We start from the raw sequence: 42,183 nt of genomic DNA on the forward strand, positions 1-42,183 counted from the left end.
TAATGGAGAAATCTAATCGGTATGTTATACCTGAGAGAAGAGTGAGGAGTTATCCAAGGGTTGTAAAAGGAAAACCTCAAAAATACCCAAGAAAAAGCCAGTCAATCTCTTAACTGACTGGCATTACGCCTTTCGGCGGGTCTTTTAAAATCAATTCAGTCTATTACAGACGAACCAACTCAACAATTTTCTCAGCAACTTCTTCAGCAGCATCGAAGGCATAAGTCACATCAGTGCCTTCGGTCGCATCTGTAATCACAACCACACCAGTTTCACGAACCAGCGCAACTTGATCAGCAGAAAGACCCGCTTTCGCAATCGCAACCACACCTTGTTGAATCAACAAGCTTTCAATCGCTTGCGCATTTTCAAGGGCTTTTGCAGTCACAGTTACCGCAGCAGGTTTTTGACCTAAACGTGCAGCACGCGCTTCAGCAGTTACAGGCTCGTTGTGTGCAGTCCATTCAACCGCAGATTCAACCATACCCGCACCAACAGTCACGTTGCTTAAACGGTCAATAAAGATGAATGAACCTGTGTAACGACTGTCTTGGTAACGGTCAAATACCACAGGCGCATCAAACTCAATCGTTACATCTGCAATCGCATTCAATTCAAGCTGTTCAACTTCCGTTTTTTCCAGTGTGTTCACATTGGTACGATAGTTAATTTTCGCAACTTTCGCAGGAATAGTTTGTGTACCAAACTTCACGTTATACAGCTTGCCAACTACTAAAGGCGCATCTGTCATCCATACCACAGAGGCACGTGCAGAACGTGAAATGAGTGGCTGTTCGCCCGCTTTAACCAACACGTTACCGCGTGAAATATCAATTTCATCGTTCAGTGTTAAAGTCACCGCTTGACCTGCAACAGCATGGTCTAAGTTACCGTCAAAAGTTACAATTTCTTTAACCGTAGACGACTTACCAGATGGTAATGCAGTAATGGTATCGCCAACTTTCACTTCACCAAGTGCAATCGTACCGCAGAAACCACGGAAGTCGAGGTTCGGACGGTTGACATACTGAACAGGGAAACGGAATTCGTGCTTGCTCGTATCATGCGAAATTTCAACAGTTTCCAAAGTCTCCATTAAAGTTTGACCTTGGTACCAAGGTGTAGATGGAGATTTGTTTACAACGTTATCACCATTCAACGCAGAAATTGGCGTGAAGATAATGTTCGCAGGTTTACGGTCGCCCAGTTGGTTAACGAACTCGTTGTACTCCGCTTGAATTTCATTGAAGCGCGCTTCAGAGAATTCAACCAAGTCCATTTTGTTCACTGCAACCACGATATTACGAATACCCAAAAGACTCGCAATAAATGAGTGACGACGAGTTTGCGTTTGAACGCCATAACGCGCATCAATCAAGATGATCGCTAAATCGGCAGTCGACGCACCAGTTGCCATGTTACGTGTGTACTGCTCATGCCCCGGGGTGTCAGCAATAATGAACTTACGTTTTTCAGTAGAGAAATAACGGTAAGCCACGTCAATGGTAATACCTTGTTCACGCTCTGCTTGTAGACCATCGACAAGTAAAGCCAAGTCAGGCGCATCACCCGTTGTACCGACTTTTTTAGAGTCACGAGTCACGGCTTGCAATTGATCTTCATAAATCAATTTTGAATCGTAAAGCAAACGGCCGATTAAAGTCGATTTACCGTCATCAACGTTACCGCAAGTGAGGAAACGTAGAAGGTCTTTATTTTCGTGTTGTTTTAAATACGCCAAGATGTCTTGGCTAATTAAATCTGATTGATGAGACATTGCTCAAAGCTCCACATATTCTTTTGAAATCGGTTTCTGAATCTTTTTAATCCCTCTAAATCTCCCTTTAAGAAAGGGAGACTTTGCTCCGTTATTTCTCGGGAGTTCCCCCTCTTTAGTAAAGAGGGGGTTAGGGGGAGATTATGAGATTCTTAGAAGTAACCTTCCTGCTTTTTCTTTTCCATCGAACCTGCTTCGTCATGGTCGATCATACGGCCTTGACGTTCAGATGTTGTGGCTAAAAGCATCTCTTGGATAATTTCCGGTAAAGTTGTTGCAGTTGATTCAACCGCACCTGTAAGTGGGTAACAACCTAAAGTACGGAAACGCACCGATTTCATTTGTGGTACTTCACCTTCGTTCAAACGCATACGCTCATCATCAACCATGATCAGTGTACCGCTACGCTCAACTACTGGACGTTCAGCAGCCAAGTACAAAGGAACCAATTTAATATTTTCGAGGTAGATGTATTGCCAAATATCCAACTCAGTCCAGTTAGACAATGGGAACACACGAATACTTTCGCCTTTGTTCACTTTACCGTTGTAAAGATTCCAAAGTTCAGGACGTTGGTTTTTAGGGTCCCAACGGTGTTTAGTATCACGGAATGAGTAAACACGCTCTTTGGCACGAGATTTCTCTTCGTCACGGCGCGCACCACCGAAAGCCGCATCAAACTGATATTTATCAAGTGCTTGTTTTAAGCCTTGAGTTTTCATGATATCAGTATATTTTGAGCTACCGTAATCGAACGGATTCACGCCTGCGTCTTTACCTTCTTTGTTTTGATGCACGATCAAATCAAAGCCATGCTCTTTTGCCATGTTGTCACGGAAAGTAATCATGTCTTTAAATTTCCAACCCGTGTCTACATGCAGTAGTGGGAATGGAAGTTTGGCAGGATAGAATGCTTTTAAAGCAAGATGCAGCATGACCGCTGAATCTTTACCGATTGAATACAGCATTACTGGGTTTTCGAACTCAGCAGCAACTTCACGGATGATATGAATACTCTCAGCTTCAAGCTGTTTAAGATGAGTAAGTCTTTCCTCATTTAATGACATGGACAACACCAGCTTAGAATATGTGTACTTATTACACTTTTAAAGATATATATACATTATAGTGATTAAGCTTTCATAACGATTGCTTGTTTTGTGATATTGATATTCTTATTCGTCATATACAAATTGTCTGATACTGCTTATCAATTTTAATTAATTTAATACGATAGGCTTATCAATTTCATTATTATTCTAGTCCGAGATCCGTAAGTCTACGCAATTTTTTATCAATTAACTAATCGCTAAATCCTCTAAACAATCGGTATTCAAACTCGCTCAAACTACCTAAAGTAGCTATATCGCTCTCCAACAGTTATTGATATGCCATATAGTCACTATACGCTTGAAACCTTAAAGTCGCTGATTGAAGCCGCAGGTCTTGCTGGCTATATTTATCAGCATTCTTCACACATGCTCGTCCTCCAAGAAGCTTTAAATGATGATGGCAGCCCGCTGAATAACTTTATACAACATGAGCTGAGTGCTGACCAAATTGGCCTTCAGTTCGGCCTACGACTTTTGGACAATAAACTCGAGTTTTTGATTGGGGTGACTCACAGTAACCAAGATCGCGGCTACGAAATTGGCGCTGGCAATTTAAAAGCCGATCAACGTGCATTTAATCTGCTCTATGCTTTTTATAATTTTCCCAAAACATTTCACTTAATCCATTTCCCGCTCGCAGCCAATAGCACCCAGTTAGAAGAAGAGATCGAAAAACAATTGTTTCAACTTGAAAGCATGGGCTTTTTAGACACTGCGATTAAAACCAATCCGATGGGCGAACAAGTGAAGTGGATGAAAACCTTTATTGTTCAAGCGGCTTTAGATATGAAAGTACGCATTCAAACTTCATTGTTATAAAAAGGGTTAAAGCTTACTAAAAAGCGCTCTATTGAACGCCAGTTCAAATCTTCATATGACATCGAAAGTCACGGCAAAGCCCTCAGCACTGCTGTGACGCTTATAAATTTACATTTCCTAACATTGTTTTCTGTGCCGTTTAACAGGCCATTTCTCTCCCTTGAGCACGACCACTTATATATCTGCAATTAGACTGAAAATTTGATTGATCACAATGACTTAAATCTTAAATGGGTAAAGTAGAAGTGCTATTCATTTTAGATTTAGATAATCCTGATTTAATTGATCAACTATTTTTAAAGAAAAACTTAGTAATAGCTCACATAAAAGCCGACTTTTTGTTAATCTGATCTGTAATTTTTTTACACAATTTCGACAGATAATGTTATTTTATTTACTGAAAAAAATTCGGCCAAAATTATTTTTTTGATTTTTTATAAGCATAAATATAGAGATAAATATAATGTGGGAATTGTTTACTCACCCGTCTAATATCGTGTTTAGCATCAGTCTCTGCTTAATGTTCTTGTTTGGACTTTTTGAGATTGTGTTAACAATTTTAGGGGGTGGTTCTCAAGGCTTCTTAGATCAATTCCTACCTGAGGATGTTGGTCATAATGCAGAGCTAGGTGTAGATGCCGATGCAGGTATCGTGACACGTGTGCTCGATTGGTTGTATTTGGGTCGTATTCCACTGTTTGTATGGCTCATCATTTTCTTATGTGTCTATAGTTTGTTGGGCTTTGCTATTCAAGCTGTCGTTAACCAAATGACCAGTATGATGTTTAGTGCATGGATTATTGCACCAGCCTGTGTTTTTTTGTGCATGCCCTTCGTACGTTTTAGCGCAATGCTCATTGCCCGTATTTTACCCCAAGATGAAACAACTGCCATTTATAGTGATGAATTGATCGGTAGAACGGCCACGATCATTTTGGGTGATGCACGACCACAGTCTCCTGCTCAAGCCAAAGTCAAAGATCAACACGGATTGACCCATTATATTTTGGTTGAACCTGAACAAAATGAAATTTTCAGCCAAGGTCAATCAGTGGTTTTAACCCAAAAAACAAATGTAGGCTTCCAAGCCACCATGCTCTAAATTTTGAATGAATTGATACTCGGTCAGTTCTTCTAACACCATATAAATACATTTTACGCGTCATTCCTTCTGCAAATCTCGAAGTGATGATGAGTCAACAAAATACTGATTTTTAAATCAAACTCGTTAGCACTTTAGAGGGTTAACTTGAACTACAACAAAAGAGATAAACGTCCATGTTAGACATTATTCCAAGCGGTATCCTTGTTTCAGTCGGGATAATTTTTGCCGCACTTATTTTTATTGGTTTTATTATTGCTCGACTTTATCGTCGCTCAAGTAAAGAAATTTCATTTGTGCGTACAGGCTTCGGCGGTGAAAAAGTGATTTTAGGTGGCGGTGCTATTGTGCTTCCGGTGCTACATGAAATTATCCCAGTCAATATGAACACCCTACGTCTTGAAGTACGCCGTGCAGATGACCAAGCGCTGATTACACGTGACCGTATGCGTGTCGATGTGATGGCAGAGTTCTATGTCCGTGTGAAACCAACCGCAGATTCGATTGCTACCGCAGCACAGACTTTGGGTCAAAAGACCATGTCGCCAAATGAGTTAAAGAATTTGGTCGAAGGAAAATTCGTTGACTCTCTACGTGCAGTTGCCGCAGAAATGGCGATGGAAGAGTTGCATGAAAAACGTGTCGACTTCGTTCAAAAAGTTCAGCAAGTGGTGTCTGAAGATTTACATAAAAACGGTTTGGAACTTGAAACCGTTTCATTAACTGGCTTAGACCAAACAGGCTTTAAATACTTCAACCCACAAAATGCGTTCGATGCTGAAGGTTTAACTAAACTGACAGAAACCATTGAAGACCGTCGTCGTAAACGTAATGCGATTGAGCAAGATGCAGATCTTGCAATCAAGACCAAGAACTTAGAAGCAGAACAAGCACGTCTACAAATTTTGCGTGAAGAAGAATATGCAAAACTGCAACAAGAACGTGAAATTTCAGTTCGTCGTGCAGAACAGCTTGCAGAAATTGCATCACAAGAAGCTTCGAAAAAACGTGAAGCCGAAGAAGCGCGTATTGCTGCTGAACGTGAAGTTGACTTAAAGCGTATTACTGCTGCACGTGACGTTGAAAATCAAAATATTCAAAAGTCACAAATTATTCAGCAAGCCCAAGTGGAACAAAAGAAAACCATTGAGTTGGCTGAGCAAGACCGTGCCATTGCTATTGCAGAAAAATCTCGTGCTGAATCTGAAGCTAAAGCGCATGCCGATCAAGCCCGTGCTCAAGCGGTAAAAGCCGAAGAAGAAGTCATTACCGTTCGTCAAATCCAACAAGCTGAACGTCAAAAAGCTGTTGAATTGGTCTCTGCGAAAGAAAAAGCGGAGAAAGATGCGATTGCCATTACTGTCGCGGCAGAAGCAGGTAAACAAGCAGCAGCAGATGATGCAGAAGCGATTCGTATTGCAGCTGAAGCCGAAGCTGAAAAAGTTCGCTTAAAAGCCAAAGGTGAAGCTGACGCAAAAGTTCTCTTGGCTCAGGCGATGGAAAAACAATACCAAGTTGATGCTGAAGGTACACGTGCAGTGAACGAAGCAAACAACGTATTGTCATCTGAACAGGTTGAAATGCAAATTCGTTTAGCGATGCTGAAATACTTACCTGAAATCATTCGCGAAAGTGTGAAACCAATGGAAAACATTGATGACATTAAGATTTTGCAAGTGAATGGCCTAAATGGTGGTCATGCAGGTTCTTGCCAAGGTGATGCTCACCACGAAGGCAGCGGTAATGTTGCCTTGTCAGACCAAGTGGTGAATAGTGCCCTACGCTACCGCAGCCAGGCCCCACTGATTGATAGCTTGATGAGTGAGCTTGGTATCCAAGGTGGCGATATTAACGGTTTAACTCAGAGCTTAAAAACCAGCAAAAACTAAGTTTTTGATTGAGATAGGGCTCCATCAAATCTCTTTATTCAGAAGTGATTGCTTGAGCAACACATTCTAAATGAATTAAAAAAGCAGTGTCCGCACTGCTTTTTTTATGGCTTAGATACTTGTACTTATGGGCATACAATCTCCCAAAGAAATGAACAACATTTTCTGTCTTATCAGAGCGCTTTTAATGGTTTCTGACATTTATATTTCGCATCACAGCCTGATGTTAAATCAATGAACAAATGGCGTATTTCATAAAAATACTCATTTAGAAGCTATAGAGCAAACAGCATAAAATTATGAAACAAAATATTTAAAATCAATTAATTGATATATCCTTCTCATCTTACAGAATAAGATATTTACTTCTATATATTCAGCTCGATAACATTTTGTTCTATCTATTGTTTTTATAAAACTTGGAAATTGCTTATTAAATGGGAAATAGAGCCTAACAAGGTTTTTGCACTTCAAACCATCAACTAAAAAATAATAGCTGGCTATAGATGTATATGCTCCTGTAGATATTCTTAAAAAGATTTCATCACTGAGATAGCAAATTTCACCAATTTTAAAGCTCCCATTCTCATATTCCTGATCTACCATCCTTTGTATAAGGCTTGAGAAAAATACATATAAAATAATTTCTATTAAAAATGTTAGGCTTCATCCAAGTAAAACAGCTCTTTGATGATAAAGATCCATTAAAAATCTCAATTAAATTAGTTATTTTCCCTAAAATCAATATACTGCACGCTATACGAAATTATTTTTAAAAATCATAAACCTATGACCATCCCCGCAATCATCACATATTCGGATTATTATGTGTTTTTTACATTTCATAGTTATTGAACAACCAATATTCCATCCGTTTATGCAGCGTCACTGCACCCCAAAGCAGAACACATAGCCATGCCCTTATGGCTTTTGCATAGCGGCTGAAATACGCTTTTTTTTTGCGTAAAAAAAAAAGAGAATCCGAAGATTCTCTTTTGATGTTTAAGTATGGCGATTAAACCAAACCTTTGCCTTTCAGCACTTCGTACATGGTCGAACCTAATTCAGCAGGACTACGGGTATAAGCCATACCAGCTTTTTCAAAGGCAGCGAATTTCTCTTCTGCTGTGCCTTTACCGCCCGAAATGATTGCCCCTGCATGCCCCATACGTTTGCCTTTAGGTGCAGTCACACCCGCGATATAACCGACAACAGGCTTTGTTACATTCGACTGAATATATTCAGCTGCTTCTTCTTCCGCTGTACCACCAATCTCACCAATCATGATGATCGCTTCAGTTTGCGGGTCATCTTGGAACAGCTTTAAGCAATCAATTTGGTTCATGCCCGGAATTGGATCTCCCCCAATACCGATACAAGTCGACTGACCTAGACCCAACTTCGTAGTTTGCGCTACAGCTTCATAGGTTAATGTCCCTGAACGCGAGATAATGCCGATTTTACCTGGTTGATGAATATGCCCCGGCATAATACCGATCTTACATTCACCTGGGGTAATAATCCCTGGACAGTTTGGCCCAATTAAGCGTGCGTTATTGCCATAGGTTTCTAGGTAACGTTTAGCTTTTAGCATATCGAGTGTCGGCACACCTTCAGTGATCACCACAATCAGCTCAACACCTGAATCAATCGATTCAATAATTGAATCTAGGACAAATGGTGCAGGTACATAAATCGAGGTTGCCGTTGCACCCGTTTCACGCACCGCTTCTTTCATGGTATTAAATACGGGCAGATTCAAATGTTGTGTGCCGCCTTTGCCCGGAGTCACCCCACCAACCACTTTTGTGCCGTAAGCAATAGATTGTTCTGAATGAAATGTGCCGTTTTTACCGGTAAAACCTTGTACCAATACTTTGGTGTCTTTATTAACTAATACGCTCATGATCTCTACTCCCTTAGCCTTTTACCGCAGCAACGATTTTTTCTGCAGCATCGGCCAAGCCATTTGCAGAAATCAATTTCAAACCTGATTCATCAAGTAATTTTGCACCCAACTCTGCATTGTTCCCTTCTAAACGAACAACCACAGGTACAGTCACATTTACTTCTTGAACCGCTGCAATAATTGCTTCAGCAATCATGTCACAACGTACAATCCCACCAAAAATGTTGATTAATACACCTTGTACAGAACTATCAGCCAAAATGATTTTAAAGGCTTCAATTACGCGTTCTTTGGTCGCGCCACCGCCTACATCTAGGAAGTTTGCAGGTTGACCACCATAGAGTTTAATGATGTCCATGGTTGCCATCGCTAGGCCAGCACCATTGACCATACAACCAATATTGCCTTCTAAGGCAACATAGTTCAAATCAAATTCTGATGCTTTCAGCTCACGCTCATTTTCTTGCGATTTATCACGTAACGCTGCGATTTCAGGTAAACGGTATAAGGCATTTGAATCGATGCCAATTTTTGCATCCACACATAAAATCTCGCCATTTTCACGTACAGATAACGGGTTAATTTCAAATAAAGCAAAATCATTTTCAATGAATGCTTGATAGGCAGCAGACATGATTTTGACAAATTGATTCACTTGACCATCTTTTAGGTTTAAAGCAAATGCCACTTCACGTGCTTGGAATGGTAACAATCCAACTAAAGGATCAACTTCAACTTTAATAATTTTTTCTGGGGTTTCTTCTGCAACTTTCTCAATTTCCACACCACCTTCAGTCGATGCCATAAAGGTCACACGGCGGCTAGAACGGTCAACCACAGCACCTAGGTACAATTCACGCTCTACAGGATAGACATCTTCAGACACCAAAATACCGCTGACTGGCTGACCTAATGCATCTGTTTGATAAGTGACTAAGCGTGAACCGACCATTTGGTTGACATAATCAGTGGCTTCTTGCGCAGATTTTACCACTTTTACGCCGCCCGCTTTACCGCGGCCACCTGCATGGACTTGGGCTTTTAAAACTGCAAACTTACCACCCAGTTGCTCAAAAGCTTTGACTGCTTCTTCTGCGGTTGTTACAAATACGCCTTCTTGGACTGGCATACCATATTTTTTTAATAACGCTTTAGCTTGATATTCGTGTAGATTCATTGAACAACCTTTTACTCTTTTTTCGCTTTGTTATGACCCATTAAAGCCCAGACATCCGTCAAAGCAGCTTTAACCTTTTTTAAATCTTAAAATATTTCTTATCTTTATTTTTAGATGATTATTCAAATTAAAACAACCATCTGAAACAAAAAAGAGCGGCCTAAGCCGCTCTTTTTACATCTTATTTACGTTTACGCTGAATCGCGTGAATCGCACGTCCATCGACTGCAAGCGCAGCTTCGTGAACGACTTCAGAGAATGTCGGGTGACCAAAAGTCATTAACTGTAGGTCTTCAACACTTGATACAAACTCAAGTGCAATCATACCTTGGTGTACGATATCAGACGCTGCAGGTCCAATCACGTGCATACCAAGTAGACGATCTGTTTTCGCATCAGCAACAAACTTAACAAAGCCTGCGTTTTCACCAGCAGCCATTGCACGACCATTCGCAGCAAAGCCAAATTGACCAGTCTTCACTTCATGGCCTTTTTCTTTCGCTTGCTCTTCTGTTAAACCAACCCACGCCGCTTCTGGGTGTGTGTAGATGACAGAGATAATAGTATCGTAGTTCACTTGAGCTGCGTGACCGTGCATACGTTCAACAGCCATTACGCCTTCTTCCATTGCTTTATGTGCAAGCATTGGACCACGTACCAAGTCACCAATTGCGTATACACCTTCAACCGAAGTTGCACACCAATCGTTTACTTCAACTAGACCGCGTTCAGTGAGTTTAATGCCTGAATCTTCAGCCAATAAACCTTCTGCATATGCTTTACGGCCAACACAAACGATCAATTTATCGAAAGTTTGAGTTTTGTCTTCACCACCTTGCGTGTACTTAACAGTAACTTCACGGCCATTTACTTCTGTACCAGCAACTTTAGCGCCAACACGGATATCAAGACCTTGTTTAGTCAATACTTTTTGGTAGTCTTTTGCCAAAGCTTTATCAGCCATTGGTAAGAATGCATCCATTGCTTCAAATACAACAACTTCAGCACCTAGACGACGCCATACTGAACCAAGTTCTAGACCAATGACACCCGCGCCAATTACGCCAAGACGTTTAGGCACTTCTGGGAACTCAAGCGCGCCAGTAGAGTCAACAATAATGTCTTGATCTACAGGAGCAACTGGAATATTTACTGGTACAGAACCCGATGCAAGAATTACATATTTAGGTTCTAAAATTTGAGTTTCACCTTCGTGAGATACAAACTCAACTTTCTTACCTGCAAGTAATTTACCTGTACCTTTTAACCATTCGATACCGTTGCCTTTAAGTAGGCCATCAATACCCATTGTTAATTGGTTAACAATTTTGTCTTTACGATCAAGTAATTTTGCAAGATCAAATTTCACTTCACCTGTTGTAATACCGTGGTCATCTAAGTGATGAACGGTATCTTCATAGCGGTGAGATGAATCAAGTAATGCTTTAGATGGGATACAACCCACGTTTAAGCAAGTACCACCTAAAGATGGTTTACCTTTATGAATACGTTTTTCAATACAAGCTACTTTAAAGCCTAATTGAGCAGCGCGGATAGCAGCTTCATAACCACCAGGACCGCCACCAATAACAACTAAATCAAATTGAGACATGTGTATCTCCAAAAATGGGCTTAGAGGATCACTCTAAGCCCATTGCATTATTCTGAAGTATTAAAGATCAAGGATTAGCTTAGCTGGTTCTTCTAACAATTCTTTGATTGTTACAAGGAAGCCTACTGCTTCTTTACCATCGATTAGACGGTGGTCATAAGAAAGCGCTAAGTACATCATTGGCAAGATTTCAACTTGACCATTTACAGCCATAGGACGTTCTTGGATTTTATGCATACCCAAAATCGCAGTTTGTGGCGTATTTAAGATAGGTGTAGAAAGCAAAGAACCGAAAGTACCACCATTAGTAATAGTGAATGTACCGCCAGTCATATCTTCAATACCCAATTTACCATCACGCGCTTTACCAGCGTATGCACGGATACCATTTTCAACTTCAGCATAGTTCATGCGGTCAGTGTCACGAAGAACTGGAACTACTAGACCACGGTCGCTTGATACAGCAACACCGATGTCGTAGAAACCGTGATAAACGATGTCATTACCATCAATCGAAGCGTTTACAGCTGGGTAGCGTTTAAGTGCTTCAGTTGCCGCTTTAACGAAGAATGACATGAAGCCAAGACGTGCACCATGACGCTTTTCAAAAGCATCTTTGTATTGCGCACGCATTTCCATGATTGGTTTCATGTTTACTTCGTTGAACGTAGTCAACATTGCAGTTTCTTGAGTTGCAGCAAGTAGACGTTCAGCAACACGCTTACGAAGACGAGTCATAGGAACACGTTTTTCGATACGTTCACCAACAGCAACGCTTAATGGCGCAGCAGCAGGAGCAGCTGGTTTAGCTTGATGGTTTGCAACATCTTCTTTAGTGATGCGACCGCCACGGCCAGTGCCAGCAACGTCAGCAGCAGCAATGCCAGACTCAGTCAATGCTTTACGCACTGCAGGAGCTTGATCAGCAACAGGTTGAGCACGTTCAACAACAGGAGCAGCGCCCGCTTGAGTTTGCGCAGCAGCTTGTTCTACTTTCTCTTCTGATTGAACAGCTTGAGTTTGAGCAGCGCCAGAAGCAGCACCTTCTTCAAAAGTCGCAATCACTTCGTTCGATAAAACTGTATCGCCTTCGTTTTTAACGATTGCAGAAATCGTACCGTCAGCAGGAGCTACAACTTCTAAAACAACTTTATCTGTTTCAATATCACAAATCACTTCGTCACGTGATACTGCTTCACCTGGTTGTTTGTGCCAAGTTGCAACTGTACCGTCAGCAACTGACTCTGGGAATACCGGTGCTTTAATTTCGGTTGCCATTATTAAGAATCTCCTGTTATTCAGCTACGATAGCTAAAGCATCATTTACGAGCTGAGCTTGTTGTTTTGCGTGCAAATATGGTGAACCACAAGCCGGTGCAGCAGAAGCTTCACGACCTGCATAACTAATACGAACTTGTTTGCCCGCTTTCATCACGTCGTCATAAAGACGCGGAGCGATGAATAACCATGCACCTTGATTCTTCGGTTCTTCTTGAGCCCAAACCAATTCTTTAACGTTTGGATATTGTGCCAGAACTTCAGCAAGACGTGCTTCTGGATACGGATACAATTGTTCAATACGAACGATTGCTGTGTTGTTCAATTCTTTTTCACGACGTTTTTCAAGTAAGTCGTAGTAAACCTTACCACCACAAAGCACTAGACGAGTTACGTCTGACTTGTTGATATTGTCGATTTCATCGATCACAGTTTGGAATGAACCATTTGCAAGATCTTCTAATGTAGAGGTTGCAAGTTTGTGACGAAGAAGAGACTTCGGTGAAGTCACGATCATTGGTTTACGGATTGGACGAAGTGCTTGACGACGCATCGCATGGTAAATCTGCGCTGGTGTAGTCGGTGTGATCACTTGCATGTTTTCTTCAGCACATAGCTGTAAGAAACGCTCTAAACGAGCTGATGAATGCTCAGGACCTTGACCTTCAAAGCCATGTGGAAGAAGCATAGTCAGACCGCATACACGTTCCCACTTAGTTTCGCCAGACGCGATGAACTGATCGATTACAACCTGTGCACAGTTTGCGAAGTCACCAAATTGCGCTTCCCAAATGACAAGGCTCTTCGGAAGAGTCGTTGCATAACCGTATTCGAATGCAAGAACCGCCATTTCTGACAATAATGAGTCATAAATAGCTGTACGTGGTTGGTTTTCTTTCAAGTTACATAATGGAATGTAAGTTGAACCATCTACTTGGTTATGAAGTTTTGCATGACGGTGTGAGAATGTACCACGACCTACGTCTTCACCTGTTAAACGAACAAGGAAACCTTCATCTAGAAGAGACGCGTAAGCTAATGTTTCAGCAGCACCCCAGTTCAATGGCATTTCACCAGTCTGCATTTTCAGACGGTCATCAATCACTTTAGCAACCTGACGTTGCATCACGAAGCCTTCTGGAAGCTCGCGCATTTTCGCACCAAGCTCTTTTAGACGTTCGATTGGGAAAGTGGTATCCCATTTGTCTGTGTATTCGTGGCCTAAGTAAGGTTTCCAGTCCACAAACATTTTTGTATTTGGCTCAAGTACCAACGCATTTGCAACGTGTTTACCTGCTTCAAGGTCAGAACGATACTGTTCAACCATTGCATCAGCAGAAGCGCGATCAAGAACACCTTCTTGTACAAGCTTGTCAGCATAAAGCGTACGTGTAGTCGCTTTTTTATTGATGATTTGATACATCATTGGCTGAGTTGCAGCTGGCTCGTCGGCTTCGTTATGACCACGACGACGGTAGCAGAACATATCGATTACAACGTCTTTACGGAATGTATGACGGAAATCGTGTGCCAATTGAGAAACAAATAATACAGATTCAGGATCATCACCGTTTACATGGAAGATCGGTGCTTGGATCATTTTCGCGATGTCAGTACAGTATTCTGTAGAACGCGCATCACGTGGGTCAGACGTTGTGAAACCAACTTGGTTGTTCACGACGATATGAACTGTACCACCCACGGTATAACCGCGAGTTTGTGACATTTGGAAGGTTTCTTGGTTTACACCTTGACCTGCAAATGCAGCATCACCGTGAACGATGATTGGTAATACATCATCACCACCGATATCTTTACGACGTACTTGACGTGCTCGTACAGAACCTTCAACTACAGGTCCAACGATTTCTAAGTGTGATGGGTTAAACGCTAATGCCAAGTGAACTTCGCCACCTGGAGTCATGACGTTTGAAGAGAAACCTTGGTGGTATTTAACGTCACCAGAGCCTTTTTTATGAAGTGATTTACCTTCGAACTCACCAAATAGATCAGCTGGGTTTTTACCCATAATGTTTACAAGAAGGTTTAAACGGCCACGGTGAGGCATACCGATAACCACTTCTTTACAGCCTACTGAACCTGCGCGTTGAATAAGTTCATTCACCATAGGAATGAAAGATTCACCACCCTCAACACCGAAACGTTTCGCACCAACGAATTTGTTACCAAGATATTTTTCTAGGCCTTCAGCTGCAGTTAGACGTTCAAGGATGTGTTTTTTCTGGTCTGCAGTGTAGCCAAATTGACCACGAGTACCTTCAAGGCGTTGTTGAATCCAACGTTTTTCTTTTGTATCAACAATGTGCATGTATTCAACACCAATCGAAGCAGTATAAGTTGCTTCCATTGCTTGAACCATTTCACCAAGTGTTGCTTCAGATTTACCGATTGCAAGGTTACCTGTATTAAATACAGTGTCTAAGTCAGACTGAGTTAGACCGTGCGCAGCAAGATCTAGATCAGGCACGATTTCACGTTTTGCAAGACCTAGTGGATCTAATTTTGCGTTTTGATGACCACGGTTACGGTATGCAGCGATCAACTGTAATACACCGATTTGACGGCGTTCATGCTCAGAACTTACTGCACTTTGCACTACTGGCTGAACACGGCTTGAATTACGGCCTAATAATAGGAATTGCTCACGTACATTGCTGTGTGGTTGATCACCTTTCGGGAATTTATCGAAGTATTCACGCCAATCAGCCTCTACTGAGTCTGGAGCCGTTAGATACTGCTCATAAAGTTCTTCAATATACGCTGCACTGTCAGCGCTAAGTTCAGTGTCAAGACGCAGTGCGTCAGCAACTTCTTGCATTTGTGGACCCATTTCCTATTGCAAAACATTTCAGGATGCTTTTTAAGCGAACCCATGATTAGTAATGTCAAATTGGTAATATGACATTAGTCCCCATTAGGCTTAAGCCTTGAGGCGTTATCACTACATTAGGATTACCCAATGTGATTAATGAACAATAACGCCCTCAGCGGCATCATTACTCATTGAGAAATACCCGACATAAATCGGGCAATTTTTGCAAATCGTCTTAGAAAAAATAAAATTTGCACCATTATCTTTTCTAAAGCGACTTTATTAACATTTATATACCGTCTACAGCGCTTAAATTGTAGAAAAAATGTACCTAATTCAAAGTCATTTTTTACATATAGTGATGCTTTAAATGCTAACACGTTCGAGCATTTCAATTGATTTTTTTGACACATACCTCTCATAAATTAGCGAAATACACTGTTTGTATTTTCATCTATGATATGGTGCTACATATAAAATGATCTTTCAATTAAGACAAAAGTCTACGTTCGATTTTTACCTCATCTCATATACAAAAACAAAAGAGAGCTGACATTCCTATCCTCTCTCTTTTTACTACGTTACATAATAACATCTTCTAATCCTTTTGACAGACTTGAACGAGCGTTTCATCAATAAATAACCATTTATCTATCACTTTATACTTTTAATTCACTACGTTTCTATGAAATCCATTTATAGCACTCTGCAATGACAGCGAATAACTTTCACTATCATCATTTTTATATATGACAAAAAAAGCGCACCCAATGGTGCGCTTCTTTTTACTGCTAAATCTATTAACCAAGATCTAAAAGCATATTACGGATGTGACCGATTGCTTTAGTTGGGTTAAGACCCTTAGGACATACAGATACACAGTTCATGATACCTTTACAACGGAACAATGAGAATGGGTCGTCAAGACGAGCCAAACGCTCTTGAGTTGCTGTATCACGAGAGTCAATGATGAAGCGATATGCGTTCAACAATGCTGAAGGACCCAAGAACTTGTCTGGGTTCCACCAGAATGATGGACATGAAGTTGAACAACATGCACAAAGAATACATTCGTACAAACCATCTAAGTGTTCACGCTCTTCAGGAGACTGCAAACGCTCTTTAGGAGGCGCAGGCTGATTGTTGATTAGGAACGGATGGATTTTATTGTACTGATCGTAGAACTGATTCATATCTACAACCAAGTCTTTAATTACTGGAAGACCTGGAAGTGGACGAATTGTAATCACTTCTGGTAAGTCGTTTAGGTTCCAAAGACACGCTAAACCATTTTTACCATTGATGTTTACACCATCAGAACCACAAATACCTTCACGACATGAACGACGGAACGTTAAAGATTCGTCTTGCACTTTTAATGCTAGAAGCGCATCAAGCAACATACGGTGCTTGTCAGTCAACTCTAGTTTAAAAGTTTGCATGTACGGAGCTGCATCCTTATCAGGATCGTAGCGGTAGATATTAAATGTACGAGTACCTCTACTCATCTTACTTCTCCCAATTAGAATGTACGTGGTTTAGGTGGAATAGCATCTACAGATAAAGGCTTGTAACGTACTGGTTTGTACTCAAGACGGTTATCTACAGAGAACCATAAAGTGTGTTTCATCCACTCATCATCACGACGGCCGTATGGGTAGTCAGCATGATCAGGTGGTAATTCGAAATCTACCACTGTATGCGCACCACGACATTCTTTACGTGCAGCTGCAGAAATTAATGTCGCTTTTGCAACTTCATACAAGTTTTCAACTTCTAGAGCTTCAACACGTGCTGTGTTAAATACTTTAGATTTGTCTTTCAAGTGAATGTTGCGTACACGTGGTTCGATCGCAAGAATCTGTTTCACGCCTTCTTCAAGAAGTGCAGATGTACGGAATACACCAGCGTGGTCTTGAACGATGTCACGGATTGCATCTGCAACTTCTTGAGCATTTTCACCAGAAGTTGATTCATCAAGATGACGAACACGATTCAAAGTTTTTTCAAGAACAGTTGTAGGAAGCGGTGCATATTCATCACCATGGTGTTTAGTTACATAGTCAACAATATGTTCACCAGCAGCTTTACCAAATACAACCAAGTCAAGCAATGAGTTTGTACCTAGACGGTTAGCACCATGTACAGATACACATGAACATTCACCAATTGCATAGAAACCTTTCACTGGTTTAGTGAAATCACGGTCACCCGCATTGTGTGAGTACACACCAGTTTCTTTATTGTAGTTCGCAACCAAAGCTTCAGTTTCACGAGATACAGGAACAACCACTTGACCATGAATATTTGTAGGAATACCACCCATTTGGTAATGGATTGTAGGTACTACAGGAATTGGCTCTTTAGTGATGTCAACGTTCGCGAATTTCTTACCAATCTCAAATACAGATGGAAGACGTTTCATGATTGTTTCAGCACCAAGATGCGTCATATCAAGCAAGATGTAGTCTTTCTTAGGACCACAGCCACGACCTTCTTTAATTTCTTGGTCCATTGAACGTGATACGAAGTCACGAGGTGCCAAGTCTTTCAGTGTCGGAGCATAACGTTCCATGAACGGCTCACCAGCATCGTTACGAAGGATCGCACCTTCACCACGACAACCTTCTGTCAACAATACGCCTGCGCCCGCAACACCTGTTGGGTGGAATTGCCAGAATTCCATATCTTGTAATGGAATCCCTGCACGAGCTGCCATACCAAGACCGTCACCAGTGTTGATATAAGCGTTAGTAGATGCACGGTAAACACGACCAGCACCACCAGTAGCGAACAATGTTGCTTTACCTTGGAATACTGCAATTTTACCTGTTTCTTGGTCAATTGCTGTCACACCAAGCACATCACCCTCTTCATTACGGATCAAATCAAGTGCGATCCATTCAACGAAGAATTGAGTACCCATTTTCACGTTGCTTTGATAAAGCGTGTGAAGAAGTGCGTGACCTGTACGGTCGGCAGCAGCACATGCACGTGGAACTGGCTTTTCACCATAGTTCGCAGCATGACCACCAAACGGACGTTGGTAAATTGTACCGTCAGCGTTACGGTCAAATGGCATGCCTAAGTGTTCAAGTTCATATACAACTTGAGGCGCTTCACGAGTCATGAACTCAATTGCGTCTTGGTCACCTAACCAGTCAGAACCTTTAACTGTGTCGTAGAAGTGGTAGTGCCAGTTATCTTCTTGCATGTTACCAAGAGATGCACCAATACCACCCTGCGCTGCAACAGTGTGCGAACGAGTTGGGAATACTTTAGTCAGTACAGCAACTTTCAAACCAGCTTGAGCAAGTTGGTAAGAAGCACGCATACCTGAACCACCACCACCAACGATGACTGCATCGAAAGTTTGGTGTGGAATATTTGTGTAATCTTCTTTAGGGGTTATAGCGCCCATGATATCTTCCTATCAATTTGCCCAAAAAATCTGGATCGCCCAGATCGCGTATGCAAATACTGCAACAATCACTGCAGAAGTCAGCACTAAACGCAGACCGTTTGCTGAAGGACCCATTTGACGAGTAGTCACATAGTCAGTGAATACTTGCCACATACCAATCCAAGCATGCGCAACAAGAGATAAGACAGACAATAAAGATAAAATCTTCATTGGTGTTGTCATCATAAAGCCATACCATTGCTCAAAAGTGAATCCGCTATTGCAAAGGATCCAGCCCAGTACAACAATAGTATAAACAGCCAATACAACGGCACTTACACGTTGGATAAACCAATCGCGTGAACCTGATCCTGTTAAACCTGTAGCACTTTTCATTAGAGAACAATCCATACAAATGCTGCAACAATACCGATTGCAGACAAGATCAATGAAATAGTAGCTGCGATACGACCACTTTGAAGTTCTTCAGCAACGCCAAGATCTGCAAATAGATGCTTGATACCACCGATAAGGTGATAAATTAAGCCGGCTACAAATACCCATACGACAAAACGCACAATAAAGCTATCAAACACAGCTTGAACTTGCGCAAAACCTTCAGGTGAAGATAGAGATTTGTCTAAAATCCAAAGAAGGACCGGTACGAGTAAAAATACGATAACACCTGATAGACGGTGTAAAATTGATGCAATAGCCACAGGGGATTTTAAGTTTACTTCTAAAACTTGACCCATGGACAAATTGACAGGTCTGTTGCTTTTCACAGCGGGCATCCTGTAAGTAAAAACTCCATCCGGAGTTTGTTGGAATTAATTCGTAGGAAAGCTAGCATAGTCAGACATTACAATATAATAAACTCTGCAGCTGTCTGATCTTATAAACGACAGGGAATTATAAAACGTGAACTTTCAAAACACAAACGAAGACAATTAGGAATTTTGCAAAATATCCTTAAATAAGAATCATTAACAATAACTTTTCTAAAAACAAATACCTTATTTATCTAAGAAAATCAGACTATCTTGTTGGTTTTAATCAGTTAAATGTAAATTTAACTTATTGTTTTTGTGTGTATATAGCGATTTAAACTTTTAGACTAAAGATGAACAAATCTAAATCTTTCTTTTCCCACTACATTTTAAAATCTTCCAACACATTCGCCAAGCCATAATCATAAAAATAAATGTGCATCATTTTCTCAAATGATAAAACTCAAAGATCATGAAACGAAATAAGAACTTAGTCTGTGCATAAAAATCTCAGCAACAGCAAATCTGTTTAATAAAACGCCATTTTTTACCTTTCAAATGACAAAAATGATCATTTATTAAGCTTTTAAAGGCGTTTAATTAACTATTTTTTAACCAAACGAACTTTTTTTTAAGGGCGATTAAGTCGTTTTAATTATGAATAAGAAAACAGCAATTTAGAGCCACAGATGTGTGTAAGTTACGAAAATTATAATAATTTAATGAAATAGCGGTCTTGTAATTCATATTTGTTTCAGAGTTTTTAAGAATTAAAAATTGCTTACAATTAAGGCAATAGGCTTTTTTTAATCTGCACCTCCCCTGCAATTTGACTTATTATACTGCGTCGGCACTGTGATTTTACTCATTTTTTAAGCGGATGAATTGTGCTTCATTCCAAGGAATGATCCTCAATTTATATCCATAAGTATAATTGACAAAATTTCAGTTCCCTCTAATCTTAGAGCAAATTTTTGATCTGTCTGATTCTCGCATTAAAAGATTAGTACTGAGTCAGATAAAACATTCACCAGGACAGGAGATCTATTGAATGTCTGAAGCAACTGGCAAAAAAGCCGTTTTACAGCTTGATGGCAAAGAAATTGACTTACCAATTTACAGTGGCACTCTAGGCCCAGATGTAATTGACGTTAAAGATGTGTTGGCCGCAGGTCACTTTACTTTTGATCCTGGTTTTGTCTCAACGGCTGCTTGTGAATCTAAAATCACTTTCATTGACGGCGGTAAAGGTGTTCTTCTACACCGTGGCTACCCAATCGACCAGCTTGCTACTAAAGCAGACTACTTAGAAACTTGCTACCTTCTTTTGAACGGCGAGCTTCCAACTGCTGAACAAAAACAAGAATTCGATGCTAAAGTTCGTAACCACACTATGGTTCATGATCAAGTTGGCCGTTTCTTCAATGGTTTCCGTCGTGACGCTCACCCTATGGCGATCATGTGTGGTGTTGTTGGTGCGCTTTCTGCGTTCTATCACAACGGTTTCGATGTTGAAAACATTGACCACCGCGAAATCACTGCTATTCGCTTAATCGCTAAAGTTCCTACTTTAGCTGCTTGGACTTACAAATACACTGTAGGCCAACCATTCGTTTACCCACGTAACGACTTAAGCTACGCAGAAAACTTCTTGTACATGATGTTTGCTACTCCTGCAGACCGTGATTACAAAGTTGACCCTATTCTTGCTAAAGCAATGGACCGTATCTTCACGCTTCATGCTGACCACGAACAAAACGCGTCTACTTCTACAGTACGTCTTGCTGGTTCTACTGGCGCTAACCCATACGCATGTATCGCTGCGGGTATCGCGGCTCTATGGGGACCTGCTCACGGCGGCGCGAACGAAGCTGTTCTTAAGATGCTTGATGAAATCGGCACTGTAGAAAACGTTGCTCCGTTCATGGAAAAAGTGAAAACTAAAGAAGTTAAACTTATGGGCTTCGGTCACCGAGTTTACAAAAACTTCGATCCACGTGCGAAAGTAATGAAAGAGACTTGTGACGAAGTGTTAACTGCACTTGGTATCAACGATCCACAACTTGCTTTGGCTATGGAACTTGAACGTATTGCGCTTTCTGACGAATACTTCATCAAACGTAACCTATACCCTAACGTAGACTTCTACTCAGGTATCATCCTTAAAGCGATTGGTATCCCAACAGAAATGTTTACAGTAATCTTCGCTCTTGCACGTACTGTTGGTTGGATCAGCCACTGGTTAGAAATGCACAGCGCACCTTACAAAATCGGTCGTCCTCGTCAGCTTTACACTGGCGAAACTCAACGCGATATCCAAGGTCGTTAATTCGAAAGAATTGTGCGAATCTAAAAACCGTCCCTTTGGGGCGGTTTTTTTATGCAACTAGATTTATTTTTCGCTATTAAACAGCCCCATCTGACTGAATTTTCCTGCTCAATCATTAGATAAAACGATGCCTCACAAGCTATAAAGTATGCTGTTTATTGCTGAGTGTATTTTAAATCGCCATTTTCTAGAAAATCTCACACTGTTTCATCAGATATCGTCATAAAAAAAAGCCCAATGCCACGTAGAAATTAGGCTGTAAACAAAAGGTTTAAATATTGATGATGCTTCATTTTGGCTTATCGAGTTAAGCGACATTTATTAAACCAAAGTCTCTAAGCAACAGTCTCATAATCTGCCAAATCCACATGTTTAAGACGCTGCTTTAACTGTTTCAGTGACCACGGCCAAGCTGCAAAATTGCGCCCATTGGCATCTAAGTAATAGCTCTTACAGCCGCCACTATTAAAGACTGTCGTCTGTAGATGTGTCTGCACTTTTGCATTGTGATAGGCCAATACATTTGGCTTAATTTCAAGCCGTTGTATCTTCTCTTGTTTCATTTTTACCAAGGCATCGACGATATACCCAACCTGTGCTTCTGCAATCCCAATGAATGAGTCATAAACCAAAATATTTGGCCCGAGCACCAAGAAGGCATTAGGTACTTGCGCGATACTGGTACCCAAAAACGCTTCAGGAGAACTGTTTTTCCAAAGTTCTGACAATAACTCCCCTTTGGCATTTTTTACACGTTGTCCAATCGGCGGATGAGAAACTTCAAATCCTGTGCCCCAAATAATGACATCGACTTCATGACGTTCACCATTTGCAGCGATGACGGTATTACCTTCTATTTCCACTAAACCATGTGGCACAAGTTCAACATTGGCTTGCTGCAATGCAGGATAATAGTTATTGGCAAATAAAAGACGCTTACAACCAATAGAAAAGTTTGGTGTAACTTTTTCACGTAATTCAGCATCTTGAATTTGTGTTTTCAACAACTGACGACCTAAATAATTCACAGGCTCTAAAAGTGAAGGATTACGCAGTCCTAAATTGATACCATTTAATATACCAGCTACACTTTTGCGCCAAGTTTCTTGAACAGCTGGAAAGCGGGTAATAATGCCTTTCGCACGGTCATTCAGTGGTAAATCTGCTTTTGGTAATACCCATGGTGCTGTCCGTTGAAACACCACCACATTTTTGGCAATAGGTTGAACCTGAGGAATAAACTGAATCGCAGATGCCCCCGTACCAATCACGGCAATACGTTTATCTTTTAAGTCATAGGCATGGTTCCATCGCGCAGAATGGAACATTTCACCTTCAAAGCTTTCAATACCTTTAATTTTTGGAATTTGAGGTTCAGTAATCGGCCCAGTGGAAAAAATCACCGTTCTCGCCGCATACTTACCTTTGCTCGTCTCTAATTGCCATTGCTTTAATTGCTCATTCCATTCCGCTGCCATTAATTCACAGTTGAACTGAATGTTGCGATACAGCGCATGCTGCTCCGCAACATCTTCTAAATAGTTCAGAATCTCAGGTTGCTTGGCAAATAAATGACTCCATTTATGACTCGGCGCAAATGAAAAAGAATACAACGCCGAAGGAACATCACATCCACAACCTGGATAGGTGTTGTCGCGCCATGTTCCTCCCACGCGATTGGCTTTTTCTAAAACCACATAATCGGTATAACCCCGTTCATTCATTTGATGAGCAGCAGCTAAACCTGATATCCCCGCACCAATCACAATGGTATCGTAGACACGCACTTGATTTTCTACGCTTGGTTTTTCTAGGCTAGGCTCTGACTCTGATTGGTCTTGTACTGCTTTTTTTGCTTTGGCAGAAGACGTTACAGGACGACGTACATTAGTTTGCGTTGTTGCCTTTTTAGTTTGAGTTTTCTCTTGATCTAATGCTTTTACATCTTCGTCATGTAATTGTGTCGGCATGTTCATGCTTTTGCTCCCGACTTTTTAATATAGTTGTTAAATAAGGGATAACCCACCCCCAATAAACGAGTATAGGTTTGCGGGGATAAACGCTTTAACCACCAAAATAATTTGGCATCAGGTTGCGGAATGGTATACAACTTCCCAGCATCTAAATTATTCAATGTCAAATTGACGACATCGTGGCTCGTCATAAATGCATGATTCATCAGCAGTTGATCAGCCAAGCCTGAATATCGATTGGGCAAGCGTCCATTTTTCATGATATTGGTCGGCACCAAAGTTGGGCATAGTACATTCAGACGGATATTTGCCGATCTGAGCTCTGCCGATAAAGTTTCAGACAATGCCAACACACTCGACTTCGTCACGTTATATGCTGTCATTTCTGGTGCAGCGGTATATGCCGCAGCAGAAGCAACATTGATAATCGCGCCCCCCTGCTTATTTTGTTTCAACTTGGGTACAAAATAATGGCAGCCATGCACCACACCCCACAAATTGACATGCATGCACCACTGCCAGTCGTCTAAACTCAGTTCATCAAATTTACCACCCAGCCCGACGCCTGCATTGTTGATCACCAAGGTCACAGCATGCCCCATCAACTGCTCAGCTTGCTCTGACAGTGCTTTAACTTCTTCAGCCTTACCTACATCACACTGCACTGTATAAGCATTTGATGAGGTCATAGAATGAATTTGATCAACCGTTTCTTGCGCTGCTTCTAGATGAATATCGGCACAGACCACTGTCCCACCACGACGTGCCAACTCCAAAGCAAAGCTTCTTCCTATACCACTGCCTGCACCAGTAACCACCGCGTAGGCGTTTTCACTTGGCTTATTCTTTTTTCCAAATAGACCCATGGTTGTGTCCTTTTATCGTTTTAATGCTGGGGTAAATTCTTTGACAAAATAAGGTGTTAACACGCCATCAACAGGGTTCAGCAAACGCTTTTTGTAATATTCAAGAAATGCAGAAGTGTCATGATCATTCGGGTGAAAACTTGGTCGTAGATAGTCAAAAATATGCCCGAGGCTGCTGCCATAAACACCATCTTTTAACCCAAAAATCAGCTGGAAACTGCGCGGAACATCCTTCCAGTAACTTAGGCTAATCAAGTTCGATGGCTTTCTGTAGAAAGGGACAATCGAAGCACCAATTGAAATCAAACCCAATATGGTAATTAATGCAGGGAAAAAGCCAGCAATACGTAAAGCATAATTACCTGATAATTCTTGATAAACATCATAGGCAATGTCTTTGTGTTCAGACTCTTCCAACATATGCCACATCCAAATAGCGCGCTGCTTTTCATCTATTGAATTAAAAAAGATTTCTTCATGATTCATCATGTATTCCGCAAGCACTGCGGTGAAATGCTCAATTGCTGCCATTAAGGATAACTTCATTGGCTGTGGCATACGTTCAAAACCATAGGCAAAGACGTAGTGTTCTAACTTTCTAAAAAATTGCACAGGCCGATTTCTTGCGCGATACGCTTCATTCATTTCTTCATGCATACGTGAATGAATGGCCTCTTGCCCAATCAACGACGTGACACGTTGTCTTAATACTGGATCTTGAATAAAGTCACGATGAAATCGAGCGGTATCGATCACCAAATCTTCACCACGAGTTAAAAAAATAGACAATGACGCAAAATAAGCACTGGCCAATTCTGCATTCATATAAAATTTTGGATCTATTTTTTCTGGCTCAAAATCAAATTTCATATGACGAATTGGAACAACGGCAGACTGTTTGGTTGGGTCAAAGACAGGGCCTGCAAATACGCGTGCTAACATTTTTTTTATCGGTTGAAAAGCGCTCATGATTTTGCTCTCAATTTGGGTGTTTCCCCTTCATTGACTTCATGTCGATTGAAGGAAAAACATATAGATTGAGGATCAAATTAAGTGAGATAGATCACTAGACCATTAGCAAAACCGACCTCTCGATTTGCAAAAATGCTCAAATATTTTCTTTGTCAGACAATCTTTAAAACATCGATGCTGTATGGCTCAAAAGCTTGTCATTAAAGGTCATGGCGTATTTTGAGTGAGTGACGTTTATTGGATTTTTTGCATTTCACCAGTCGCAGATTGATAGACCCATTGATGATCAAACAGGCTTTCGTCTAAATGATCCAGTTTAAAATTACCGATAGCCACAGCATAGAATCCATTGCCCTGCTGCTTCAAATGTGTGATCTCTTGCATGAGTTCTTCAGTCAGTTGACCCATTATAAAGTCGGAAATCACCACCACATCGGCATGTACAAAATTCGGTTGTTTCAGCATGTCCACGGCATGATTCATCGCAGGGATAATATCTGTTCCCCCATGAAATGACTGCCCTAAAAAGTGAATGACATCATCCAAAGCACTATTATGTTGTAAATTCAGCGCGGTTAAATTGGTCGAGAAATTTACCAAATACATCGCTCGCTTTTCTTTTAGCGCTCGAATCGATAAATATAGACAAATCGCTTTGGAAATCAGTTCAGGTTGCCCATTCATTGAGCCACTGGTATCTAAGCAGACAATCATCGGGCCTTTTTGTCCGACTCGACGCTGCGTATGGCGTGGGTCTTCGATCACCCTTCCCTGTTGCTGCCCTTCTCGATTAAAACTCATCAGATTAGATTCTAAATATTTCAAATCAAATAAAACTTGCAAGTCTGGATCGGCTAACAGCGCCAACTCGCTAGGTAAAGCCATACTGAGTTCTTGTGCCAATTTAATTCCAGTAATTTCCTCTTGCGCCATCGGGGTGTGAATAAGCTGCTGTGGCTCTTGTTCTAACTGAGCAGAAATCCGCTTACGTGGTATATTCGGCTGTGCGCTTCCGATCATTTGACATAAACGTTTAAGCGCCCGATCTTGCTCGAGATAATTGGCCCATTGCTCAAAGTTCTGTACATCATGCTCAGTTAATTGCCCTTTGGAATAGTCCAGAAAAATCCCTGTTTCAAACCCGACACTGTCATGGTGCTTGACCATTTTCGACAATGTCGCGAGAAAATCTTTGATTTCATCTAAAAAGGCATCGCGTTGTAAACGGAGCTGTTCAAACTCCCAATGTGCAATGGCTTCGGTCAATTTGCGCTGCCATTTACCTTTGAATAGCTCAATGTGTAATTGACGCTGCTGCTCGGTCAGCAACGACTGTTGGCTCTGTTGCCACATTTCAGTGAATTCTGGAATCCCCAAGGTTTGCATAAAGGCGGCATATTCAGTGTGGAATTGAACAAAATCACCCTGCTCCCAATGCTTTAACGCAAGCCAATGTTCCAATTGCTGCTGCACCACTGCATAGGGATGCTGCTGATCTAAACTCGATTTTGCCTGAAAGGCCCATTCCTGAATTTTTTGATCGAGCTTTTTTGCCACTTTATGATCATCCAACCAATGTTTTAAGCTGGATTGTTTTAATTCATCATAAAGCTGCGAACTTAATTCATCGAGTGCCGATTGGGTTTGGTGTCTTGTCGGTTTTAATTGCGACATAACTGTTCCAGACGCTCACAATCTTGCAACTGCAACTGATATCGTGCCAATTGCTGCTCAATAGATTGAATCAAATGTTCAATATCCTGTTCAGTGACAAAGACCGATTTAAACTGATGTTCTTGACTGTTAAATCGTTCCGTTAACAGTTCCAATTCTGTTTGAAACTGTGCTTTGAGCTGTTGAACTTCGTGTAACAGCTCATATTGGCTTTGTGCTGAAAGAGAGCTGCGTGGACTACCTTTGGTATGTTTTATATACGGCGTCACCACTTCTTCTAAGCCGTAATAGCCACCTTTTAACGTACACACTCTTGAACCATTAAAATTACATACGATGCCACGCACTTCTTCACCGGTATCATCTAAGGCAAAGAAGTCCTTTTTCGTATCCATTTTATCCAGTTCGAGATACAACAGTTTATCTTTATAGTGTCGATCTAGATTGGTCACTGCACGCAAGTAATCAGTGCCATGAATTAAATAACTCTCATACACATCATCGGTATAATAAAAATGATTGAGCACCCGCTGTTCAAGTGCATCCTTCTCTGCCACATGTTGTTCGAATTGCAAACCGTAATTTAAGCCATTTTCAGCCAATACTTCATCTATCTGCTGCGAAACAAAAGCAATGTCTTCAGGCTGATTCCATAAGCAATGTTTTAAAATTAATAGATCACTCAAAATCACTGATGGACGATCATTTAAAAATGCACAGGCTTTGACTAAATAAGCCACACGTTGCCAACGACGGTCAGAGACATAGACCACGTGATCTTCAAAGTTATGGTTGAGTCGAGTTTTAAGTTGATCAAACAGATTTAAAATCGAAGCGGGTAATTCCACCTGATATATCTGTTCCCGCCAATCTTGCAACTCGGCTTTTTTTATTTTTAAGGTCGCATCGACTTCAACACTGACTTGACTCGGCTTGGCCTGTAATAGTGCATGAAAGTTTTCTGCAACAGCAATCGGCGGCACTTCTAAGCGCAAAATAAAACGATCATACAAGGCATCTAGACCTTGATTTGGTTCGGGAATTTCATTCGATGCACTGACCAAAACATTCAATGGAACTTTTTGGACAATGTCACCATTTTTAAAACTCCGCTCATTCACCAAGGTCAGTAAAGTATTTAAAATCGCAGGGCTGGCTTTCCAAATTTCATCTAAAAATGCAAAATCTGCCCGTGGTAAATAATGTTCTGTTTTACGAATGTATTGATCTTCTTTTAAGGCTTTGATCGATACCGGTCCAAAAATTTCTTCAGGCGTACTGAAACGATTCATCAAATATTCAAAATAGTCATGGACCTCAAAAGCAGAGGCGATTCGACGTGAAATCAAACTTTTTGCAGTGCCGGGCAAACCATATAAAAAGGTATTCATACCCGCAACACCAGCCAACAAACTCAAAGCAATAATCTGCTCACGTTCATACATATTTTTGCTGATTTCAGAAATTAAAGTATTGATCCGTGCTTGCATCTGACTATCTGTTTGACCGAAAACTAAATTGTAACGCCCTAACCGATTTTTCGCTGTAGCAGATGCAAAAATATCGCTTTTTAAATACAGCGCAACAGTGCGATATCTTTTTTTCAGGTTATAGTTAAACTGCACATCCCTTTAGAGATTTAGACACCTTTCATCATGTTGCCCTTTTTTCACACACTCATTCGACTATTAAAACTTGAAGGTTTTAAATATCGATCCCTCACGGCAGGTGAAATATCCATGTGTCGCAGTGTGTTTGGTGATTTGATTCAATATGAGCAAGTGAAAGTGATGAATCACCCTTTTTTGCCTTGGCAATCGGCGCATGTGGTCATGGCGCCTCAGGGGTATATCCATGCACGAAATTTACTGTTTAAAGCGGACTATGCCAAAGCGTCTTTAGGATATCGTGCCCTGTTTATTCATGAAATGGCCCATGTTTATCAATACCAGCAACAGATCAATGTTTTGGGTCGGGGTGCTATTTTGCAGATGGCGTATTTCTTCAGTTTTAAAAAATATAATCCATACCGCTATACCCTCAAAGCACACAAGGCATTTTTTGACTACAACATTGAGCAACAAGGTGACATTGCACGTGACATCTATTTAAAGCGAATTAAAAATATTATTTTATATCCTGAACTTGTTCATCAAATTGAGCTATAAAGCTTCCATGCTCTGTAGCGAATATTTTTAGATAAAATTGAATATCGCCTGATCATTCTATTTCACACTAGTGCTCGACCATTGACGCTATTTTGAGTACAAAAAAACAGCATTAATATTTACTTTATGGCACATAAGCTCAGCTAGGCTTTTAAAAGCTATGAATACCTCTAGTATCTCGCTTAAATTCAGATAAAATAGGCTCACCTTATTTTTTTGCTTTGCATCAAAACAAGTGAATTATCATACGATGATGGTGTTTTGTTTTCGCCTTTCGGCAGTATTTTTCGTATCTAAATACACTCGCTGAATAATCACAATAATACAAATCAGTGTGTTAAGTGTATTCACCTATAGGAATAGGATTTAGTTGGAATGAATAGTTTTAAAATTGCACTTGCTCAGTTCTCTCCGCATATTGGTAACCTAGAATCAAACGCAGCAAAAATGCTTCAACAAGCCAATGTTGCAAAAGAACAGAACGCAGATATTATTGTTTTTCCGGAACTTTCTACAGTTGGTTATCCTGCTGAAGATTTATTATTACGTCCAAGTTTAAATAAACGTACACAGCAAGCTTTTGAACAATTAGCGAGCATTAAGGACATCGTTTTAGTCTTTGGTTTTGTAAATCAAACTGAAGATGGTCAGCGCTACAACTCTGCTGCTGTCATGAAAAATGGTCAAGTTCTCGGGATTTACAATAAACAAAATCTTCCAAACTATAGCGTTTTTGATGAAAAACGTTATTTCAGTGAAGGTCATCAACACCTTGTCTTTGAATATTTAGGTCATAAGTTTGGTGTGTTGATTTGCGAAGATGTTTGGGCCTTACCAACTGTTCAACAACTTGCTCAGTTAAATGTTGAAACCGCTTTGGTGTTGAATGCTTCACCTTATGAAGTTGGTAAACCACAGCATCGCATTGAAACCATGGCTGCATTGACCAAACAATTGAACATCAATTTGGTTTACTGCAACCAAGTCGGCGGTCAAGACGATCTTGTCTTTGATGGCACAAGCTTTGTAATGAACAATTCAGGTGAAGTTGCATTGCAAGCACCGAGTTTTGTTGAAGATCTATATATCGCAGAATACGATGCTGAACAAAAAGCCTTTAAAACAGGTGCAATCACGCCTGTATTAAATACCATGGCTGAAATCTACCAAAGCCTTGTGATCGCAACACGTGACTACGTACAACGTTCAGGCTTCCCTGGCGTAATTTTAGGTCTATCTGGTGGTATTGACTCAGCATTAACTTTAGCGATTGCTGCCGATGCGATTGGCGCCGATAAAGTTCAAGCGGTCATGATGCCATATACCTATACCGCGCAAATCAGCGTTGAAGATGCTGCTGAACAAGCCAAGAATATGGGCGTAACTTTTGGTATTGCCGAAATCAATCCAATTGTGAATGGCTTTATGCAAACCTTATTCCCTTTCTTTGGCGCTGCACCGACTGATGCGACTGAAGAAAACCTACAAGCGCGTTCTCGTGGTACGTTGCTAATGGCCTTATCGAACAAGTTCGGCAATTTAGTCCTTTCTACAGGGAACAAGTCTGAATTATCTGTTGGCTACTGTACATTGTACGGTGACATGGTCGGTGGCTTTGCAGTTCTTAAAGACGTTTATAAAACGATTGTATTTGAACTAGCAAAATACCGTAACAGCATTTCAGAAACACCAGTGATCCCTGAACGTGTGATTACTCGCCCACCTTCTGCGGAACTTCGTCCAGATCAGAAAGACCAAGACTCTCTACCTGAATATGAAGTATTGGATGCCATCTTATATGCCTATATCGAAGAAGACATGAGCCAAGATGACATCATTGCTAAAGGTTTTGATGCTGAAATTGTGAAAAAAGTCATCCGTTTGGTTGATCTAAACGAATACAAACGTCGCCAAGGTGCGATTGGTCCACGTATCAGCTCACGTGCATTTAGCCGTGAACGACGCTACCCAATCGTGAATGGTTGGAAACCGGGTATCTAATTACTCGATTCAAATCAAAAAGCCCAGTTCTATCACTGGGCTTTTTTTATAGGCGCAAAATACGTAGCAGTAAAAATAAAAAATAATTGAGATGTATTTCAAAAGTTAGGTCATCAAATAATGCAGTTAAAGATTTGAGTTCTCTTTTATTTCTACATAAACACCGTGAATAGATCATTTTATTAGTGCAGTAATTATTTCAATCTATTTGACTTTTTCTAGGCACAAAAAAAGAGACCAAGCTGAGAGCTTGGTCTATAAAAATGGTGGCTATGACGAGACTTGAACTTGTGACCCCCGCATTATGAGTGCGGTGCTCTAACCAACTGAGCTACATAGCCGTAAACTGTGGTGGCATTATCTAGATTTCGCACATTATCGTCAAGCATTTTTGTTTGCAATTGTTCAGAGTTTAAACAAGCAAAGTTCAAGATGTTACTATTTAAGCAAATTATGCTATTTTTAGCCCTATTTACTATATTTTTTGATTAAAAATTAGAGTTTTATCATGCAATTCAATTCGATAAAAAAAACCTGTCTGACCCTCAGCCTTGCTGTCATGACATTAACGGGCTGCCAAATCGTCTCGCCTATTTTTGTTGACTACAATGGCGTGCGACGTGATGTGGCGACTTGGATTAATAAACAGCCCTTATTAAGCATGCAACAAAAACGCAGCATGGCTCAACTTAGCCGAGCACAGCAACCAATCATTCGTCTCGACTTCAATGATCAGGAGAAATTAGTCAGTGTTGCTCGCGCCAATGAAGCTGCAATGTATTGTGCCAATCAGTATTTATCCGCTCGACAGATTCAACGCCTACAGAAACAGATCTTTCCTGAAGATACTTTGCATAAATTAAGCTTGCTTGAGCAACAAGCGTTGCATATTACCCTGACAGAGCAAGAGAAACGGTGTGATTGAAAATATGTCTGCTGTTGGATGAATTATCTAGGCTCAATTTTTCAGCACCAAATTGTCTTACAATCTAGACATAGCTGCTTACATTATTGAGCATTTTTGCTATCGCTAAGCATGGTGAAGACAAGTCCATATTTTTGCAATATTTTTATTACAAAATTCACAATATCCTTATGAATTTACTTGGTTTTATTCCAAAATAAAAAAGCGTATGATGAAACTATGATCAATGTAATAGCGCTTTTTTTCAGGTTTTTCCATCCAAATTCAATTGATCAGATAAGGAGAAATAGAATGGCTTTAAATAATATTTTAGTTCCAGTGGACGGTTCAGAAACTTCTTATGCTGCGGTGGCTAAAGCTGTCGAGTTTGCAAAAACTTTTGGCAGTAAAATTACTGTGGTTCAAGTACTGACGCTCGATCCATATATTGCTGCAGAGTATATTTCAGCAGCGCAAACCAATGATTTAATTGAACGTGCTCGTGCATCGATTTTAAATACACTTGAAGAAGCAAAAGCGAAATTTTCAACTGAAGGTGTCACTGTTGAAACTCGCTTACTTGAAGGTCAAGTGGTGCATACTGAACTGGTTAAAGCTGCAGAAGAAACACATGCGGACTTGATTATTATTGGTTCACATGGCCGTACAGGGATCAAAAAATTCTTCTTGGGCAGCGTAGCTCAAAGCATACTGGGTGCTTCAGACATTCCTGTTTTGGTTGTGCGCAAATAAGCCATTAGATTTATAGCGTGAAATAAAAAGCCTTCTGATCCTAGAGGGCTTTTTTTATTGACTGCGTCATCAATAATAAAAATAAATTTCTAAGTTTAAGGCAAGGATTTTTTAAGCTAACCATTGATATTGTTTCAATGAGATGCGTCCATTCACCACAAAGACATTTTCGGCTGCCAGCTTCAACTGCTGGATATTTTCACCTTTTTCATTGCAACGCTGCGTGCTGATTTTTCCCTGAGCATTGACCACCCGATGCCATGGGATCGTTGATGTTGCATCTAGATGCTTAAGTACATAGCCAACCAGTCGTGCATGCTTCGGTAAACCCGCTAATTTGGCAATTTGTCCATAAGTGGCAATCTTCGCCAGCGGTATCAATTGAATGACCGACAAAATTTGCGTTGCCAATTCATCACTCTGCTTCATCTGATCTCCTTTGAGCCACATAAAAAAAAGAGAACCCGAAGGTCCTCTTTGATTAATACTTAATTTTGACAGATTAGTACAGTAATTGGTTGTGATCGATTAAGTCTTGCAAAGTCACATCGGAATTTTTCAAAGTGAGTAATTCAACTTTATCACCAAATTTAGACCCTGTTCCATCACGATCAATACTGATCACAGTGTTGCCCTTGCCATCAGATTTCACCGAAACAAACTGATCAATATTCGACTGATTGACATTTTGACCTTGTAACAAGGCTTTGATATTCACTTTATCGCCTTCAGACGCATTAAAGTCATTCCAAGTATCATGTCCATTGCCACCCGTTGCATCTGCTTGATCCAATACTTTATAAATAACCGTATCAATCCCCGCTTTGGTGCTGAATTGATCATTGCCTGCAGTGCTAGTGATTTCATCGTTACCGACACTCCCTGTGAAGTTCACACCTGCTTTAATGGTCAAGGTTGCCGCTGAAATATCACCATTTGGTGCAACCAGTTTATACGTAAACTGTTCTGCTGCACCTGAGGTAAGATTCGTATCTTTAAGAGTGTAGGTGTAGCTACCATCTGACTTCACCACCATTTCGCCATATTTCGCCGTAATGGTTGTACCCGTAGAACTCACTTCGGTAAAGGTTAAGCCACCATCTTTAGACACATACAAATCTGTATATTTTGAAGCGACAGTATCAACACCAAATCCATCATTATCGGTTAATAAATTGCCTTTAGTTGCTGCATTCGCAGCAGATTTTACGGTAAAGCTATCGAGGTCAATAATGCTACGTGAAATGACCGCTGATACACTGCCGCCCAAGCTTATGCCTTTATTGGTTACGGCTTGAATCGTATAGGTTCCTGCTTTCAATCCAGTGACCGTGACAGAATTACCATTTGGTAGTAGACCAATAACATCAACTACTGTTGAAGCACCCGAAGTCGCAACTAATTTACCTTTTTCGTCGTAGACGTTAATCGTGGTATTACCCAGTAATGAAACCAGTTGTGAAGAACCAAAGTCAACTTTGATGTTCTCTACCGTACCGTCTGCAACGGTGATTTTGGTCGAACCTGCTTTCGTCCCACCAAATCCAATCGACCAACTGTAGCTAATTGAACTTGAATTACCTGTAGATACGGTATTCGATGCATCAAAACCAATCATGTCAACATTGTTAGTAGCAACAACTGTACTTGCATGATCTTTTGGCTCCGCTGCATTCCAGTTCAATGCCAAATCGCTTTGCGTTCCAATGTGAATAATCAGGTCAGCACTACTTGCTTTGCCCGAAACTGGATCAACTACGGAATAGCTAAACACTTCTGCCTTACCAATCGCTGTGACATCAGCTTTCGGTTTATAGCTATACGAGCCATCTTGATGAATGGTCAATGTGCCATAGTTCCCTTTGACTGTGGCCGTACCATTGATCAATTGGCCATTGATACTATTGACGATTGAACCTGCAGGAACAGCATCTTGACCATAAAGTGCATCATGATCTGTGATGACATTTCCTTTGGCTTCTTCTACATGACTCACTTCTGGTTCTACTGAAGTATCAAACACTTTCAACGATAGATTTGCACTGACCGATGTTGCAAGACCAATAGCCGAACCACCGACAAACTCAAACTTATATTCACCCGATTGTAAGTTTTTCGCACGTACAGCCGTTTCTTCGCCAAAGATGCCGATAAAATCTAATAAACCATAGTCTTTATTCGACGCGATCAGCTTCCAGCTACCATCGGTATTTTTCACAAATAGTCGCATTTCTGCTTTATCAAACAGGTTGATCAATGAACCTGTATGTACACTGATCGTTGCCTCACCAACTTCTTGATCTCCGATAGAGAAGTAACCTGTGTGTACTTTTGAACCAATATTAATCAGATCAAAAACGTTGAATAGTTTATTGGTACGAACTTCTTCAACTGGATATTCAAAGTTGATGTTGGCATTAACCAAATTATCTGCTGCATGAATGCTAACAGTTGGCGCGATTAATTCTTGAGGTGCAGACTCACCACCATCATCTTTCGCAGTCACTAAAATGCGCTGGCCATCTGTCACTGCTGGCTGTAAGACAACTTTGAAATTGCCTTCAAGATCAGCAATTGCTGTGCCTAGAATGGTTTTAGCATCGGCGGCATACACAGTGATATCTGAACCCGCTTCAGCATGACCTGTGACCACAGCACCTCGACTATCTAAAGTTGCAAATGGTGTTGCTGGTGCGTACAAGTCTGGTGCCAATGCTGGTGTAGCTAAGGATTCGCCACCTGCATCTTTTGCGGTCACTTTCACTTGCTCGCCATCCACAAGTGCAGGTACAAGTGCAATTTGATAATGACCATTGGCATCCGCAGTCGCTGTACCCAATGGGGTTGTGCCTTTGCTACCACCGTACACGGTAACAATGGCAAAAGCTTCGGTCACGCCTTCCACAGCAGTTCCTGTTGCATTGACTTTCGCTGTCGGTGCATCAGGGGCAAATAGATCTGGAGCTTGCGCTGTGATTGCTGCTGATTCACCGCCCACATCTTTCGCCGTGACTTTTACTTGCTCACCATCCACTAAAGCAGGTTGAAGTTGAACGCTGTATGCCCCATTTGCATCGGCTACAGCCGTCCCAAGCTTTTGCTTTGCATCAGATGTATATACCGTCACTTCTGAACCCGGTTGAGCTTTACCAAAGACAGTAGAGCCATCTTTTTGGTTCACTTCCGCAGTTGGAATTACCGGCACAGTTGCATCTATTAAATCATCAGATGCAGAACTTTGATTTCCTGCTTGATCTGTAGCAGTCGCTGTATATGTGCCTTCTGCTGCTGTTGCAGGAACTTGTGCGATGAAATGACCATCGGCATAGACAGTGACATCCAGATCTTTGCCTTGTGGATCAGTTATTGAAACTTTCGCACCTGATTCAGTTTTACCTGTAATGGTTGCAGAGCCATCTGGATTTGATAAGACTTTAAAATCATCGATTTGCGGCGCAAGTTGGTCATCTAGATCTGCCGTTGCAGAACCTTGATTTCCAGCATTATCAGTTGCTGTAGCGGTATAAGTTCCTTCCGCAGCAGGTGATGGAATCGTTGCTGTGAATTGACCATTGGCATCTACACTTGCAGGATAGGTTTGACCGTCTGGCGTAGTAATTTCAACACTTGCACCCGGTTCAGTTTTACCTGTTATCGTTGCAGAACCATCGGCATTTGCATCGACTTCTAGATCAGCGATTTGCGGGGCAACTTGGTCATCTAGATCTGCTGTTGCAGATCCTTGATTTCCAGCATTATCCGTTGCCGTTGCGGTATAAGTTCCTTCTGCAGCAGGTGATGGAATCGTTGCTGTGAATTGACCATTGGCATCTACACTTGCAGGATAGGTTTGACCGTCTGGCGTAGTGATTTCAACACTTGCACCCGGTTCAGTTTTACCTGTTACCGTTGCAGAACCATCGGCATTTGCATCGACTTCTAGATCAGCGATCTGCGGTGCAACTTGGTCATCTAAATCTGCTTTTGCAGAACCTTGATTTCCAGCTTGATCAGTTGCCGTTGCAGTATATGTACCTTCCGCAGCAGGTGTTGGAATCGTTGCTGTGAATTGACCGTTGGCATCAACCGTTGCAGGATAGATTTGACCGTCTGGCGTAGTGATTTCAACACTTGCACCCGGTTCAGTTTTACCCGTCACCGTTGCAGAACCATCGGCGTTTGCCTGAACGTCAATGCTGACATCAGCAGTGCTATCAATTGTCGTACTTGTCGTTGCTTTTTGACTTGAATTACCAGCCGCATCTTTCGCAATCGCTTCAATATGATAGAGACCATTTGTCAAATTTGATTTTGCTTGGTAACTCCAGTTGCCTTGAGCATCAACAAGTGCCTGTCCTGTTTCAACAACATTTCCAAGTTGATCTTTCACATTGACGGTAACAGTTACACCTTTTTCAGTTTTTCCACTAAAACTTGGAGATGGATCTGTAATAACACCAACATCATGAATATCAATAAGTGGTGGAATAGTATCAACAATAAATTGTTTCGTTGACGGCGCACTGATATTACCAGCGATATCTTTCGATATGGCTTCTAGGGTTAATAATCCCTCAAGTAAAGCAACCGATGGTGTATAAGTCCACTTACCTGTTGCCGTATCGAGTTTCGCTAAGCCTGAATCCAATAAATTATTTTCAGCATCATAAATATTGATCTGAACTTCAGTACTCTTGCTCGATGTGCCCGAGAAGGTCTGTTTATTGTTGTTGGTCTGTGGAATAGACGGTGTGGATAACGTCGTCGCTCGCATAGCAAATGTAGCGAGTGGAGCCACTGCTGGAGCTGCAAAGAAATCAAAATCATCAATATCAACAGTTGGCGGAGTCGTATCAATTTCAAATCCATCATTTGCTTCAGCTGTATTACCTGCTTTGTCCGTTGCAATCGCAACAGCCGTATATTCGCCATCATCTAAATTACGAGGAGGTGTAAATGTCCATGCGCCATCTGCAAATACACTTGCTTGACCTTCAAATTTCACCACGCCTGCAAAGTCTTTAATATATACATAGACCGATGCACCCGGCTCGGTTTCTCCGCTGACCGTTGGCGTTTGATCATTTGTAATGATTAGATCATCGATAGTGATTGTTGGTGCTGTATTATCGACACTTGCCACGCTATGCGAAGCTGTTGCTGCTTGACCGGCATTACCTGCTGTATCGCTATAACTGCCTGCAGCAATATCCAGTTTCACGGTCGCAGCACTACCATCGTTGCCATTCGCCACGACTTTAGCAGTCCAACTGCCATCAGCCTGTTGTGCTAAGTCTGTCAGTTTGCCGCCTGTGACCTGTACATCGTCTGCATCAAAACCGACCACTTTTTCACTAAAGCTGATCTTCACATCACCATTGTCGGAAATCGTAATCGTTGCTTTTGGTGCTGTGCTATCGATACTTGCCACACTGTGTGAAGCTGTTGCTGCTTGACCGGCATTGCCTGCTGCATCGCTATAGCTACCTGCCGCAATATCGACTTTAACGATTGCTGCACTGCCGTCGTTGCCATTCGCCACAACTTTAGCAGTCCAACTGCCATCGGCTTGTTGTGCCAAGTCTTTGAGTTTGCCACCAGTGACCTGCACATCGTCTGCATCAAAGCCAACCACTTTTTCACTGAAGCTGATTTTCACATCACCATTATCCGCAATCGTAATCGTCGCTTTTGGTGCTGTGCTATCGATACTTGCCACGCTGTGCGAAACTGTCGCTGCTTGACCGGCATTGCCTGCCGCATCGCTATAGCCACCTGCAGCAATATCGAGTTTCACGGTCGCTGCACTACCGTCGTTGCCATTCGCCACAACTTGAGCAGTCCAACTACCATCGGCTTGTTGTGCCAAGTCTTTGAGTTTGCCACCAGAAACTTGTATATCGTCTGCATCAAAACCGACCACTTTTTCACTGAAGCTGATTTTCACATCGCCATTATCCGCAATCGTAATCGTCGCTTTTGGTGCTGTGCTATCCACAGTCACTTGGGTATTCACATCATCACTGATGTTGCCAGCTTTGTCTTTTGCATTAGCAGTAACTTGGTATGCACCATCCGTTAAATTTGCCTTAACGCTATAGCTCCAATCACCTTTCGCATCCACTGTCGCGGTACCAGTCTCGATAACATCTCCGTTCGGCTTTTTAACTGTAACCGTCACGGTAGAACCAATTTCAGTTTTGCCTTTTACATCAGGAGTTACATCACTGGTGAGTACTGCATTTTGGATTTCAATTACTGGATCAGTGATATCAATCACGAAGGTTTTAGATGCTGGGCTACTGATATTACCGGCTGCATCTTTAGATACAGCTTCAAGTACATAATAGCCTTCGAGCAATTCATTCGCTGGCGTGTAGGTCCATTTACCTGTAGCGGTGTCGAGTTTCGCTAGTCCTGAATCGATAACTTTATTATTGGCATCGCGCAGGTAAACCGTCACTTCTACACTTTTGGTCGAAGTTCCTGAGAATGTTGGCTTCGTTTGATTGGTCTGCGGAACGTTTGCAGGCACGCTTAATGTGCTGACACGAGAAAATGCTGCAGCAAAATTCGATGTACCAAATAAATCATCAATATCGACCGTCGGTAAAGTGGTATTAACCGTTCCAGTTTCTATCTGTTGATTACCCGCAGCATCAGTTGCAGTCACAGTCACTGTATAATCAGCTTCGGCAACAGGTGAATCTGGAGTAAATGTCCAAGCACCATCTTTTACCGTTGTCGTACCAGGAATATCCTTGCCATTTGAATCTTGTACTTGGACTTGAAGATTCGCATCTTCATTCACTGTACCTGTAAAATTAGGTTCTTTAAAATCGTCAATCGTGACAATTGGCGCTGTAGCATCTATTGTAAATGATGTGTCTGTGGCACGACCGGTATTACCAGCAGCATCTGTAGCAATGGCCTCAACTGAGTATTCTCCATCAATCAGGGTTTTATCAGCACGATAACTCCACTGATCACCGATGACCTTAGCATCGCCTTGATCAACAATTTTTCCATTATTATCTCTGATAACAACGCTAACGTCAGTGCCAACTTCTGTTTTACCTTTAAATGTAGGCATTGAATCCTGAGTTAAAGTTGTATCTTCAATAGATATTTCAGGATTAATCGTATCTTTTGCACCAATCACGGTTGTTGGATCAGAAGTATTTCCAGCTGCATCTTTCGCTGTCACTTTGGCAGTTTCACCATCGGTCACTGCTGGCGATACAAGGATTTCAAACTCACCTAGACTATTCGCAGTTCCTGAACCAATTAATTTGCCATTTTCATCACGAACTTCAACTTTTGCACCTGGCTCAGTTTTACCCGTTACTACCGTGCCATCTGCATTTAATGTTGCATTAGGTGCATCGGGCTTCGTAGTATCTTTTGCAGTAGCTTCTGTCGGTTCTGACTCATTGCCTGCTTTGTCTGTCACAGTGACATCAACAGTCTCACCATTGGTTAATGGATCTTTAAGTTCAACATCAAAATTGCCTGATGAATCCACTGTACCTGTGCCAATGATTTTGCCGTCTTGATCTTTCACTTCTACAATAGTACCCGGCTCACCTTTACCTGTGACATGTTCACCATCATCAGTAATCACCACATCTTTAGGCGCATCAGGTTTGGTCGTATCTTTACCACCTGTCACGGTAGTTGGATCAGAGGTATTTCCTGCTGAATCTTTCGCTGTCACTTTGGCAGTTTCACCATCGGTTACTGCAGGCGATACAGGGATTTCAAAGTCACCGAGACTGTTTGCTGTTCCTGAACCAATTAATTTGCCATTTTCATCACGAACTTCAACTTTTGCACCCGGCTCAGTTTTACCCGTTACTGCTGTGCCGTCTGCATTTAATGTTGCGTCAGGCGATGCTGGTTTTAAAGTATCTTTACCACCTGTTACGGTAGTTGGATCAGAAGTATTTCCTGCTGCATCTTTCGCTGTCACTTGGGCAGTTTCACTATCGGTTACTGCAGGTGATACAGGGATTTCAAAGTCACCGAGACTGTTTGCTGTTCCTGAACCAATTAATTTGCCATTTTCATCACGAACTTCAACTTTTGCACCCGGCTCAGTTTTACCCGTTACTACTGTGCCGTCTTCATTTAATGTTGCGTCAGGCGATGCTGGTTTTAAAGTATCCTTACCACCAGTAACGGTTGTTGGATCAGAAGTATTTCCAGCTGCATCTTTCGCTGTCACTTTGGCAGTTTCACCATCGGTCACTGCTGGCGATACAAGGATTTCAAACTCACCTAGACTATTCGCAGTTCCTGAACCAATTAATTTGCCATTTTCATCACGGACTTCAACTTTTGCACCCGGCTCAGTTTTACCCGTTACTACTGTGCCGTCTGCATTTAAAGTTGCATTAGGCGCATCAGGTTTGGTGGTGTCTTTTGCAGTCGCTTCTGTCGGTTCTGACTCATTGCCTGCTTTATCTGTCACAGTCACATCAACAGTTTCACCATTGGTTAATGGATCTTTAAGTTCAACATCAAAATTCCCTGATGAATCCACTGTACCTGTGCCAATGATTTTGCCGTCTTGATCTTTCACTTCTACAATAGTACCCGGCTCGCCTTTACCTGTGGCGTGCTCACCATCATCGGTAACCACCACATCTTTAGGTGCATCAGGTTTGGTGGTGTCTTTTGCAGTCGCTTCTGTCGGTTCTGACTCATTGCCTACTTTATCTGTCACAGTAACATCAACAGTTTCACCATTGGTTAATGGATCTTTAAGTTCAACATCAAAATTCCCTGATGAATCCACTGTACCTGTGCCAATGATTTTGCCGTCTTGATCTTTCACTTCTACAATAGTACCCGGCTCGC

The 42,183-nt window shown here is 41.4% G+C and carries 26 protein-coding genes and 1 tRNA gene; 8 read left to right on the forward strand and 19 right to left on the reverse strand.

What is annotated here, in order from left to right:
• Positions 1-163 precede the first annotated feature (163 nt).
• Complete coding sequence (cysN, locus tag FTU83_RS05870) at positions 164-1,777, reverse strand: sulfate adenylyltransferase subunit CysN (protein ID WP_180105919.1); 1,614 nt, start codon at positions 1,775-1,777, stop codon at positions 164-166.
• Between the two features lie 152 nt (positions 1,778-1,929).
• Positions 1,930-2,844, reverse strand: a complete 915-nt coding sequence (cysD, locus tag FTU83_RS05875; RefSeq protein WP_106985716.1) for a sulfate adenylyltransferase subunit CysD — start codon at positions 2,842-2,844, stop codon at positions 1,930-1,932.
• A 321-nt stretch (positions 2,845-3,165) separates the two neighbouring features.
• Here cysD and FTU83_RS05880 point away from each other — a divergent pair, with 321 nt between their 5' ends.
• The 3 genes from FTU83_RS05880 to FTU83_RS05890 all read left to right on the forward strand — a co-directional run bounded on the left by FTU83_RS05880 (position 3,166) and on the right by FTU83_RS05890 (position 6,699).
• Positions 3,166-3,708 carry a hypothetical protein gene (locus FTU83_RS05880; RefSeq protein ID WP_180105918.1) on the forward strand — a complete coding sequence of 181 codons (543 nt, stop codon included), beginning with the start codon at positions 3,166-3,168 and terminating at the stop codon, positions 3,706-3,708.
• Between the two features lie 463 nt (positions 3,709-4,171).
• On the forward strand, positions 4,172-4,810 hold the full coding sequence (locus tag FTU83_RS05885) for a YqiJ family protein (protein WP_180105917.1): 639 nt from the start codon (positions 4,172-4,174) through the stop codon (positions 4,808-4,810).
• Positions 4,811-4,986: 176 nt separating this feature from the next.
• Positions 4,987-6,699, forward strand: a complete 1,713-nt coding sequence (locus FTU83_RS05890; RefSeq protein WP_180011015.1) for a flotillin family protein — start codon at positions 4,987-4,989, stop codon at positions 6,697-6,699.
• A gap of 1,015 nt (positions 6,700-7,714) precedes the next feature.
• On the opposite strand, the gene sucD is transcribed toward FTU83_RS05890, so the two are convergent.
• The 9 genes from sucD to sdhC all read right to left on the reverse strand — a co-directional run bounded on the left by sucD (position 7,715) and on the right by sdhC (position 19,705).
• Positions 7,715-8,605 carry a succinate--CoA ligase subunit alpha gene (sucD, locus tag FTU83_RS05895; RefSeq protein WP_168379215.1) on the reverse strand — a complete coding sequence of 297 codons (891 nt, stop codon included), beginning with the start codon at positions 8,603-8,605 and terminating at the stop codon, positions 7,715-7,717.
• Positions 8,606-8,618: 13 nt separating this feature from the next.
• Positions 8,619-9,785, reverse strand: coding sequence for an ADP-forming succinate--CoA ligase subunit beta (gene sucC, locus FTU83_RS05900; RefSeq protein WP_168379216.1), 1,167 nt, complete (start codon positions 9,783-9,785; stop codon positions 8,619-8,621).
• A 181-nt stretch (positions 9,786-9,966) separates the two neighbouring features.
• On the reverse strand, positions 9,967-11,397 hold the full coding sequence (lpdA, locus tag FTU83_RS05905; protein ID WP_078189903.1) for a dihydrolipoyl dehydrogenase: 1,431 nt from the start codon (positions 11,395-11,397) through the stop codon (positions 9,967-9,969).
• Positions 11,398-11,457: 60 nt separating this feature from the next.
• A complete protein-coding gene (odhB, locus tag FTU83_RS05910) occupies positions 11,458-12,675 on the reverse strand; it encodes a 2-oxoglutarate dehydrogenase complex dihydrolipoyllysine-residue succinyltransferase (protein ID WP_078192990.1) in 1,218 nt (405 codons plus the stop codon).
• A gap of 16 nt (positions 12,676-12,691) precedes the next feature.
• On the reverse strand, positions 12,692-15,514 hold the full coding sequence (locus FTU83_RS05915; RefSeq protein WP_180105916.1) for a 2-oxoglutarate dehydrogenase E1 component: 2,823 nt from the start codon (positions 15,512-15,514) through the stop codon (positions 12,692-12,694).
• Positions 15,515-16,308: 794 nt separating this feature from the next.
• On the reverse strand, positions 16,309-17,016 hold the full coding sequence (locus FTU83_RS05920) for a succinate dehydrogenase iron-sulfur subunit (protein WP_078189905.1): 708 nt from the start codon (positions 17,014-17,016) through the stop codon (positions 16,309-16,311).
• Between the two features lie 14 nt (positions 17,017-17,030).
• Positions 17,031-18,929, reverse strand: a complete 1,899-nt coding sequence (gene sdhA / locus FTU83_RS05925) for a succinate dehydrogenase flavoprotein subunit (RefSeq protein ID WP_180007470.1) — start codon at positions 18,927-18,929, stop codon at positions 17,031-17,033.
• A gap of 12 nt (positions 18,930-18,941) precedes the next feature.
• Complete coding sequence (gene sdhD / locus FTU83_RS05930; RefSeq protein ID WP_078189907.1) at positions 18,942-19,307, reverse strand: succinate dehydrogenase, hydrophobic membrane anchor protein; 366 nt, start codon at positions 19,305-19,307, stop codon at positions 18,942-18,944.
• Entirely contained in the window at positions 19,307-19,705 is a 399-nt protein-coding gene (sdhC, locus tag FTU83_RS05935) for a succinate dehydrogenase, cytochrome b556 subunit (RefSeq protein WP_078189908.1), read from the reverse strand. Before sdhC ends, sdhD begins: the two co-directional genes overlap by 1 nt.
• A gap of 1,027 nt (positions 19,706-20,732) precedes the next feature.
• On the opposite strand from sdhC, the gene gltA reads away from it, so the two are divergent.
• Positions 20,733-22,010 (forward strand): citrate synthase, encoded by a 1,278-nt coding sequence (gltA, locus tag FTU83_RS05940; RefSeq protein WP_078189909.1) that lies wholly within the window; start codon positions 20,733-20,735, stop codon positions 22,008-22,010.
• Between the two features lie 335 nt (positions 22,011-22,345).
• Here the strand turns inward: gltA and FTU83_RS05945 are convergent, their stop codons facing one another.
• The 5 genes from FTU83_RS05945 to FTU83_RS05965 all read right to left on the reverse strand — a co-directional run bounded on the left by FTU83_RS05945 (position 22,346) and on the right by FTU83_RS05965 (position 29,120).
• Positions 22,346-23,986, reverse strand: a complete 1,641-nt coding sequence (locus tag FTU83_RS05945) for an NAD(P)/FAD-dependent oxidoreductase (RefSeq protein WP_180105915.1) — start codon at positions 23,984-23,986, stop codon at positions 22,346-22,348.
• Positions 23,983-24,849: an SDR family NAD(P)-dependent oxidoreductase gene (locus tag FTU83_RS05950; protein WP_180105914.1), complete on the reverse strand. Its 867-nt coding sequence runs from the start codon at positions 24,847-24,849 to the stop codon at positions 23,983-23,985. Before FTU83_RS05950 ends, FTU83_RS05945 begins: the two co-directional genes overlap by 4 nt.
• 12 nt (positions 24,850-24,861) lie before the next feature.
• Positions 24,862-25,818, reverse strand: a complete 957-nt coding sequence (locus tag FTU83_RS05955; protein ID WP_180105913.1) for a metal-dependent hydrolase — start codon at positions 25,816-25,818, stop codon at positions 24,862-24,864.
• 237 nt (positions 25,819-26,055) lie between these two features.
• Positions 26,056-27,495: a VWA domain-containing protein gene (locus FTU83_RS05960; RefSeq protein WP_180049133.1), complete on the reverse strand. Its 1,440-nt coding sequence runs from the start codon at positions 27,493-27,495 to the stop codon at positions 26,056-26,058.
• Positions 27,483-29,120: an AAA family ATPase gene (locus FTU83_RS05965; protein ID WP_373685358.1), complete on the reverse strand. Its 1,638-nt coding sequence runs from the start codon at positions 29,118-29,120 to the stop codon at positions 27,483-27,485. The genes FTU83_RS05960 and FTU83_RS05965 overlap by 13 nt, the downstream gene beginning before the upstream one ends.
• A 30-nt stretch (positions 29,121-29,150) precedes the next feature.
• On the opposite strand from FTU83_RS05965, the gene FTU83_RS05970 reads away from it, so the two are divergent.
• Positions 29,151-29,663: a hypothetical protein gene (locus FTU83_RS05970; protein WP_180049135.1), complete on the forward strand. Its 513-nt coding sequence runs from the start codon at positions 29,151-29,153 to the stop codon at positions 29,661-29,663.
• A 375-nt stretch (positions 29,664-30,038) separates the two neighbouring features.
• Complete coding sequence (locus tag FTU83_RS05975; protein ID WP_180105912.1) at positions 30,039-31,664, forward strand: NAD+ synthase; 1,626 nt, start codon at positions 30,039-30,041, stop codon at positions 31,662-31,664.
• A gap of 264 nt (positions 31,665-31,928) precedes the next feature.
• Here FTU83_RS05975 and FTU83_RS05980 read toward each other — a convergent pair.
• Positions 31,929-32,005, reverse strand: a tRNA-Met gene (locus tag FTU83_RS05980).
• 167 nt (positions 32,006-32,172) lie between these two features.
• On the opposite strand from FTU83_RS05980, the gene FTU83_RS05985 reads away from it, so the two are divergent.
• Both FTU83_RS05985 and FTU83_RS05990 read left to right on the forward strand, forming a co-directional pair.
• Positions 32,173-32,589, forward strand: a complete 417-nt coding sequence (locus FTU83_RS05985; RefSeq protein WP_180105911.1) for a hypothetical protein — start codon at positions 32,173-32,175, stop codon at positions 32,587-32,589.
• 291 nt (positions 32,590-32,880) lie between these two features.
• Positions 32,881-33,321: a universal stress protein gene (locus tag FTU83_RS05990; protein ID WP_180041863.1), complete on the forward strand. Its 441-nt coding sequence runs from the start codon at positions 32,881-32,883 to the stop codon at positions 33,319-33,321.
• A 111-nt stretch (positions 33,322-33,432) separates the two neighbouring features.
• On the opposite strand, the gene FTU83_RS05995 is transcribed toward FTU83_RS05990, so the two are convergent.
• A complete protein-coding gene (locus FTU83_RS05995) occupies positions 33,433-33,750 on the reverse strand; it encodes an MGMT family protein (RefSeq protein ID WP_180055818.1) in 318 nt (105 codons plus the stop codon).
• A 73-nt stretch (positions 33,751-33,823) separates the two neighbouring features.
• Complete coding sequence (locus FTU83_RS06000; RefSeq protein ID WP_373685359.1) at positions 33,824-42,169, reverse strand: BapA/Bap/LapF family large adhesin; 8,346 nt, start codon at positions 42,167-42,169, stop codon at positions 33,824-33,826.
• Between the last annotated feature and the right edge of the window lie 14 nt (positions 42,170-42,183).

Source organism: Acinetobacter sp. YH12152 (assembly GCF_013418285.1).
Taxonomy (GTDB): Bacteria; Pseudomonadota; Gammaproteobacteria; order Pseudomonadales; family Moraxellaceae; genus Acinetobacter; species Acinetobacter amyesii.

Excerpts from the sequence above, each read along its gene's own strand:
- sdhC (WP_078189908.1), bottom strand. The coding sequence starts at position 19,705 with ATGCCCGCTGTGAAAAGCAACAGACCTGTCAATTTGTCCATGGGTCAA.
- FTU83_RS05920 (WP_078189905.1), bottom strand. The coding sequence starts at position 17,016 with ATGAGTAGAGGTACTCGTACATTTAATATCTACCGCTACGATCCTGAT.
- sucC (WP_168379216.1), bottom strand. The coding sequence starts at position 9,785 with ATGAATCTACACGAATATCAAGCTAAAGCGTTATTAAAAAAATATGGT.
- FTU83_RS05990 (WP_180041863.1), top strand. The coding sequence starts at position 32,881 with ATGGCTTTAAATAATATTTTAGTTCCAGTGGACGGTTCAGAAACTTCT.
- FTU83_RS05985 (WP_180105911.1), top strand. The coding sequence starts at position 32,173 with ATGCAATTCAATTCGATAAAAAAAACCTGTCTGACCCTCAGCCTTGCT.
- FTU83_RS05970 (WP_180049135.1), top strand. The coding sequence starts at position 29,151 with ATGTTGCCCTTTTTTCACACACTCATTCGACTATTAAAACTTGAAGGT.
- cysN (WP_180105919.1), bottom strand. The coding sequence starts at position 1,777 with ATGTCTCATCAATCAGATTTAATTAGCCAAGACATCTTGGCGTATTTA.
- FTU83_RS05880 (WP_180105918.1), top strand. The coding sequence starts at position 3,166 with ATGCCATATAGTCACTATACGCTTGAAACCTTAAAGTCGCTGATTGAA.
- FTU83_RS05955 (WP_180105913.1), bottom strand. The coding sequence starts at position 25,818 with ATGAGCGCTTTTCAACCGATAAAAAAAATGTTAGCACGCGTATTTGCA.
- FTU83_RS05945 (WP_180105915.1), bottom strand. The coding sequence starts at position 23,986 with ATGAACATGCCGACACAATTACATGACGAAGATGTAAAAGCATTAGAT.
- FTU83_RS05975 (WP_180105912.1), top strand. The coding sequence starts at position 30,039 with ATGAATAGTTTTAAAATTGCACTTGCTCAGTTCTCTCCGCATATTGGT.
- sdhD (WP_078189907.1), bottom strand. The coding sequence starts at position 19,307 with ATGAAAAGTGCTACAGGTTTAACAGGATCAGGTTCACGCGATTGGTTT.
- odhB (WP_078192990.1), bottom strand. The coding sequence starts at position 12,675 with ATGGCAACCGAAATTAAAGCACCGGTATTCCCAGAGTCAGTTGCTGAC.
- FTU83_RS05960 (WP_180049133.1), bottom strand. The coding sequence starts at position 27,495 with ATGTCGCAATTAAAACCGACAAGACACCAAACCCAATCGGCACTCGAT.
- FTU83_RS05890 (WP_180011015.1), top strand. The coding sequence starts at position 4,987 with ATGTTAGACATTATTCCAAGCGGTATCCTTGTTTCAGTCGGGATAATT.
- FTU83_RS05995 (WP_180055818.1), bottom strand. The coding sequence starts at position 33,750 with ATGAAGCAGAGTGATGAATTGGCAACGCAAATTTTGTCGGTCATTCAA.
- cysD (WP_106985716.1), bottom strand. The coding sequence starts at position 2,844 with ATGTCATTAAATGAGGAAAGACTTACTCATCTTAAACAGCTTGAAGCT.
- FTU83_RS05950 (WP_180105914.1), bottom strand. The coding sequence starts at position 24,849 with ATGGGTCTATTTGGAAAAAAGAATAAGCCAAGTGAAAACGCCTACGCG.
- gltA (WP_078189909.1), top strand. The coding sequence starts at position 20,733 with ATGTCTGAAGCAACTGGCAAAAAAGCCGTTTTACAGCTTGATGGCAAA.
- FTU83_RS05915 (WP_180105916.1), bottom strand. The coding sequence starts at position 15,514 with ATGCAAGAAGTTGCTGACGCACTGCGTCTTGACACTGAACTTAGCGCT.
- FTU83_RS05885 (WP_180105917.1), top strand. The coding sequence starts at position 4,172 with ATGTGGGAATTGTTTACTCACCCGTCTAATATCGTGTTTAGCATCAGT.
- sdhA (WP_180007470.1), bottom strand. The coding sequence starts at position 18,929 with ATGGGCGCTATAACCCCTAAAGAAGATTACACAAATATTCCACACCAA.
- lpdA (WP_078189903.1), bottom strand. The coding sequence starts at position 11,397 with ATGTCTCAATTTGATTTAGTTGTTATTGGTGGCGGTCCTGGTGGTTAT.
- sucD (WP_168379215.1), bottom strand. The coding sequence starts at position 8,605 with ATGAGCGTATTAGTTAATAAAGACACCAAAGTATTGGTACAAGGTTTT.